General features: G+C 46.4%; 43 protein-coding genes and 1 other annotated feature (1 of these 44 running past the window's edge). Of the genes, 41 read left to right on the top strand and 2 right to left on the bottom strand.

Annotated features, from left to right (window positions below; genetic code table 11):
- The 5 genes from clpX to REC12_RS09530 all read left to right on the top strand — a co-directional run.
- Window positions 1-1,158 carry the 3' portion of an ATP-dependent Clp protease ATP-binding subunit ClpX gene (gene clpX / locus REC12_RS09550; RefSeq protein WP_308893908.1) on the top strand. The gene continues 108 nt to the left of window position 1, outside the view, so only the last 1,158 of its 1,266 coding nucleotides appear in the window; the start codon falls outside the window, past its left edge; the stop codon is at window positions 1,156-1,158.
- A 450-nt stretch (window positions 1,159-1,608) separates the two neighbouring features.
- The gene (lonB, locus tag REC12_RS09545) at window positions 1,609-3,351 is read left to right on the top strand and encodes an ATP-dependent protease LonB (protein ID WP_308893906.1); all 1,743 of its coding nucleotides are present in this window, start codon (window positions 1,609-1,611) and stop codon (window positions 3,349-3,351) included.
- A 73-nt stretch (window positions 3,352-3,424) separates the two neighbouring features.
- Window positions 3,425-5,845 (top strand): endopeptidase La, encoded by a 2,421-nt coding sequence (gene lon / locus REC12_RS09540; protein ID WP_308893904.1) that lies wholly within the window; start codon window positions 3,425-3,427, stop codon window positions 5,843-5,845.
- Window positions 5,846-5,970: 125 nt separating this feature from the next.
- A complete protein-coding gene (gene yihA, locus REC12_RS09535; protein WP_308893902.1) occupies window positions 5,971-6,561 on the top strand; it encodes a ribosome biogenesis GTP-binding protein YihA/YsxC in 591 nt (196 codons plus the stop codon).
- 361 nt (window positions 6,562-6,922) lie between these two features.
- A complete protein-coding gene (locus tag REC12_RS09530) occupies window positions 6,923-7,921 on the top strand; it encodes a sodium:calcium antiporter (RefSeq protein ID WP_308893901.1) in 999 nt (332 codons plus the stop codon).
- Here REC12_RS09530 and REC12_RS09525 read toward each other — a convergent pair.
- On the bottom strand, window positions 7,887-8,765 hold the full coding sequence (locus REC12_RS09525; protein WP_308893899.1) for a DMT family transporter: 879 nt from the start codon (window positions 8,763-8,765) through the stop codon (window positions 7,887-7,889). The two genes, REC12_RS09530 and REC12_RS09525, sit on opposite strands and share 35 nt — an antisense overlap.
- A 260-nt stretch (window positions 8,766-9,025) precedes the next feature.
- Window positions 9,026-9,772 (bottom strand): LysM peptidoglycan-binding domain-containing protein, encoded by a 747-nt coding sequence (locus tag REC12_RS09520; RefSeq protein ID WP_308893897.1) that lies wholly within the window; start codon window positions 9,770-9,772, stop codon window positions 9,026-9,028.
- A 266-nt stretch (window positions 9,773-10,038) separates the two neighbouring features.
- Here REC12_RS09520 and REC12_RS09515 point away from each other — a divergent pair, with 266 nt between their 5' ends.
- From REC12_RS09515 to REC12_RS09340, 36 genes are all read left to right on the top strand, one after another.
- Window positions 10,039-10,746 carry a hypothetical protein gene (locus REC12_RS09515; RefSeq protein ID WP_308893895.1) on the top strand — a complete coding sequence of 236 codons (708 nt, stop codon included), beginning with the start codon at window positions 10,039-10,041 and terminating at the stop codon, window positions 10,744-10,746.
- A 205-nt stretch (window positions 10,747-10,951) separates the two neighbouring features.
- The gene (locus tag REC12_RS09510) at window positions 10,952-11,482 is read left to right on the top strand and encodes a nitroreductase family protein (RefSeq protein WP_308893893.1); all 531 of its coding nucleotides are present in this window, start codon (window positions 10,952-10,954) and stop codon (window positions 11,480-11,482) included.
- Between the two features lie 258 nt (window positions 11,483-11,740).
- A complete protein-coding gene (locus REC12_RS09505) occupies window positions 11,741-13,174 on the top strand; it encodes an FMN-binding glutamate synthase family protein (RefSeq protein ID WP_374214194.1) in 1,434 nt (477 codons plus the stop codon).
- Window positions 13,175-13,233: 59 nt separating this feature from the next.
- Window positions 13,234-13,458, top strand: a binding site (T-box leader).
- A 120-nt stretch (window positions 13,459-13,578) separates the two neighbouring features.
- Complete coding sequence (locus REC12_RS09500; RefSeq protein ID WP_308893892.1) at window positions 13,579-16,245, top strand: valine--tRNA ligase; 2,667 nt, start codon at window positions 13,579-13,581, stop codon at window positions 16,243-16,245.
- Window positions 16,246-16,264: 19 nt separating this feature from the next.
- Window positions 16,265-17,587: a bifunctional folylpolyglutamate synthase/dihydrofolate synthase gene (locus REC12_RS09495; protein WP_308893891.1), complete on the top strand. Its 1,323-nt coding sequence runs from the start codon at window positions 16,265-16,267 to the stop codon at window positions 17,585-17,587.
- A 173-nt stretch (window positions 17,588-17,760) separates the two neighbouring features.
- Complete coding sequence (locus REC12_RS09490; RefSeq protein WP_308893889.1) at window positions 17,761-18,387, top strand: DUF47 domain-containing protein; 627 nt, start codon at window positions 17,761-17,763, stop codon at window positions 18,385-18,387.
- Window positions 18,380-19,387 carry an inorganic phosphate transporter gene (locus tag REC12_RS09485; RefSeq protein ID WP_308893887.1) on the top strand — a complete coding sequence of 336 codons (1,008 nt, stop codon included), beginning with the start codon at window positions 18,380-18,382 and terminating at the stop codon, window positions 19,385-19,387. The genes REC12_RS09490 and REC12_RS09485 overlap by 8 nt, the downstream gene beginning before the upstream one ends.
- Window positions 19,388-19,529: 142 nt before the next feature.
- The gene (locus tag REC12_RS09480) at window positions 19,530-20,228 is read left to right on the top strand and encodes an SPOR domain-containing protein (protein WP_308893886.1); all 699 of its coding nucleotides are present in this window, start codon (window positions 19,530-19,532) and stop codon (window positions 20,226-20,228) included.
- A 144-nt stretch (window positions 20,229-20,372) separates the two neighbouring features.
- Window positions 20,373-21,005, top strand: a complete 633-nt coding sequence (locus REC12_RS09475; protein WP_308893885.1) for a redox-sensing transcriptional repressor Rex — start codon at window positions 20,373-20,375, stop codon at window positions 21,003-21,005.
- 447 nt (window positions 21,006-21,452) lie between these two features.
- On the top strand, window positions 21,453-23,054 hold the full coding sequence (gene cimA / locus REC12_RS09470; protein ID WP_308893884.1) for a citramalate synthase: 1,602 nt from the start codon (window positions 21,453-21,455) through the stop codon (window positions 23,052-23,054).
- 408 nt (window positions 23,055-23,462) lie between these two features.
- Entirely contained in the window at window positions 23,463-24,869 is a 1,407-nt protein-coding gene (aspA, locus tag REC12_RS09465; protein ID WP_308893883.1) for an aspartate ammonia-lyase, read from the top strand.
- A 545-nt stretch (window positions 24,870-25,414) separates the two neighbouring features.
- The gene (locus tag REC12_RS09460; RefSeq protein WP_308893882.1) at window positions 25,415-25,678 is read left to right on the top strand and encodes a DUF4321 domain-containing protein; all 264 of its coding nucleotides are present in this window, start codon (window positions 25,415-25,417) and stop codon (window positions 25,676-25,678) included.
- Window position 25,679: 1 nt separating this feature from the next.
- A complete protein-coding gene (locus REC12_RS09455; RefSeq protein WP_308893881.1) occupies window positions 25,680-26,318 on the top strand; it encodes a Maf family protein in 639 nt (212 codons plus the stop codon).
- Entirely contained in the window at window positions 26,287-26,970 is a 684-nt protein-coding gene (radC, locus tag REC12_RS09450) for a RadC family protein (protein ID WP_308893880.1), read from the top strand. The genes REC12_RS09455 and radC overlap by 32 nt, the downstream gene beginning before the upstream one ends.
- A gap of 129 nt (window positions 26,971-27,099) precedes the next feature.
- Window positions 27,100-28,119 carry a rod shape-determining protein gene (locus REC12_RS09445; protein ID WP_308893878.1) on the top strand — a complete coding sequence of 340 codons (1,020 nt, stop codon included), beginning with the start codon at window positions 27,100-27,102 and terminating at the stop codon, window positions 28,117-28,119.
- A gap of 18 nt (window positions 28,120-28,137) precedes the next feature.
- Window positions 28,138-29,007, top strand: coding sequence for a rod shape-determining protein MreC (gene mreC, locus REC12_RS09440; RefSeq protein ID WP_308893877.1), 870 nt, complete (start codon window positions 28,138-28,140; stop codon window positions 29,005-29,007).
- Complete coding sequence (gene mreD / locus REC12_RS09435) at window positions 29,007-29,513, top strand: rod shape-determining protein MreD (RefSeq protein ID WP_308893876.1); 507 nt, start codon at window positions 29,007-29,009, stop codon at window positions 29,511-29,513. Before mreC ends, mreD begins: the two co-directional genes overlap by 1 nt.
- Before the next feature lie 115 nt (window positions 29,514-29,628).
- Window positions 29,629-31,734 (top strand): penicillin-binding protein 2, encoded by a 2,106-nt coding sequence (mrdA, locus tag REC12_RS09430; RefSeq protein WP_308893874.1) that lies wholly within the window; start codon window positions 29,629-29,631, stop codon window positions 31,732-31,734.
- 112 nt (window positions 31,735-31,846) lie between these two features.
- A complete protein-coding gene (gene minC, locus REC12_RS09425; RefSeq protein WP_308893872.1) occupies window positions 31,847-32,530 on the top strand; it encodes a septum site-determining protein MinC in 684 nt (227 codons plus the stop codon).
- A 34-nt stretch (window positions 32,531-32,564) separates the two neighbouring features.
- Window positions 32,565-33,359, top strand: coding sequence for a septum site-determining protein MinD (gene minD, locus REC12_RS09420; RefSeq protein ID WP_308893871.1), 795 nt, complete (start codon window positions 32,565-32,567; stop codon window positions 33,357-33,359).
- Between the two features lie 28 nt (window positions 33,360-33,387).
- Window positions 33,388-33,666, top strand: a complete 279-nt coding sequence (minE, locus tag REC12_RS09415) for a cell division topological specificity factor MinE (protein ID WP_308893870.1) — start codon at window positions 33,388-33,390, stop codon at window positions 33,664-33,666.
- A gap of 244 nt (window positions 33,667-33,910) precedes the next feature.
- Complete coding sequence (gene rodA / locus REC12_RS09410; RefSeq protein WP_308893867.1) at window positions 33,911-35,071, top strand: rod shape-determining protein RodA; 1,161 nt, start codon at window positions 33,911-33,913, stop codon at window positions 35,069-35,071.
- A 185-nt stretch (window positions 35,072-35,256) separates the two neighbouring features.
- Complete coding sequence (locus REC12_RS09405; RefSeq protein WP_308893866.1) at window positions 35,257-36,039, top strand: murein hydrolase activator EnvC family protein; 783 nt, start codon at window positions 35,257-35,259, stop codon at window positions 36,037-36,039.
- A gap of 60 nt (window positions 36,040-36,099) precedes the next feature.
- A complete protein-coding gene (locus tag REC12_RS09400; protein WP_308893865.1) occupies window positions 36,100-36,987 on the top strand; it encodes a M50 family metallopeptidase in 888 nt (295 codons plus the stop codon).
- 144 nt (window positions 36,988-37,131) lie between these two features.
- Window positions 37,132-38,988 (top strand): TIGR03960 family B12-binding radical SAM protein, encoded by a 1,857-nt coding sequence (locus REC12_RS09395; protein ID WP_308893864.1) that lies wholly within the window; start codon window positions 37,132-37,134, stop codon window positions 38,986-38,988.
- A complete protein-coding gene (locus REC12_RS09390) occupies window positions 38,985-39,692 on the top strand; it encodes a TIGR03936 family radical SAM-associated protein (RefSeq protein ID WP_308893862.1) in 708 nt (235 codons plus the stop codon). The genes REC12_RS09395 and REC12_RS09390 overlap by 4 nt, the downstream gene beginning before the upstream one ends.
- 72 nt (window positions 39,693-39,764) lie before the next feature.
- On the top strand, window positions 39,765-41,030 hold the full coding sequence (locus tag REC12_RS09385) for an Rne/Rng family ribonuclease (protein WP_308893860.1): 1,266 nt from the start codon (window positions 39,765-39,767) through the stop codon (window positions 41,028-41,030).
- Between the two features lie 341 nt (window positions 41,031-41,371).
- Entirely contained in the window at window positions 41,372-41,950 is a 579-nt protein-coding gene (locus REC12_RS09380; protein ID WP_308894024.1) for a TetR/AcrR family transcriptional regulator, read from the top strand.
- A 16-nt stretch (window positions 41,951-41,966) separates the two neighbouring features.
- Window positions 41,967-43,034, top strand: a complete 1,068-nt coding sequence (locus tag REC12_RS09375) for an HlyD family secretion protein (RefSeq protein WP_308893859.1) — start codon at window positions 41,967-41,969, stop codon at window positions 43,032-43,034.
- Between the two features lie 2 nt (window positions 43,035-43,036).
- Complete coding sequence (locus REC12_RS09370) at window positions 43,037-43,744, top strand: ATP-binding cassette domain-containing protein (protein ID WP_308893858.1); 708 nt, start codon at window positions 43,037-43,039, stop codon at window positions 43,742-43,744.
- Window positions 43,737-44,903, top strand: a complete 1,167-nt coding sequence (locus REC12_RS09365) for an ABC transporter permease (protein WP_308893857.1) — start codon at window positions 43,737-43,739, stop codon at window positions 44,901-44,903. Before REC12_RS09370 ends, REC12_RS09365 begins: the two co-directional genes overlap by 8 nt.
- The gene (locus REC12_RS09360) at window positions 44,900-46,108 is read left to right on the top strand and encodes an ABC transporter permease (RefSeq protein ID WP_308893855.1); all 1,209 of its coding nucleotides are present in this window, start codon (window positions 44,900-44,902) and stop codon (window positions 46,106-46,108) included. The genes REC12_RS09365 and REC12_RS09360 overlap by 4 nt, the downstream gene beginning before the upstream one ends.
- 974 nt (window positions 46,109-47,082) lie before the next feature.
- Entirely contained in the window at window positions 47,083-47,961 is an 879-nt protein-coding gene (locus tag REC12_RS09355) for a hypothetical protein (RefSeq protein ID WP_308893853.1), read from the top strand.
- Window positions 47,962-48,195: 234 nt separating this feature from the next.
- The gene (locus REC12_RS09350) at window positions 48,196-52,125 is read left to right on the top strand and encodes a S8 family serine peptidase (RefSeq protein ID WP_308893852.1); all 3,930 of its coding nucleotides are present in this window, start codon (window positions 48,196-48,198) and stop codon (window positions 52,123-52,125) included.
- A gap of 71 nt (window positions 52,126-52,196) precedes the next feature.
- Window positions 52,197-53,102 (top strand): hypothetical protein, encoded by a 906-nt coding sequence (locus tag REC12_RS09345; protein ID WP_308893850.1) that lies wholly within the window; start codon window positions 52,197-52,199, stop codon window positions 53,100-53,102.
- A gap of 2 nt (window positions 53,103-53,104) precedes the next feature.
- A partial coding sequence (locus tag REC12_RS09340; RefSeq protein WP_308893849.1) for a hypothetical protein occupies window positions 53,105-57,671 on the top strand: 4,567 nt, incomplete at its 3' end.

Below are 57,671 nucleotides of genomic sequence, written 5' to 3'. Positions count from 1 at the left end.
GAATGCATTGAACTTTGTAATGAGATTATTGAGGAAGAGCTCACCGATGATCTTGGCGTAGAAATTGGGGACATCCTGAAGCCTAAAGAGATCCGGGCGATTATTGATCAATATGTAATTGGCCAGGAGCAAGCTAAAAAGGCTCTTTCCGTGGCTGTATACAATCATTACAAAAGAATAAACTTAGGCATGAAAATCGATGATGTGGAATTACAAAAATCCAACATCATTATGCTGGGACCTACGGGTTCAGGAAAAACTTTGCTGGCCTCGACTCTGGCGAAGGTTCTTAACGTACCTTTTGCTATCGCGGATGCCACGTCTCTTACAGAAGCGGGTTATGTCGGCGAGGATGTTGAAAATATCCTTTTAAAGTTAATCCAGGCTGCTGATTACGATGTTGAAAAAGCGGAAAAGGGTATTGTATATATCGATGAAATCGATAAAATAGCCCGCAAATCAGAAAACCCTTCGATAACCCGGGATGTGTCCGGAGAAGGGGTTCAGCAGGCTTTGTTGAAAATTCTCGAAGGAACTGTGGCCAGCGTCCCTCCTCAAGGCGGACGAAAGCATCCCCATCAGGAATTTATCCAGCTTGATACCACCAATATCCTGTTTATTGTGGGTGGCGCCTTTGACGGGATTGAAAAGATCATCCAAAACCGCGTTGGAGAAAAAACCATGGGTTTTGGAGCGAATATCCAAAATAAAAAGGATATGAAAATTGGAGAAGTTCTCAAAGGGATTTTACCCGCCGACCTTCAGAAGTATGGGCTGATTCCCGAGTTTGTGGGACGTCTTCCCGTCATTGTTACTTTAGAAGCGTTGGATGAAGCAGCCTTAGTCCGTATCTTGACAGAGCCGAAGAACGCTCTCGTCAAACAGTATCAAAAGCTTATGGAATTAGACGGTGTTACTTTGGAATTCAAGGATACTGCTCTCACTTCTATAGCGGAAGAAGCTATACGCCGGAATACCGGGGCACGGGGCCTGAGAGCTATCGTTGAAGAGCTGATGATGAACGTGATGTACGATTTGCCTTCACGCACGGATGTCACAAAGTGTGTCGTTACCCAAGAAGTGGTTTTAAAGAAAGAAGAGCCTATGCTCGTCATGGCTGATAAGGTTAAAAAAGGTAAGAAAGAAGAATCAGCTTAAGTGAAGAGCGTTTACCGGCTCGGAAGCAAAAACTGGCTTAAGGCAGATATCCCCCGATCATTGGATTTTATGAGGGTTAGAGATAACAGATAAACGATACGATATGAATGAAGCCGCAGCAAACTGCTTTTAGTTTGCTGCGGCTTTTTGTACAGTCAGAAAGCATAACTTCGTTAATTCTTTCCTTCCGCATCAGGGCAATTAGGCAGCGGCCTGCGCCGAAGGCTTGGCGCCAGCCAAGTTTTCTTTATCCGCGCCACACAGGGCGATTGAATAAGTCTCATGCTCCAGCGAAGCTCTCCCTCAGGTGATGGATTTCTGCAGTGCCGCAAATACATCCTGATCGTCTGTTAAAATTAAGCATTTTTTTGTAGTTTGTGAAATTAGATGTTTTAATTTTTGCCCCGTGGCAATACTAACAGTGAGAAATCAGTGAGAGGAAATGAGTGTATGAGTGGACTGAGCGGAATAGTCATGGTCGTTCAGTTGGTTTTCGCTGTTGTCATCGGGCTCTATTTTTGGGGGATGCTCAAATCACAACAAGGAAATAAAATTTCCGTTGAACGAGAATCACGTAAAGAACTTGAAAAGTTGCAAAAGATGCGTAAAGTAGCCTTAACAACTCCTCTGTCCGAAAAAACCCGTCCCGTTCACTTTGCTGAAATTATCGGGCAGAAAGAGGGAATTAAAGCCTTAAGAGCCGCCCTCTGTGGTCCTAATCCCCAGCATGTGCTGATTTACGGTTCACCGGGTGTAGGGAAAACTGCAGCCGCCCGGCTTATTTTGGAAGAGGCTAAGAAAAATCCTCTGTCCCCTTTCAAAGAAAACGCTTGTTTCACAGAAATTGACGGTGCAACGGCACGTTTTGATGAGCGGGGAATTGCCGATCCCCTGATTGGTTCAGTTCATGATCCTATTTACCAAGGGGCCGGTGCTATGGGTTTGGCCGGAATTCCTCAGCCCAAGCAGGGAGCGGTCACTAAAGCTCATGGAGGCATATTGTTCATTGATGAAATAGGTGAACTCCATCCGATTCAAATCAATAAACTTTTGAAAGTCCTGGAAGATCGCAAAGTAATTCTGGAAAGTGCTTATTATAGTTCAGAGGACCCGAATATTCCCCAACATATCCACGATATTTTTCAAAATGGGCTTCCGGCGGATTTCCGCTTAGTAGGGGCAACGACTCGAAGCCCGGAGGAGATTCCGCCGGCGATTCGCTCGCGCTGTATGGAGGTTTACTTCCGGGGCTTATTGCCTGATGAAATCGGGGAGATAGCCTGTGTGGCCGCAGCCAAGATGGATATGCCCTTTACCCCGGCGGCAATTGATGTGATTAAACAATTTGCCTCCAACGGACGGGAAGCAGTCAATATGGTCCAATTAGCCGCAGGAGTTGCTTTGACAGACCAATTGAGCGAAGTGGATGTGGAAATTGTAGAATGGGTAGTTACAACAGGTCAGTACACTCCGCGTCCCGAGAGAAAAGTCCCCTTGGAAGCCAGTGTTGGAGTGGTCAACGGTTTAGCCATTTACGGACCCAACATGGGAGCTTTATTAGAGCTTGAAGTAACTGCTCTGCCTGTTGCCCCGGGAACCGGAACTCTGCTGGTAACAGGAATAGTAGAAGAAGAAGAACAAGGCAGTGAAGGGAAGAAGATCCGGCGCAAGAGCATGGCCCGCAGTTCCATAGAAAATGTCCTGACAGTTTTGCGGCGACAGCTTGGAATTCAACCTGCAAATTACGATCTCCATGTTAATTTTCCCGGCGGGGTTCCTTTAGATGGGCCTTCGGCAGGAATTGCCATTGCTACGGCCACTATTTCCGCAATTCTGCAAAAAAAAGTGGATAATTACCTGGCAATGACCGGAGAGTTGTCGATTCGGGGGAGGGTTAAGCCTATCGGCGGCGTTGCAGCCAAGATTGAGGCGGCCAAGCAGGCAGGGTGCAAGCGGGTCCTGATTCCTAAAGAAAATTGGCAGGAGCGTTTTGCTGAACTTGAAGGGATAAAGGTTATTCCCGTCGAGGAGCTCACTCAAGTTTTAGAGTTGTCTATGCCTTCCGGCATAAAATTAGAAAAAGCCGAAATGCGTCCGCCGCTTGAAGAAGTCTTAAGCTGTTTGGATTTTGCCGTCAATAAAGTGGTTAACAATGCGGCTGTAAATTTGCCTGATCGAGGCAAAACATGTTAGAATAGGAGAAGATAAGTTTGGCACACTAGCTGTAGTGTGTCTTTTTCTATAGATCTAATAGGGGGGATTTTAAGTGAGTAAAGAACGTGAATTACCATTGCTCCCGTTGCGTGGAATTCTAGTATTTCCGTATATGGTTATTCACCTTGATGTTGGCAGAGAGCGTTCCATGGCTGCGATTGAAGAAGCAATGCTCGGAGAACGAATTATTCTCTTAACTTCACAAAAAGAAACAGAAATTGATTCTCCGACAACGGCCGACTTGTACACCATGGGTACGGTGGCGGAAATTAAGCAGCTCCTGAAGCTTCCGGGAGGTACTATGCGTGTCCTGGTCGAAGGAATTTCCCGGGGACATGTGTTGGAATTTCTTCAAGAGGAACCGTTTTTCAAAGTTCGGGTTGAAGAATTAACTCAGGACAAGGTACCTGTAACGACGGAAACGGAAACGTTGGTTCGAGGAATGACCCATCAATTTGAAGAGTATGCCCGGTTAAGCAAGCGCGTACCGGTTGAAACCTTAGGTACGGTGTTGGCTGTAGAGGAACCAGGTCAGCTTGCGGATATTGTCGCTTCTCATCTCAACCTTAAAGTTCCCGACAAACAAACGATCCTGGAAGCTTTGGTAATTAATGAACGTTTGGAACGTCTGACCGAACTTATCATGCGTGAGATTGAGATTATGGAATTGGAACGCCGCATTGGTTTGAGAGTGCGCAAGCAGATGGATAAGGCCCAGAAAGAATATTACTTACGCGAACAAATTAAAGCGATCCAGAAGGAATTAGGCGATAAGGATGAGCGTCAAGTTGAGGCTGATGAATATCGGGAGAAGGTAGCCAAAGCCAAGTGCCCTAAAGAGGTTGAACAGAAAGCTCTGAAGGAAATTGAGCGTTTGGAGAAAATGCCCCCCTCCTCGGCTGAAGGTACTGTCGTGCGCACATATTTGGATTGGCTTTTAGCCCTGCCCTGGACGAAGGCTTCAAAAGATAAAATAGATCTTGGCAAAGCCGAAACTATTCTCAATGAAGATCACTATGGACTGGAAAAAGTCAAAGAACGGATTCTGGAGTTTCTGGCTATTCGCAAGCTGACTCCCAAAATGAAGAGTCCGATACTCTGCTTAGTGGGGCCGCCGGGCGTTGGCAAGACGTCTCTGGCCCAATCTATCGCCCGCTCTTTAGACCGAAAGTTTGTGCGGATGTCTCTGGGAGGCTTGCGTGATGAAGCCGAAATCAGAGGACACCGCCGCACGTATATCGGGGCTTTGCCGGGACGAATTATTCAGGGAATTCGAACCGCCGGAACGCGCAATTCTGTCTTCCTGCTGGATGAAATCGACAAGATGTCCTCAGATTTCCGCGGTGACCCGGCTTCTGCTTTGCTCGAAGTACTGGACCCCGAGCAAAATTCCACCTTTACGGATCATTATTTGGAAGTACCTTTTGATTTGTCACAAACCTTTTTTGTGCTGACGGCAAATACCTTGGAAACCATTCCCCGCCCGCTCTTGGACAGGATGGAAGTAATCACGCTAAGCGGCTACACTGAAGACGAGAAAGTAAATATCGCTAAGCGTTACCTTGTTCCCAAACAAATGAAAACTCACGGACTTAAGGACGATGTTTTTTCTTTGGATGAAGGGATGCTGCTTAAACTGATTCAGAATTATACGAGGGAATCCGGGGTGCGGAATTTAGAGAGACAAGTGGCGAATGTTTGCCGAAAAATTGCCGTTCGCCTGGTAAAGGAAGATTGGGAGCCGCATCCTTTGACTATTGAGGACCTCGAAGCGGCCTTAGGTGCGCCGCGCTATCATTTCCAAGTGGCGGCTAAGGCTCCGGAGATCGGAGCAGTGACTGGACTGGCCTTTACGGAATTGGGAGGGGTAGTCTTGACCATTGAAGTGACCCCTTTGCCCGGCAAAGGACATTTAACTCTGACGGGCAAATTAGGGGACGTTATGAAAGAATCGGCTCAGGCAGCCTGGACCTTCATACGTGCCTATGCTTTGGAGCTGGGGATCGAAGAGGATTTCTATGAGCGCACGGATCTTCATATCCACGTTCCGGAAGGTGCCATTCCTAAAGACGGTCCTTCCGCCGGAATTACCATGGCAACGGCTATGGCCTCCGCTTTATCAAAACGGGCTGTGCGTTCGGATCTGGCTATGACGGGAGAAATAACTCTAAGGGGAAATGTATTGCCGATCGGCGGAGTTAAGGAAAAGGTTCTGGCAGCCCATCGGGCGGGAATTAAGGTTGTCTTGCTTCCGGAAGAAAACCGCAAAGACCTTGAGGAAGTTCCGGAGAAGGTTCGTAAAATCCTTGAGTTTCACTTTGTCAGCCGAATTGAAGAAGTCCTGCAACTGGCCCTTTTGCCTTTAGCTCATTCGGATGAAGTAGCAGGAGAAGCTTCAAGACATGCCGTTTACGGAACAAAAGGAATTCCCGTGGATAATACGCAGCCTGAGGAGCGGCCTGTTGTGTCATAAGGAAAGTTGCCTCCCAGTCAGGGCGACCGTACAGTATCAGGGTATTTTGGCGCGTTTGGCGCTCCTCACGCTGTACCGTCGTCCTTGTACTTTAGGACTAAATAGTTATAAAGGAAGATGGAATCTTGATTATAATTCGGAAAGCTGAGTATGTGGCATCCGCTGTTAAATATGAACAATACCCTACCGGAGGTCTGCCGGAAATTGCGATGGCAGGACGCTCTAATGTGGGCAAGTCCTCGCTGATTAACCGCTTTTTAGGGCGCAGGAACCTCGCGCGGACGGGAAATACGCCTGGGAAAACTCAGACTCTTAATTTTTATCGCGTTAATGACGCGTGGTTTTTGGTTGATCTGCCCGGTTACGGATATGCCAAGGTGGCCAAGTCGGTCAATGCCCAATGGGGTTCCATGATGGAAACTTATTTTAAAAAGCGGGAGTTTCTTAAAGCAGTGATTCAAATTGTGGATATCCGTCATGCGCCAAGTCGTGAAGATATGGAAATGCACCGATGGCTGCGGATGAGACAGGTTCCAACTATGGTTGTAGCTACCAAAGCAGATAAAATCTCGCGCGGACAATGGTCTAAACATTTAACGATTATAGCTAAGTCTTTGGAAATCGAGGATGTTTCTGTCATCCTGCCTTTTTCGGCTCAAACCGGGGTAGGGGTAGAGGACTTGAATGAAGCGTTTGAGGAAATGGGACTAACGTGACACAGCCCGCTCGTCGTGTCACGTTAGTTCTTGGCTCATGTATCAATATTAAAACAAGGGATGTAAAAGGATCAGGCTAAGAGAGTGCTCTTGAACATGATTCTTTTTTATTTGACAAGACAGGATGGATAAAACAATTATTTCATTAAATTAAAGTTAAAGCTCGGCAGCCGGCACTTTCGGCAGTCGAGCTTTTATTATGAAAATGTTATCTATCTATATGTATAGGTTTATTTATTAATCATGTTTCGAAGATAAAGATTGGAGGCCAAGTTTCCAGTCTAAATGAATGACTGGCCTCGTATAGTTACAGTGGGGAATGCTTTGACAGCCTATTGAGCTAAGGAAAGGAGAGAAGGGCTTGAGAGATGTCATTATGCTCATTGTAAGCTTAGGGATAATTCTAATTGGGGCTGAGGCCTTTACAAACAGTATAGAATGGTTAGGGCGAAAATTAAAGCTTGGGGTCGGTGCCGTCGGGAGTATCCTTGCGGCTGTGGGGACCGCTTTACCCGAGACAATCGTTCCGATTATTGCTTTTTTAGGTTTTAAGGAAGGAACAGAGGGGGCGGATATTGGCATAGGAGCTATTCTTGGCGCCCCTTTTATGTTAGCAACCCTGGCTTTTTTTATAACCGGATTGGCGGCGCTTTTGAGTCGCCGGACGAACCGCCCTTTGAAGCTGGATGCCAAAGTCGTGCAGCGAGACTTGAAGTTTTTTCTTGTCGTCTACACTATTGCCATATTGGCTTCTTTTTTGGGAAATCAATTTTATAAAACCCTGGCAGCCGGGTTTCTGATTTTAGCTTACTTAATCTATGTCCTCTTGACTCTGAGTTCAAGTAAAGGAGGACATCAAGAGGAAAAATTGGCTTCACTTTACGTAGCTCGGGGAGTTAATAATCCGACAATGGCCTCCGTTATTCTGCAGATCTTCCTGGCCTTAATTGCCATTCTGTTTGGGGCTCATCGCTTTGTCAATGCGGTTCAGCCAATCGCCGTTTCTTTGGGAATTCCTGTCTTTGTGCTTTCTTTAGTTATTACGCCGGTAGCCACAGAGCTCCCGGAGAAGTTTAACAGCGTGCTTTGGATTTTGCGCGGCAAAGACACTTTGGCGCTGGGGAATTTGACGGGAGCTATGGTTTTCCAAAGCTCCGTGATTCCGGCGATCGGGATTGCGCTTACGCCTTGGAAATTGGATATTTTGGCACTTTGGAGTGCACTTTTAGCCTTAGGTTCAGCGATGATTCCTTTTTATTCACTGCGCCGCAGAGAAGTTATTCATCCCTCAGCTCTCTTAATGGGAGGGATCTTCTACGCAATTTTTATTCTGTCGATGCTTCGATTTCAGATCCAGTAAGCTCGGCAATGAGCATGCCTCCCAAGACTAATACAGCCCCCAATAACCCTTTGAAGGATAGCACTTCGCCTGCCAGAAAAAAACCTGAAATGGCTGCGAAGACGGGCTCCATAGAAAATATCAGGGCCGTATGAGTAGGCGTAGTGAATTGCTGCATTTTAGTCTGCACAAAAAACGCTATTGAAGTGGCGGGAACTGCGGTGACGAGCAGGCCAAGCCAAGCCGTAGAACTAAAATGCAGCGGAGGCTGGGGTAAAATCACCGAGAAAATCCCGCTTAAAATACTGACAGTAAGAATTTGAGCACCGGCTAAGACCGTGGCGTTCGTTTGCGGAGCGTAGCGCCCGACAAAGTAAATATGTAAGGCAAAGCTAAAAGCGCAAATGAGAACCATGAGGTCTCCTTTGTTTAATTGAAAGTGATCTCCCAGAGAGAGCAATGCTAAGCCTGCTAAAGCACTGATAATGCCAAGGAAAAGACTTGGCCGGGGGAGTTTCCTGGTTGTCACGGTAACTAAGGTAGGGACAATGACTACCGAAAGCCCTGTAATAAAACCGGCGTTAGAGGCCGTTGTAAATTGAAGCCCTAGTGTTTGCCATGTGTATCCGGAAAAAAGAAAGACCCCGACGGCCATGCCTTTGAGAACAGTCTTTCTGACGATATGGGCTCTCTGAAGCCAAAGGAAGGGCAATAAGCTTAGGAAGGCGAGAAAAAAACGGATGGCGAGGAAAGGAAATGGGGGAAGATCCGCAATGGCCCACTTAACAATCACAAAGGTCGACCCCCAAATGAGAGTCACCAACAGCAACGAAAAATCAGCCCACTGAGTACGAGATAGTTTCAATTTGATGTCAGCCCCTTGATTTAAGATTTGTCATGTTCCTCTTCTAAGTGAGGTTATTCACTTATTCTTCTGGAAATCAGGTATCGGAATTTTAATGTTGCGCATAAACTAAACACACTGGTTAAAGTATGGGAGTATAGAGAATAGTGAAGGCCGTCCCGTAAAATACGCAACGGCCTTTTTAAATACACAGATTGCTTTGGCACTAAAATCACGCAATTCTAGTATAACGGAACACAGGCTAACTGAAAAGCTAAAAGTTAACCCTTGCCTCCTTCATGAGGTCTTGGCAAAACAGGCTGGCTTGAATCGTCTATAGGAATATAAATCGGCTGGGGAGCACAGGCAGGGGGCGCTGAGCAGGGGGCGCATTCACTGCAATATTGCTGCTTGGCTTGACAAAATAGATAGTAGTGGCGTTCTTCATCAGCAGCCATTTCAGTCAAGATCGCCTGGATTTCCGGAATGGGAATTTTGTGTGCAAGATCAAGATACAGGCGGTGAGCTTTGGCCTCATCCTCAATATTCGTATCAATAAGTGCGCAAAGTTCGCTGGTGTAATTGATAAAACGAGAGCGCCAGTCAACCCAGTGCCCACTGCTTAAAGATCCGTATCTGGGATCGACACCCAGATGGCGTAGGGCTAAGGCCAGCTTTTCCAGATGCCGGATTTCATCGTAGGCAATCGGTCTGAATAAAGCATCAAACTCCGGACGATCCAGCAATACAGCCTGATAAAGGTAAGTGGTGATGGCTGTTAGTTCAGAATCCGTACCCGCATAAGCCTCGTAAAGCCAAATGGCGTATGTAAAGTTTGGCTCGGGTATTTCTTGCGGTTGCGGTTCATGTGTGCCCAGGACGGGCAGCAAGAGTATTTGACCGGCGTAAATTCGATCGGGATGCTTTAAATGATTAAGCTGAATAATTTCAGTCATTTCGACAGAATACGCTTTGGCAATTTTATAAATGGTGTCTCCCGCTTGCACTACATAGCGTGCATAATCCATTCTCGGATTCCTCCTTTACTTGGACATTTGGACATTCCTGTCCGGCGTATCCCCGCTCTGCTGACCACCCGTGCCAAGACAGTGTCTTCGGGCGTCAGCCAATTTTTGTATGTCACAGTACACTATATTCTCAAGGTATGAAGCATGGTAATGGATAATTATGGACATTTGTGGAATGTATCGGACAGGTCCGGCGTATTTATAGATGACAGAGATGTATTATGTCCGAACAATTATGGAAAAAATTAAACAGGGAGGAGTAAGCTATGCTTTCATCCGTTTTAAAAGGAATTACCACAGCTATGCTGGTGACGGTTTTAACCCTTTTGGGGGGAGTGGTATGGGAGGCGATAGGCTTCGGAGGATGGAATATTTCCAGTCTGCTGGATATTGGGCTCTTAGCAAGCTGTATAATTGGCGGGTATCGTACAGCCAAAGAAACTGGAGAATGGCTGACGGGTGGAATTACGGGAGCCGGCTATGTTACGGTGGGAACTTCGTTGCTCGCCCTGTTCTTGCCCATACGGGTATGGGGGTTTATCCAGGTCTTAGGGGAAGGAATCATCATAGGTTTAGTGGCCGGTGCAGTCGGAGCGGGGAGGCCTAAGGGAAAGGGTTCAGGTTCATGGCCCGGAAGAAAGGCCCAAGCCGGCTATAGGCCTTACTACGCCGGATATGGCAGTGGGGAGCGAACAACTGATTTTGACTGGGAGACAGAAGATAATCTGTCAAAGAATCAAGAAAAACAAGGGAACGCCTTCGGGGATGACTTTGATTTTGGGGTTACCGAGTCGGAGCTGAACTCGGGGACGAAAGATTTTGAAACGGTTCCGGAAGTGGAATGGCCTTGGGATGACAATTACGGGAAATTTAATAAAGCTGAAATTCAGGAGGAAGAACCGGTCAAGTTTGAGGAGGCAGCGAAAGTGAGTGAGGACAGTAAAGCAAATGAAGGAAAGCCCTGGTGGGAATAACCTTCCCGGCTAAAAGCCCAGGATGCATCAGCCAGGGTGAACGGTTGAGGAATTGTTAAAATAAATTAAAGTAATTTCAGAAAGTTAATTTCAGAGCTAAGAAGGAATCATAGGTTTTAGGGAGAACTCTGAGTTTAAAGCAAGAAGCAGTGATTCAGGTATTCAAGCTTTTGGCAAGGGAACACTATAGGGGAGGCATATAACTATGAATTTTCTTGAATTGGCTCAGACACGCAGGAGTTTGCGAACATATTTAGATAAGCCCGTTGAGAAGGAAAAATTGGAATATGTATTGGAAACGGCTCGTTTAGCACCTTCCTGGAAAAACATGCAGTGTTGGCGCTTTATTGTTGTGGAGGGTAGGGCAGAAAAAGCGGCTTTAGCCGAAAGTATGGGAGATATGAATCCCGGCAGAAAAGCTTTAACCGGCGCTCCGGTTGTTGTCGTGCTCTGTGCGGTGCCCAAGGAATCGGAAGTGTGGGAAGGAAAAGACTTTATGATGCTTGATGCCGGATTGGCGATGGAACACCTCATATTAGCCGCCACGGAACAAGGTCTGGGGACATGCTGGCAGGGCTTATTTGCCGAGCAAAAAGTCAAAGAAGCTCTGAATGTTCCTGAGGATGTAAGGGTACTGGCGATGACGCCCCTGGGATACGCGGCTGAAGAACGGCGCCCCCGTCCCCGCAAGACAATGGCGGAGATCACTTTCCGGGGAAAATGGGGTCAGCAATAATTAAGGTATACAAGCTTAAAAGTTCAAGCGATATGAGGCTTATAAATAAAGGGAAAGATGGCAGGACGGCCATCTTTTTTACTGTCGGAAAGCATAATGTTATGAATGCCGCCAGAGAGCGGCAGGGCAACTATTTGTCTGGTTTTAATGCCCACATGGTAAGCAGGGTGTTGGAATATCGTGTGAATATTCTTCGGCAACCGGTATAGACTACTGAAAGGTGCTTGTACGGTTTATAGTGAAGATGGGGGATTGACATTGTTGCTTGAGACTGCACTGCTTATTATTGCTCTTTCAGCAATTGGAGCAATCATTGCGGGAATAATACTTTTCAGTTTGTTCTATTTCCTGGGAAAACGTTTTTTTCGCACATTGGTTCAGCGCTTATTTGGTTTGGTTTTGGAAAGACTGTTAGATGACAAATACCATGAGAATTTAATGGAACTTTGGGGAGCTGTTCGTCGAACATCGGTGCAAAATATCCTGGAAATCAGTTTGCGGGCAGAACAGGGAAAACTCATTGAACGGCCTTTAGGTTCTTCGAGGCGGCTGCCTCAATATGATAATTTGATGTTTGTTCCTGCTCAGATGGCCCGCTTACCTAAAGAAGCAAGGGTTGCCGTTGATATGTGTGTCACTCTCGGTCCTAAAGCCCAAAAACCTCTGACAATAGAAACTCCTCTCATGATTGCGGGTATGGGCTACGGCATAGGGCTCAGTGAGCAGGCCAAAATCGCCCTGGCCAAGGCGGCAAAACAGCTTAAAACTGTTACCAATTCCGGAGAAGGCCCCTATCTGCCTGAAGAACGGCAAGAAGCGGGAAAGTTTGTCTGGCAAATTAGCCGAAGTCCCTGGGGACGCTCTCCCGAGGCTATAGCAGCGGCAGATATGCTCGAAGTGCAAATGGGCCAGGGTGCGAGAATGGGCCCGTTTACGGTTGAGCCTAACGCCGTTAAAGGAAAAGCCCAGAAACTAATGGGCATTTCTCCTGTTGAAACAGTTATCACGCCTGCCGTTACTCCGGGGATTCAGAGCCCTTGGGATTGGATCAACTATGTTCGGGACTTGCGTGCCGAGGCGGGGGGGAAACCGATCGCTTTGAAAATTATGGCGACAGGTGGCATAGAAAGAGACCTGGCAGTGGCTTTAGAGGCAGGCTTCGATGTGATTGTTGTCGATGGGTCGCAAGGCGGAGCTTCCGGTGCCTCGCCAATGATTTGCGATGATTTGGGAATCCCGAGCCTGCTGGGTCTGGTACGGGCCGAACGGTTTTTGCGTGAACAAGGTGCCCGTCAAGATGTAAGTTTGGTAATTGCCGGTGGATATGCTACGCCGGGAGAGTGCTTAAAGGCCATAACCCTGGGGGCCGATGCTCTTTATTTGGGAACGGTTCCTCTGTTTGCTTTAGTTCATCGCCAAATCCATAAGGTGCTTCCTTGGGAACCATTGACCCAGTTAGTCTGGTACAATTCGCCTTATAAAGAGCGTTTGGATATTGCTTTGGCAAGCAGGAGCGTAGTCAATGTTTTAAAATCCATGACCATGGAGATGGAAGAAGGAGTGCGGGCTTTGGGGAAAACGTCTTTGTCGGAACTCGGCCTCAATGACCTTGTGGCTTTGGATGACTGGACAGCCAGGGTGACCGGCGTAAAGCGCGCTTATCCCTGGGAAGATCAAATTTCAGGGAATTGAGGCCGCAAATTTTGACATTAGCTAATGATCCGGGTATAATGTATTCAATAAAATATCGGAAAAACTCGATGAATGTGAGGAATAGTGCAAGGTTACCGTTCAGAGATAAGGACCGTGGCTGAGAGGTCTTTTCGGGAAAGCACTTGGGTCGCACAGGAGAGGCAGAAGGGAACAGAGTACTTTCTGACGGTAAAACCCGTTAGTCAACAATGAGCGCGAAACGACTAAGCCTAAGGTTGTTTTGCTGAATTAAGGTGGTACCACGATAGCTTTTCGTCCTTTGACCGGATGGGAGGCTTTTTTTGTGCTAGGCCGCCGCCTTTTCCAAGGCTGACAAGTGCAAAGACACTGTCTTGGGGCGCCGGTCAAGTTTTGTAATTTATCTGGGAAGGAGTTAGAACAATATGGATGAATTATCTAAAAAAGCAGAAACTATAGAAATGGCTAAAGCTTATGAGCCAAGCCAGGTGGAGGGAAAATGGTATCCCTTCTGGGAGAAAAACGGTTTTTTTCACTCGGAAGTGGATGAAGGAAAAAAGGCCTTTAGTATTGTCATGCCTCCGCCAAATGTAACAGGTGCTTTGCACTTGGGTCACGCCCTGGATGGCACAATCCAGGATATTTTGACCAGGTATAAGCGGATGCGGGGATATAATGCCCTCTGGCTGCCCGGAACGGATCACGCCGGGATTGCCACTCAAGCAAAAGTGGAAGCGCAGTTGGTGAAGGAAGGTATGAGACGTCAGGAACTGGGGCGGGATAAGTTTTTAGACCGGGTCTGGGAATGGAAAAAGCAGTACGGCGGGCGGATCACTCAACAGCTGCGGCGTTTAGGGGCTTCTTGCGACTGGGAACGGGAACGGTTCACTATGGATGAAGGCTGCTCGAAAGCGGTGCGGGAAGCGTTTGTGGACCTCTACCGGCAAGGTTTGATTTACCGGGGGAACTATATTGTAAATTGGTGTCCAAAGTGTCACACGACGATCTCCGACATTGAAGTTGAGCATGTGGACAGAGAGGGAAACTTGTATCATTTAAGCTATCCGGTAAAAGATAGTGATGAGACGCTAGTTGTGGCGACTACAAGGCCGGAGACGATGTTGGGCGATACGGCGGTTGCCGTGCATCCGGATGACGAGCGTTATCAGCACTTAATCGGCAAAACTCTGGTCTTGCCTCTGATGGAGCGGGAAATCCCCATTATTGCGGATGAGTATGTGGACCGGGAGTTTGGTACCGGCGCTGTAAAAATTACTCCTGCTCACGATCCTAACGACTTTGAAATTGGACTGCGGCATCAATTGCCTCAGATTGTCGTTTTGGACAAAGAAGCCAGAATGAATGAATATGCCGGAAAATATCAGGGTATGGAACGATTCGAGGCCCGCAAAGCGATTGTGGAGGATCTAAAAGCGGCCGGAGTTCTGCTCAAAATAGATTCCCATGCCCATGCCGTTGGGGAATGTTACCGCTGTGCCACGGTCATCGAACCCATGGTCAGCAAACAGTGGTTTGTAAAAATGGAGCCTTTGGCGAAGCCGGCGATTGAAGTCGTTAAGGACGGCCGCTTGAAGTTTGTCCCGGAACGCTTCGACAAAATATATCTGGGGTGGATGGAAAACATTCGGGATTGGTGTATCTCGCGTCAGCTCTGGTGGGGACACCGCATTCCGGTCTGGTATTGTGAGGACTGCGGGCAGGAGATCTGTGCCAAGGAAGATCCCGCGATTTGCCCAAGTTGCGGAGGAGGACATCTTAAGCAAGACCCGGATGTTTTAGATACTTGGTTTTCCTCAGGGCTTTGGCCCTTCTCCACCATGGGCTGGCCGGAAAAAACCCCTGAATTGAGTCAGTTTTATCCGACAACAGTTTTGGTGACAGGGAGAGATATCATCTTTTTCTGGGTAGCCCGCATGATCTTTATGGCCATGGAGTTTCGGAAAGAGGTGCCTTTTCCTCAAGTCATGATTCATGGTCTTGTCTTGGATGCCAAAGGCCGGAAGATGAGCAAATCCTTGGGCAATGGAGTCGATCCGATCGAAGTTATTGAGCAGTATGGAGCGGATACACTGCGCTTTATGCTAATCACGGGGAATACGCCGGGCAATGACCTGCGTTTTCACCCGGAACGCCTGGAGGCAACGCGCAATTTCTGCAATAAAATTTGGAATGCCTCCCGTTTTGTCCTCATGAATTTGGAAGACTACGAGGCCGGGCCTCGCGGAGAACTCACCTTAGCCGACCGCTGGATCTTAACCCGCTACGCTGCGACTATCGAGAAAATCACCGAAGCTTTGGAAGCCTTCGATCTCGGTGAAGCCGGGAGAATCCTTTATGAATTCATATGGAATGAATTTTGCGATTGGTATATTGAACTGACGAAGCCGCGTCTCTACAATAAAGAAGATAAGCTCGCCCGCCACACCGCCCAGTCTATTTTGCTCGAAGTGCTTGAGGGAACTTTGCGTTTGCTGCATCCGTTTATGCCCTTCCTGACGGAGGAAATCTGGCAGAATCTCCCCGTTCAAGGAGTGAGCATTATGATGCAGTCATGGCCTGAGGTACCGGCATATCATGAGGAAGAGGCTGTGCAGGATATGACTCTTCTGATGGAAGCCATTAAGGCGATCCGCAACATTCGGGCGGAAATGAAAGTTTCTCCCGCACAGAAAGTAGAGATTTTAATTCTTGCCGCTGACCCGAATCAACGGCTTGTCTTGGAAAATGGAAAAGCGGATATTCTTAAGCTTGCCGGAGGAGCACGTGTAGAACTATTTGCAGCTATGGCTGAAAAACCGTCTCAAGCAGCCGGCGCCGTATTGGAAGGGGTGGAAATTTATCTTCCTTTGAAAGGGTTAATGGACTTGGATAAAGAAATAGCCCGTTTGGAAAAGGAGATAGCTCTCGTGCTTGCCGAACAGCAGGTGCTGGAGACTAAGCTGAATAATCCGGGCTTTACGAACAAAGCGCCGGCGGCCGTCGTGGCTAAAGAGCGAGAAAGGGCGGAGGGCCTGTCGGCCCGGAAAACAGCCTTAGAGGAGCGTCTGGCGGAACTGCAGACGAGCAAATAGTAATAGGGGGGGAATCGATATGAAGGCAATGGAACTTGAACAAAATTATCAAGCGAGTCTCGATTATCTTGTCAACCTGACGACATTTGGTATGAACTTCGGGTTGGGGAGAATCCAGGAGCTTCTTAAGCGGCTAGGAAACCCGGAAAAGAACTTGCGCGTTGTTCATGTGGGGGGTACCAACGGTAAAGGCTCGACGACTGTGATGATCGCCCGGATTCTGCGGGAGGCAGGGTATAAAGTCGGAGTTTTTACGTCGCCCCATCTGCACGATTATCGTGAGCGTATGACTATCAACGGACAAATGATTCCCAAAGAAACGGTCATCCGGCTGATTTCCTACGTTCGTCCCCATTTGGAGGAGATGGTTGCCCAGGGCTTTGAACATCCTACGGAATTTGAGGTCAGCACTGCTTTGGCCTTGCTCTATTTCGCCCGGGAAGATGTCGATTATGCCTTAATCGAAGTAGGATTAGGCGGGGCCATAGACTCGACGAATGTCGTTACTCCTTTAATTTCAGTGATAACGAATGTAGCGATGGACCATATGGATTATTTAGGGCCGGATGTGGTCTCAATTGCCAAAGTTAAGGCTGGGATTATCAAGCCTCAATCGATTGCAGTCACGGCGGCTCAAGACCCGGAGGTAATTCAAGTCCTGCGCGACAAAGCCCAGGAAGTCGGTGTTCCTCTGTGGCTGGTCGGAGAGGATGTCAGTTGGGAGAGCAAATGGAGCGGTGAGCTTGAGCAGGAGTTTGACCTGGTCGGGCTGCATTCGACTTATTATAAATTGCGTCTGCACCTGATTGGGCTTCATCAGTTGCGCAATGCCGCCACAGCCGTGACGGTCTGCGAACTTCTGCAAAGCAAGTATGAAGTTGCGATACCCAGAGAGGCTATATATGCCGGACTGCGCAATGTTGAATGGCCGGGCCGGCTGGAATTGCTTTCTCTAAAACCCAAAGTTTTATTAGATGGTGCTCACAATGTTGACGGAGCTCAGGCCTTGTCCGCGGCCCTCTCTCTCTATGAGCGCGAGCGCCTGATACTTTGTCTGGGAATGTTGGCAGATAAAGAACGGGAAAAGGTTGTGGATATGCTTGTCCCTTTGGCGGATGAAATTGTCATCACCCGTCCCAATTCTCCGCGAGCCGGGGACTGGAGGGCCTTGGGAACTTTAGCGGAACAGCACGGCAAGCCCGTTCACTGTATCGAAGATCCTAAAGAAGCGGTAATTTATGCCTTGACCCGTGTCGGAGAAAAAGACCTGCTTTGTGTAACAGGTTCTATCTATATGCTGGCGGATGCCCGGCAAGCCTTGATCGCTAAGCTGAAGAAATAATAACAAAACGTTACTATAACGGCTTAACTATCGACAATTCCTTTGTTTTAAAAAGTTGTTTCGAAAAACTTAATATTTTTTTTACACAAACCGGCAAAGATTTGATACAATACTCCGTGGAATGAATGGGATCTGTGTGGAGACTGAAAATTTTAGGTTGGGGGTCATTTTTTATGTTCGGTTTATCGCCTAAAGAAGATAAATTTTATTTACTCTTCTCCCAAAGTACCGAAATTATCGCCAAAACGTTAAAGAGGCTTCAAGGCATCATGCAGCAAGACTCCGTGTCTGCGGAAGACGCCGCTCAAATGCACCGGTTCGAACATGAGGCAGACAAGGTTACCACGCAAATTCTTGAACGCTTGAATTCCACCTTTATTACCCCTTTGGACCGTGAAGATATCTATAAACTTGCTCAAGTGTTGGATGATATCGTTGATTTCGCCGAAGGTACCGTGGAACGGATGCTTCTCTACCGTACAGGAAAACCCTCGCTTGGAGCTCAGGAACTTGTTCATCTGGTTGAATTGGCAACAGAGCAAATTCAAGCGGCCTTTGCCTGTTTGGGCAACATTCATTTTAAGAAATCCACAATCCTGTCCGCAGCCGAGGAAATTTACAATTTAGAAAGCGCCGGGGATAAGCTTTATCGTCAGGAAGTAGCCCGCCTTTTTGAATTTGAAAAAGACCCCATTGAAATTATTAAGTGGAAAGAAATATTAGAGCATATTGAAACAACACTTGACCATTGTGAATCGATCGCTGATCTTCTCAAAAGCGTGGTCTTAAAGTATGACTGATATTGGTGTGCTGTTAGTTATAGTAGTGTTCCTGGCTTTAGTCTTTGATTATATTAACGGTTTTCACGATACGGCCAACGCTATTGCTACGAGTGTATCTACTCGGGCACTCACTCCAAAGCGGGCGGTGTTTTTGGCAGCCGGTTTCAACCTGTTTGGCGCACTAATCAGTACCGGTGTGGCCCAAACCATAGCCAGAGATATCGTATCTCCCAAATTGACGACTCAAGAGGTGGTTATTGCCGCCTTGCTCAGTGCAATAACCTGGAACCTTCTGACCTGGTATCTGGGGATTCCCAGCAGTTCTTCCCATGCTATCGTTGGTGGGATAGCGGGAGCGGCCGTTGCAAAAGCAGGATTTGGAGTTTTGCAATGGGGAGGGTTAGGCAAAATCCTCTCGGCTTTAATTTTTTCGCCCATAGTAGGTATGATTTTAGGCTTTATCATTATGAAATTATTAAACTATATTTTTGGCCGTTTTTCCCCCTCTCGGGTCAATCATGGCTTTAAGAAAATGCAAGTCCTTTCGGCAGGACTGCTGGCCTTTAATCACGGTTCGAATGATGCTCAAAAATCCATGGGAATTATCACAATGACCCTGATAGCAACAGGGATACAGGCTCAAACAGTTTTAGCTCCTCCACTGTGGGTTAAGTTGGCCTGTGCTCTGGCCATGTCTCTGGGAACCGCGGCAGGGGGCTGGAAGATCATTCACACGATGGGCGGGAAAATTTTCAAGCTTGAACCCATTAACGGGTTTGCGGCAGATCTGAGCTCATCTCTTGTTATTTGGACTGCGACAGTATTTCCGAGCCTTCATCTTCCCGTCTCGACGACACACGTTGTTTCGGGTTCCATTATGGGAGTCGGGAGTGCCAAAAGAGTTTCGGCTGTGCGTTGGGGGGTCGCTCAACAAATGCTGATTGCCTGGGTTGTGACAATCCCGGCCACGTCCGCTGTTGCGGCGCTTTACTATTTTGTGCTTTCAAGGTTCATGTAAATAGTGTAAATTCTATTAACAGAGTTGCAGCCAGATGTTTGGAGTTTGGGTAACTCTGTTTTATGTTTTCATTCTATTTTTAAGATCTCTGACATATCTTCCGTTAGAAGGGTTGTCCGGTCTAAACGGAAGGAGAAGAATTATGAAACGTTTTGAGCGTCTGCGCATGTTCATTGTCATAATCTTAGGGGGACTGGCTCTGGGACTGCTTACCTGGGGTATTGGCAAGGTTTATTTGGAACTTGTCGGACATTCCGGCGGGGTAAAAACTCAAAGTGCTCAAAAGAGCAATCTTCCAACAGATCAGGGGAAGGGTGCCGTACTGGTACTTCCCAAAGCTGCTTTTTGGACCTGCCAGCTTGGAGTTTTTAAAAGTGAAGAGAATGCTCAAGCTTGTCTGAAACAGCTGGGGGAATTAGCTTCCGCGGGCGGAGTTATAAGCGAAAATCCCTGGATTGTAGGGATTGGTCTCGGGCATTCTGCTCAAGAGTTGGGCGGATTAAAACAATCTCTGGCTCAAAAGGGAGTTTTTGTGGTCGTCAAGCGGATAGAGCTTCCCGAGCGGACGTTTCGCATCACGGGAAACGGTTCCCGCCTGACTATGGAATTGCTGACGAATGTTAATAGTTTATTACAAAATGGAATAAGTCCTCAAATATTGGCTCAAGAACAACAAGCCTGGAATTCCCTGGCCGGAAGTCATCCTCCGGCAGAATTAGTTCAGCTTCATCAACTCTATAGCCGGCTTGGAGAGCAGAGCGGTCCTGAGGAGCGGTGTAGTTTAGGATTATCATTATATTTTCAAGCAATGAGGATTATAAATGATTTTTCTGGGAAATAATAGTTATAGATTAACTAAGGAGCGTTGAATAGAAATGCAGCAAATTCAGAAAATTATAAATTGTACTCATTTGCGTTTTTCTTCGATAGTGATATAATTAACATATCTATCTTTAAATTATCAGATGAGAAATGAGGGAACTTAGTGAAAACGCTTAAAATTCCGGAGGCTACTATTATTCGACTTTCAGTTTACTCACGTCATCTGACAGACGTCGATAGAAAAGGGATAGTCACCACCTCCTCAGGGGACATTGCAGAAGGAGTCGGGGTCAGCCCGGCACAAGTTCGCAAGGACCTGGCTTATTTTGGAGAGTTTGGGACAAGAGGCGTAGGGTATAATGTCAAAGATCTTCGTCAACATATTTTGAGAATTCTTGGTTTAAGTGTTGATTGGAGTGTTGCCTTAGTTGGAGCCGGACATTTAGGTTTAGCTTTAAGTTCCTATAAGGGGTTTCGAGAGCGCGGTTTTATTATTACCAGTATTTTTGACTCAGACCCCAGTAAAATAGGGACAAAAATTGGCGACGTAGAAATTCTGCCCATTGACAGACTGGAAGAGGTTACAAAACAAAATCAAACCCAAATTGGTATTGTTGCCGTGCCTTCGGCAGTTGCCCAGGAAATTGCCGATAAGCTCATCAAAGCGGGTGTGCAAGCAATTTTGAATTTTGCACCTGTGGTTTTGAATGTCCCTCCTGAGATAGAGCTGCGTAATGTAGATCTGGCCGTTAACCTGGAAGTGCTGACATTTAATGTGGGAGCACAAAGATTCTAGTTGTCTCTGAAAATCAATGAGAGCGGTTTGGCGATATTCCTTTAGAAGAGTACGCCGGCCGTCTCATTGTTTTTTGTGGAACTATTATTTCAGATAGACAAGGAATTACCGGAATATCAACATAACGTTTGTAATTGTCAGTTAAGTAATTTATGTAAATTAAGAAAATGACCTGTTAGATTAGTAATTTAAACCTGAAATCAGTTGCCTATATTAATTTTTGTCTGGAATGTCCGGCAAGAATGAAACTTTAAACTGTTGTACATTAAGGGGTTTGTGTCATATAATAGAACTATAAGAAGTGTGTCAAGGGTTCCGCCGTATGGGTCTGGACCGAGCGGCACAGGTTGGATAGTGCCCAACTACACCGTGTGGGACAAAAGCCCCGTGGAAGTTCTTAGGAACGGCTGCGGGGTTTTTATTGCTTTAGAGAATAGGAGAAGAAGAATGAATCAAAACAGAGGTAAAAAAAGAATTACAGTCTACGATACGACGCTGCGTGATGGAGCTCAGGGAGAAGGGATTCATTTTTCGACACAAGATAAGCTGAGTTACGTTAAGCGGATCGAAGAGATGGGCAGCCTCTATGTTGAAGCGGGGTGGCCGGGAGCCAATCCAAAAGATGATAACTTTTTTCAGCTTTTGCGCGAACAAAACTTTCCGACAGTCCGAATCGCAGCTTTCGGAAGCACTTGTAAGGTCGGCGAGTCTCCCGAGAACAGTGACATTTTGCTTAAGCTCCTGGCTTCGGGAGCCCAAACAATTACTATTTTCGGGAAGGCTTGGGATCTGCATGTGCGGGATGTTTTGCGGACAAATTCAGAGGAAAATCTGCGTCTGATCCGTGAATCCGTCTCCTTCTTAGCACAACAGGGGCGGGAAGTATTTTTTGATGCCGAGCATTTCTTTGACGGTTTTAAAGAAAACCCGGATTATGCTTTAAAATGTATTTCAGCTGCTCTGGAGGCGGGAGCAGCCATATCGATCCTCTGCGATACGAATGGGGGCTCTCTGCCTGCCGATATAGCCCGAGGGGTAGAAGCAGTGAAGCGCGAATTTGCGCCTCAAGAGTTAGGCATACATGTTCACAATGACAGCGGTTTAGCCGTAGCCAATTCTCTCGTCGCTGTTGAAGCGGGGGTGACCCAGGTCCAAGGAACCTGGAATGGTTTTGGCGAACGTTGCGGTAATGCGAACTTAAGCACTCTGATTCCACTCTTGCAGATTAAAGGAAACTATTCTGTCGTTTCAGAGTCAGCCTTGCTTAAAATTACACCGTTTTCCCGCTTCGTTGCCGAGCTTTCCAACGCTCCTTTTGATGAGAAGCAGCCGTATGTAGGCCGCAGCGCCTTTGCTCATAAAGCCGGGATGCATGTTGACGCGATTCTTAAAAACCAGCGTACCTTTGAACACATGGACCCGGCCGAAGTTGGGAATGAGCGCAGAATTTTAATCTCGGATCAAGCGGGGAAAGCAAACATCCTGGAGCGTCTTCAGCGCTTTGTGCCGGATATTCTTAAAGAAGATCCCCGGGTTGAGAAAGCAATGCTGGAAATTAAAGAACTGGAGAATAATGGTTTCCAATTTGAAGCGGCGGAAGGAAGCCTGGATTTATTGATGGTGCGCATTCTCAATGGCTTCACCTCTCCTTTTGAGGTTTTGGATTACCATGTCTGGAGTGATCCGCTGCGCGGAGAGCTGGATTCCGTCGCTGTTGTCAAGGTAAAAGTCGGGGAGGAGACCGTGCAGATTGCTTCGGAGGGAAACGGCCCTGTCAACGCTTTGGATACTGCCCTGAGGCAGGCTCTGGCCGGCTTTTTCCCGATTTTGGAACAGAGCGAACTGGTGAATTACAAGGTTAGGGTTTTAGATGGTTCCCGGGGCACCGAGGCTATTGTACGGGTTATAATAGATACTCGTTTAGGGCATGAAGTTTGGGGGACGATAGGGGTCTCTAAGAATATTCTTAAGGCCAGCGCACAGGCCTTGCTGGATGCGCTTAATTGGACGATTTGGAAGTTTGAGGGGGCGCGCGAAGTAACTGATTGACTATAGCTTTCCGAGAGTAGGGCTTTTATAGCGTTTGTTCGGCATGTTAAGCCGAAGGTCGCGATCGCACTTGTTCGGTCATGCGTTCGTTGTGCCAAACTAGGGCTTTAATCCTTGATGAAAGCGGATTAATGCCGAGTTTAGCTACAACTCACGCAAAGGCCTCTCGCCGTGTGATCGCGACCTTCTGGGTTGATAAGAGGAAAACGCTTTAGATAGTTTCTTACTGGGAAAGTGGGATTGGTTAATTAGGTAAATTGAACAACAATTTATTTGCTTTTATGGCATCTTATGGGGATTAGAAGGAGAGTTTTGTACATCAAGTTTTAATCGACAGCATTTAAAATGAGCTGTATAATGTATACAATATACATTATATTGATGTTTGAGATTGGGGGCAACGACAGCATGCGTCAAGAAAAGGATTTATTGGGAATTCACGACGTTCCGGATGACGTTTATTACGGAATACAAACTCTGCGGGCAATAGAAAATTTCCCCATCACGGGGTATCATCCACACCGGGAATTGATCCGTGCTTTGGGCATGGTTAAAGGGGCGGCGGCTGAAGCCAATATGTATGTTGGCTCCCTGAGTCCTGTTATAGGAAAAGCGATTGTTGAGGCTGCGCAGGAGATTATTGCCGGAAAGTTTCATGATCAGTTTGTGGTGGATGTGATTCAGGGCGGAGCAGGGACGTCGATGAATATGAATGCTAATGAAGTAATTGCCAATCGGGCGATAGAACTTCTTGGCGGGAAAAAAGGAGAGTACTTTAAAGTTCATCCCAATGTCCATGTCAATATGGCCCAAAGTACGAACGATGTCTTTCCTACGGCCATTCGTATAGCCGGTCTTAATCTGGCGACAGATTTAGTTGAGGTCCTTGACCAGCTGCGTCAGTCTCTGGAGGATAAAGCGCTGGAGTTTGACGGTGTTATTAAAATGGGCCGGACACATCTGCAGGACGCTGTGCCTATTCGCCTAGGGCAAGAGTTTGCAGCCTATTCTCACATGTTGGGACGTGACCTTAAACGTTTAAAGCAGGCGATGCAATCACTCGAAGTAATGAATATGGGCGCTACCGCGGTAGGGACAGGCTTAAATGCCGATCCTAAGTATATTGAAAAGGTCACCGAGCGGATTGGTGAATGGACGAAGCTGCCGATGCGTATGGCTGATGACCTGGTAGACGCTACTCAGAATACGGATGCTTTTATGGAAGTTTCGGGTGTTCTGAAAACGTTAGCCGTAAATCTATCTAAAGTGGCTAATGATTTGCGTCTTATGGCTTCAGGTCCGAGGACCGGTTTGAATGAACTTAATCTGCCCCCGATGCAGCCAGGGTCTTCAATCATGCCCGGCAAGGTAAATCCGGTAATGGCGGAAGTAGTGAATCAAGTGGCCTTTCAAGTCCAGGGGAATGATTTTACGATTGCTTTGGCCTGCGGGGCCGGTCAGCTCGAATTAAATGTTATGGAACCGGTGGTGGTATTTAATTTGCTTCAATCCCTGGATATCCTGCGCAATGTTATCCGGGTGTTCCGGGAGCGCTGTGTTGTCGGAATCACCGCCAATGTGGAACGCTGCAGGGATATGGTGGAAAACAGCGTAGGGATTGTAACCGCTATTAATCCCCATGTGGGTTATGAAGTTGCTTCAGGTGTGGCGAAGGAAGCGATCAACAGCGGCCGGCCTGTCCGTGATATTGTGCTGGAAAAGGGAGTCTTGACTCCGGAGGAACTTGATTTGATTTTGCATCCTTATGAAATGACGAAACCCGGCATTGCCGGGGCTGAATTGTTGAAAAGATGATAGAAAGGGGCAAGTGGATACTCTTTAAGGTTATGATTTCCGGAATTGTTGTAGTTCGCTTAAGACAAATAGGTTGTTTGGGCTAGTTATTCCGCAGAAACCCTAGCTTACTATTTGAGATGTGAGAATTTTGTTCATAAGGAACTCGAATCGCAAGATAGAGCATTGCTGTGGCATAAACTGAACATTGGTAAACAAAAGCGGATTGTCATAGGCGTGTGCGCAGTTATTGTTTTGTGCGTCAGTGTCCTTTCAAGCTAATTATAGGTTAAGGTGCTTACCCGATAAAGGAACGGAGATCCAGGGACGGTTCTAGGCTGTATGAATATACTTCATGCAAAAGAACTGTCCCTAATTTTATATTTTTAAGCAAAGTCTACACCCAATAGGCAAGAAAGTACCGAGAAGATGCGAAGATGAGCGGAAATGGAAAAGAGTGTCGAACTTGCTTAGTCAGGGGGAAGATGCTAAACTTAATAGGAAGTCATAGTTTGGGGATTTGTAGACAAAAGACTGAATTTCTGTAGATGGAAGGGGAAAAAACTATGGCGGTTGGGCGAAATTCTTCGGGGACAGGGAGAATAGTATTGCTCATTTTAATTGGCGCTGCCCTGGGGACTTTGGTAGGCTTCGGTTTGGAAAAATACGGTATTTTTGCACCGTTTTTACGGCCGGCTGTCATTGATTTTCCGTCTCATACTTACCTCGATTTCTTTTTTCTCTCCCTATCGTTTGGGTTTCGTTTGAGTATTACCAGCGCGACATTACTGGGTGCACTGGGTGGATATATGTTATCAAGGAAGTGGTAAGATGCTTGTACTTGCATCGACATCTCCCCGGAGGGCTATGCTGCTGGGTGAGGCCGGTTTCTCTTTCCGGACAGTCAAGATGGATGTTTCCGAATTCTTGCCTGAGGGGAGTTTACCCCGAGAGGGAGTCCGGGAATTGGCAGAACGCAAAGCGAAAGCAGGCCTTAACCGTTGGCTGGAACTTGGGGGGGACTCCTTGGATGTTGTGCTGGGAGCGGATACTATTGTTGCCCTGGACACTCGAATTTTAGGTAAACCGGCAAACCCGTCGGAAGCTGAAGAAATGCTGCAAGGTTTGAGCGGTCGAAGCCATACTGTTTTGACGGGCGTGGCGCTGATAAACAGTTTAGGAAGGCTAAAAACCGAAGTGATTGAAACCTCCGTGGTCTTTCGCCAACTTTCCCGGGAGGAGATTAAAGTCTATGTCAGCGGCGGTGAACCGCTGGATAAGGCGGGAGCCTATGGAATTCAGGGAGAGGCCAAGAAATTTGTCGTTTCGATCTCAGGGTCCTTGACCAATGTGATCGGTCTCCCAATGGAATATTTAACGGAACAACTTAAGGCGTGGGGGATTGAACAGACAAATATCGCCTCGCGCGGGGTGAGTCATGGATTATCGGCGTTTAAAGGATTTGCCTGAAGAATTATTGCCTCGGGAACGGCTTTGCCAATTAGGACCTGAGGCGCTGTCCAATAGTGAAATTCTGGCAATTCTCCTCCGTACCGGGATTAAAGGAGAAAATGTCCTAACTCTGGCAGAACGTATTTTAGCAGGCGTGGGCGGGCTTTCCGGGTTGGGAAAACTAACGGTTCATGAGTTAGCCCAAATTCACGGTTTGGGAAAGGCCAAATCTGCTGAACTAAAAGCTGCGATAGAACTGGGACGCCGTTCCGTTTCAGTGGACCCCATGTCAAGACCTGTGGTTAATTCGCCGCAGGATGTGGCCCACATGGTTATGGAAGAGATGCGCCACCTTGATCGGGAACATTTCCGTGTTGTTTCTCTCTCGACCAAAAATCATGTCTTAGGGATCAGCCCGATTTCGATTGGTTCTCTCAATTCTTCTCTGGTCCACCCGCGGGAATGCTTCAAAGAAGCCATACGCAGAAATTCGAATGCTATAATTCTTTTGCATAATCACCCGAGTGGCGATCCGACTCCCAGCAAAGAGGATATTGAAATCACCCGCCGCTTGGCTGATGGGGGAAAGATTCTGGGAATTGAGGTTCTCGATCACGTCGTTATTGGGGATAATCGTTACGTTAGTCTTAAAGAACAAGGAATTCTATAAATTGCGGTGCAAGTTTGCCGGGGGATGCTCAAACTTAACTTCGGACTTTTGTGCCGCGAAATTTGGTAGTTTGTGGGTTGGACGGGTATACTGTTAGCATAGAGTGACTGGAAGGAGTTTTTAAAAACCATGTTTAGTTTTTTCAGCCGGGATTTGGGAATTGACCTGGGGACAGCGAACTCATTAGTTCATTTAAAAGGCAAAGGAATTGTTGTACGCGAACCTTCTGTCGTAGCTATGGATATTATGACGAAGACCCCGATGGCCGTTGGAGATAAAGCCAAAGAAATGATTGGCCGAACTCCCAGCAACATAGTGGCCATTCGCCCTCTTAAAGACGGGGTTATTTCGGATTTCAATATTACTCAGAAAATGTTGAAATACTTTATCAGCAGAGCCCTGGGCACTGAGCACCCTTTTATTCGCCCCAGAGTAGTTATTTGCGTGCCTTCCGGGGTCACTCCGGTTGAGGAACGAGCGGTTAAAGAAGCGGCTATGGCCGCCGGTGCTAAGGACCCTATTATTTTAGAGGAGCCTATGGCGGCAGCGATTGGCGCCGGGCTTCCTGTCAGTGAGCCGACAGGCAACATGATCGTTGATATTGGCGGCGGAACAACTGAAGTCGCCGTGATATCTTTGGGAGGAATTGTAACCAGCCGTTCAATCCGCGTTGCCGGGGATGAAATGGACGACGCCATTGTTGCTCATATTAAGCGGCGATATAATTTGATGGTAGGATACCGTACTGCCGAATGTCTGAAATTTGAAATTGGCTATGCTTACCTGGCCGAGCCGGGAAATTATACCGTCCGGGGCCGCGATTTATTGACGGGACTTCCGAAAACAGTTGAAGTTTCTGCGGAAGAAATTCAGGAAGCACTGCAGGAACCTGTCACGGCCATAGTTGATGCCGTGAAATCATGCCTGGAGAAAACTCCGCCGGAACTATCTTCGGACATTATGGACCGCGGCATTATGATGGCGGGAGGAGGCTCGCTGCTGCGTAATCTGGACCGTCTGATTTCAGATGAAACAGGCATTGCGGTGCACTTAGCGGAGGACCCTTTGTCCTGTGTGGCGACTGGAACAGGGCATGTTTTGGAACATGCCGAGGTTCTTCGTAAAATTGCATCCTCGCAAAAAAGTTAAGGACAGCGGGGAGGAATCATGGTGGGGAAGAGAGTTAATGTAACGGGAATTGCGGTTCTCGTTTTCTTTCTGTTGTTAGGCGTACTGATAAGTATTCGCCTGACGGGTCTCGGCAGCCAGTTTCCCAATCCCATAGGGGGAGTTCTGCAAAGTGCGTTGAGTACCGTGGAAAAGCCTCTTCTTCAGCTTGGAAACGGTATTCGCGATAATGCCAAAGCCTTGTGGAATTTTAGGGATGTTCAGCTTCAGAATGAAGAACTGCGCAAAAAAGTGGATCAGCTGACAGGGGATAATATCAAGCTCAAAGAGCAAGTGCTCGCGGGCATGAGGTATACGGAACTTGATCAGGGGATATTTAATAGCCCGACCCTCGATAAGTATACTAAAGTTGGGGCTACGGTCATTGACCGGAATCCGAACACCTGGTATCGGACTTTCACTTTAAACCGGGGGAGCAAAGACGGACTTGCCGTCAATGATCCTGTGATCGGAGACTTAGGTCTTGTAGGCAAGATTGTCTCCGTTTCGCCGACGACGTCGGAAGTTTTAATGATCCTTGACGGAGACGGCCAAGTGAGTGCTGTGGTACGCGGCAGTACGGGGAGCGGAACATTTGGTATTGTGCAGGGAACTTATAAGCGTGGTTCACGCCTGACACCCGAAGGAAATTTGGAAATGCTCTTTCGGCGGGATGACAGTGTCAACATTGGAGATTTAGTGTTGACTTCAGGTTTCGGCGGAGTTTATCCGCAGGACGTGCCCGTCGGGAAGGTCAAACAAATTCAGCTTGATCCTTCAGGCTTGCTCAAAACGGCCTATATCGAACCATTAGTTGATTTTGATTCTTTGGAAGAAGTAAATGTCGTAAAGATGGTGGGGGCAAAATAATGCGTTATGTCATCATCGCCGTCATGTTTCTCCTGAGCCTGGTGCTGCCGGGGACACTTTTTCACTTTTGGGCCTGGTCGGGCATTAAGCCGGATCTTTTGATGCTCTTGACCATATACATGGCTATGCATCACAGGCTTCCTTCCAGCCTGCTTTGGGGACTGGGAGCAGGTTTATTGGAAGATTTCTATCTGGGCCGTTATATTGGCATGTATACGCTCACCCTTGTGGTAGTCGCTTTTCTCAGCAACTGGCTGACTGGCCGCTGGTATCGGGAAAACTTTCTGCTGACAACCTTTATGGTCTTTCTCGTCACGACAGCCGGTCAAATTTGCGTTGCTTTTCTAGGTCTGGGAGCGGGACTCCAATGGTCCCTGGGAGATATTGCTCAATTAGTCTTTGGAGTCGCTCTCTATAACGCGGTCCTTGTTCCAGTGACCTATCCTTTGATTCACAGGTCTTTCCTGCACGGTTGGCTGCGCTACCGGCCGAGATATGAAAGATAGAGTGAAGGGTTATGAATCAGCCGGCTGTATTGATTCCGTTCTTTGATTCTTTGAATCGAATCCGCAATTCGAACCACGAATGTCGAACTACGAACATCGAATAGGGGGGGTAGGAATGGATGACAATGAACGAAAACCGTACGTGCATCGTTTTTGGGGTCTGACCACGGTTGTAGTTCTCGTGTTTTTGATTTTGGGCTTTAACCTTTGGCGTCTCCAGATTGCTCAAGGTTCTTACTACTCTGCCATGGCCAAAGGCAACGTGATGCAGCTTGTGAAGATTCCAACGACCCGGGGAGATATTGTCGATAAAAACAAACAAATTCTGGCCACCAGTGTGCCTGAATTTGTCCTTACTTTAGACTGGCTGGATTTGCAGCAGTCTAAATCGACAAACTGGAAAGACGTTGTTCACCGCTTAGCCGGCTTTATTAAGCCTTATTGGCCGAATGCCAATCAATCCGTTGATTCGATCACGATGGATATTTTGGCCAATATTCAAAACCACCAGTGGGAACGTTACCGGCCGGTTACTATTTTAGAGAATGTCCCGCAGGAACTCCAAGCTATCATTGCCGAGCATCAGGACGAACTTCCCGGTGTCAGTGTGGACGCTATCCCGATTCGCTCTTACCCGCAGAATACCCTGGCAGGTCAATTGCTTGGCTATGTACGGGAAATTGGCCCGAATGAAATAGACCAGTTTAATCAGAACCCGGATGCTCAAAAGGCCGGATTTGAGTATCAGCAAGGAGATCTCGTCGGTAAAGACGGAGTGGAAAAATCTTATGATTTTTGGCTGCGGGGCAAAGAAGGAATCCAGCAGGTAGAAGTTGACAACAACGCCCGCCCGGTGTCCAAACAGGTCGTTCAAGCGCCTGAGCCGGGCAAGACGGTTCAGCTTACCATTGACGGCGATTTGCAGAAAACCGTTGAGGATAGCCTCGATCAGGTTATTGCCAATGTTCAGCAGCATACCAATCCCAACGCTAAATCCGGAGCTGCCGTGGTCATTGATGTCAATACGGGTAAGATTTTAGCTATGGCCTCACGTCCGGGAATGAATCCCAATGATTTAATAGGTACTATTTCCCAGGCTACGTCCGATAAGTATTTTACTAATAAAGAAGCGCCGGCAGCCTCTCTCAACCGCGCCCTGGCCGGGTTGTATCCCCCGGGGTCCGTTTTTAAAATGGTGACGGCAATGGCTGTTTTGCAGCTCAAGTTGACGACACCGGAGGAAAAGATCAATGACGTTCTCTCATCCTTGGGGGATCGGCCGTCTCAACAACAAGGGTTTGAGGAATGGGGCGGAAATAATTTTGGCCTTGTGAACCTTTACCGGGCCTTAGCCCTATCCTCGGATATTTACTTTGAAGTCATGGGCCGGCGAGTCTTTGACGCCAACCCGGAGTTTATCGGTCAGATTGCCCATGAATTTGGTTTAGGCACAGACACCGGAGTCGATTTGCCCGGCGAGGCCAAGGGACTTGTTCCGTCAGCTGCCTGGAAAAAGGCTTATTATCAACCAAACTATGATAAGCAGCGTGACCAAAAGCTTGCGGATATTGACAGCAAATACGCTCCGAAATTGGCCCAGGCAGCCGACGCGGCGAGCAAACAAAAGCTGCAGGCGGCTGAAGATGCGGAGAAAAAGCAGGTTCAGGCTTGGTATGAGTCAATGATTACTCAATATGTCAACTGGAAAGTCTATGACAGCTACAACAATGCCATTGGACAGGGATACAACGATTACACCCCTCTCCAATTGGCAGATTATGTGGCAACGATCGTGAATGGCGGGAAACACTATCGCCCCTACATTGTGGATAAGATTCTGGACCCCATCACGGGTAAAGTAGTTGAACAAAATCAGCCTAAAGTTGAAAATACCGTGTCAATTTCTCCTGATGTTTTGGATACGGTCAAAAAAGGAATGGCCGCTGTGACAACCGGCGAAGGAACGGGAGCTTTCCTATTCTCGGACATTCCGGATTTTTCCGGAGGAGCGAAAACAGGTACTGCCCAGATCGGATCTAAAAATACGATTTCCGGAGAACTGTATAATGGGGTGTTTGTGGCGTTTGCCCCTTATGATCATCCTCAAATCGCTTTTGCCGGGGTCGTCGAATATGGGAGTCACGGTTCGGATACGGCGGGATACGTCGCCAGAGCGGCATTTATGAAGTATTTTGGTTGGAAATCCACGAATGGGGGCTAAAAAACGAGGAAATTTCTCCTCGTTTTTTTTTCTGAGGAAAAGGGTATTGGGACAGGCTTGTAGAATTTATAGAAGGCATTGAATAACGAGAAACAATGGGGGATTGTGCAGGTTGACACGGACAGAACATGTCGCCCTGAAGGGCACGCGCGAAGGATTAGTCCTGTATTTTGATCCGGCTGCGGAGTTTGGGTTGTTAATGACGGAGCTTGACAAGTTGTTGCTGGATTCTGTTCAATTTCTGCAAGGTGCGACAGTCCGGTGCTATGCCGGAAGTAAGGAATACACGGAAGATGAGCACGCTCAGTTAGCAGACCTTCTAAAACAGCATCAACTGGAGCCGGGAGGATGGCTGACGACAGAAGAGGTGTACGTACCAGGCAAAGTTCAATCCTATGCGGCTGAAGAGAAGGGAATGCCCCTTGGAGATGAAGGGATGGTGGCAGGACACTGTCTTTTTGTAGAAAGAACTCTGCGTTCCGGGAAAAGTGTGCAATTTGAGGGTCATGTCGTTGTTCTGGGTGATGTCAATCCTGGGGCGGAGATTATTGCGACTGGAAATATTGTCGTCTTAGGGTCCCTACGCGGCGTAGCCCATGCAGGAGCGACGGGTGAACGAAAAGCTTCGGTAAGCGCCTATCATTTGGCGCCGACTCAGTTGCGGATTGCAGATTTAGTCACGAGAGCGCCCGATGAGGAAACGGATGGACGGGGGCCTGAGATTGCCAGAATCAAAGATGAACGATTAATTGTAGAAGCGGCGGGAATGACTGGTTGGCGCAGCAAAGGCCGTTAAAAGAATAAGACTAAAGGGAAAGGCAGGTCTAAATATGGGTGAGGTAATCGTCGTAACTTCCGGCAAAGGGGGCGTAGGCAAGACAACAACATCCGCAAATATTGGCACAGGGCTGGCATCTGCCGGGCATAAAGTTGTACTCGTTGATACGGACATTGGTTTGCGCAACCTTGATGTAGTAATGGGGCTGGAAAACCGAATTGTCTATGACCTTGTGGATGTTACCAGTGGAAATTGCCGTCTTAAGCAAGCTTTGATTAAAGATAAACGATTTACCAATCTTTTTTTGCTTCCGGCAGCCCAAACGAAAGATAAAACCGCGGTCAGCCCGGAACAAATGAAGACCTTGTGTGAGGAATTAAAGGCAGAGTTTGATTTTGCCGTGATTGATTGTCCTGCCGGGATAGAACAAGGTTTTCGCAATGCTATCGCGGGAGCGGACCGGGCGGTGGTCGTATGTACGCCGGAGGTCAGCGCGGTCCGCGATGCCGATCGAATTATCGGTCTTTTAGAGGCGGCGGAACTTAGAAATCCCAAATTGATTATTAACCGCATTCGCCCCCAAATGGTGAAACGTGGGGACATGATGGATATCTCGGATATTCTGGATATCCTGGCGATTGATCTGATAGGGGTTGTCCCGGAAGACGAAAGTATTGTTATTTCCACGAACAAAGGCGAACCTTCTGTTCTGGACAGCAGCTCCAAGGCAGGAGAGGCCTATCGGCGGATTACGAAGCGGATTCAGGGCGAAGACGTTCCTTTGATGAATCTCGACGTGCCGGTGGGAATTATGGATAAGTTGAAAAAACTCGTCGGTTTGCGTTAACGTCTGGTACTGAGAGGAGGAATCGTCCTTGTTAGAATTTATCAGCCGAATGCTTGGCAAGGAAAATGCCTCAAGCAAGTCGGTAGCAAAAGAACGTCTGCGGCTTGTTTTAGTTCATGACCGTGCCAGTATCTCGCCGGCAATGTTGAACAGGTTAAGAGAAGACTTAGTTAAGGTCATCTCGAACTACATGGAAATTGACGAGGCAGCCCTTGAGTTCAACCTTTGTCAGGATGAACGCGAAGTGGCCCTGGTTGCTAACATCCCCGTCGTCAAGATGAAACGGGACTATGCAGCGAAGCTTTAATTAGGTAGTTTGCACGATTGTTAAAGAGGCTGTTGAAACCAACCAGTAATTTATAGAAGTTCAGAAGGAAATCAGCTAACAACAATAATTGGCAATTAAGGAGGGCCTCAGCGAATTGGAAGAGATTTGCTGAGGCTTTCCTGTCTGATCCTTGCTGTAATCTTTGGGAGGAATGTCGAGATGTGTTATAATATTTAAAGTACCTGTGATCCCGTTACGACATTAACTGAAGGGGACAGCTTTTGTGGATAAACGTTCATTAAAAAACTTAGATCTTTTATTTGTCATTTTTACCTTTCTTTTGTTGGCAGCCAGCTTGCTTATTTTAAGTACGGCTTCCATCAATGTTGACAAAGCAGATCCGATGCACTATGTGAAAGTTCAAGCGATTTGGATTCTAAGCGGGATTGTTATCGCTGCCGTCTTGGCAACTTTCGATTATCAGAAATGGCGTCATTTTCGCTGGTGGATTTACGGCTTAAACCTCGTGTTGCTCCTGGCGGTAGTTCTTTTCGGTTCCAGTGCCAAAGGAGCAACCCGTTGGATTCCCATTACCTCCAGTTTTAGTATCCAGCCTTCCGAATTCGCCAAGATTTTCATAATTATTACCCTTGCCGATTTTCTGGCGGACCGCCAAGGCAAACTGGATAATTTCAAGGACTTTATTTTGCCCTTTCTCTTTGTCCTGATCCCTATGCTGCTTATTTATAAGCAGCCGGACTTAGGAACCACCTTGGTTTTTGCGGCTATTTTTATCGGCATGATGTTTGTGGCCGGGGCGAATCCCTGGAAATTCGGAGGATTGCTGTTTGCCGGGATCGCTGTGATTGGAGTTGCTCTCTGGCTCCATTTTGCCACCAACTTGCCCTCTTGGCTGCATTGGGCTCAGGGGCTTCCTCTGCCGATGCAGGATTATCAGTTAAAACGTCTTGCCATTTTTGTCAATCCGGCCGCCGATACTTCAGGTGATGGCTATCATATTATTCAATCCATTTGGGCTATTGGCTCGGGAGGGTTTTGGGGCAAAGGCTATCGGATGGGTACCCAGGGTCAGCTGAATTTCCTGCCTGAACATCACACCGACTTTATTTTTTCCGTGGTAGGGGAAGAGTTTGGCTTTATCGGGACGGTGACTCTGCTCTTTATTTTTCTGATTTTTATTCTGCGCAGTGTCAGCATCGCCCTGAAAGCGCGGGACCCTTATGGGATGTTGATTGGAACGGGGATTATATCCATGTTTACTTTTCATGTACTGGTCAATGTCGGCATGACCTCAGGGATTATGCCCGTGACAGGTATTCCCCTGCCTCTGATTAGTTTCGGCGGCAGCGCCATGTGGGCGAATATGGCGGCGATAGGCTTGTTGTTGAGCGTAAATTTAAGGCGGCAAAGGCTAATGTTTTAAATGTCTTCTATAGACTTTGCCTAAATAAATAAGGACAATTGGGAAAACTAGATAGTTTGCCGCCCTATGGCTCCGAACACCGGAGCTTCGGAACTTCGATTTGGAGTTCTATTTTTTTTCCCTGTTCATAAACTATTAGAGAAACGTACGAGCTCGAAATAGGGTAAAAAGTGAGGCATTGAAAGATGAATCCTTTTGAACGTTGGGATGATTGGGAATGGGAACGAGCCATCCAAGAGGTGGGAAAAGAGCAGGGCCGGGGAAGACCGGCAGACCTTAGCCGCAATCCGGAACGCCATCGCCACGCGGCCAAAGGAAATTGGGGAAACTTCTTCAAGTACTGGAACGGGACTCAAAAGCAGACTCTCCTGGCGGCAACCTTATTTCTTTTGGTTTTCTTTAGTGCCAATGGTACTGACGGATTTTCTCAGGCGGTTCACGGTCTTTACCGCAGTGCTATGGATTCGGGAAATTATTATGACACGTTAAACGGCATGGCCAAGGATGCCCTGTCTCTTGGCGGGGTAAGCAATAAAAGTGTTCCCGTTGACGCCAAGATGCTCGGAACGTTTTTGCCTCCCATTTCCGGTCAGGTCATGGCCAAATTCGGAATAGTCGGCGAAGGGGGAAGCAACGCGGCAGGCTCGGTTCATCAAGGAATTGACGTAGGCAGCTCTTTGGGAACTCCGGTGCTGGCTCCGGCGAACGGTGTGATCACTTTTGTGGGGGAAGATCCCCAATTAGGAAACGTTGTCAAAGCCGATCTGGGTGATGGCTGGACCACAGTGCTCGGCAACCTGGGCAATGTTTCCGTCCAAAAAGGACAGCGCATCAATCAAGGAGCTATTATCGGGACAGTGGGGCTTTCTGCGCCCCTGAAAAAGCCCTGGCTGCATTTTGAATTGAGAAAAAATAACCAACCCGTTGATCCGATTCCCTATTTGATTCCTCCTCAGTCTAAAAATTGACGGCGGCTGCCTGAGGAACTGCGGAAAGAGGTGAAATACTGGTTTTAAAACCAGGCTGAAATGGAGCTATGCAAATTGTTCGGTGTGAGCCTGCGCATTCATCCGACGTTGTTGGTCGTTCTGGCTTTTTATGGGGTCCTGGGTTTCGCAGCCCAGGCTCTTCTCATCTTTTCCTTAGTATTAGGGCATGAGTTGGCTCATTTGCTTACGGCCCGGGTCTACGGTTTTAAAGTGGTTGGCTTGGAGCTTTTTCCTTTTGGTGGCGCGGCTTATTGCGATGATTTATTCGAAGGCAGAAAAATTGAGGAAAGTATGATGGCTTTGGCAGGCCCGGCCTTTAATATTGCTCTTTTGTTCGCGGCCCAAATTTTAAGATGGCAGGGAATCTGGACAAGTGAGCTTGCCGACAACTTTGTCCGCTATAATCTTTGGCTGGCAGCTTTTAACCTTCTCCCTGTTTTGCCTTTGGATGGCGGTCGGGCTTTGCGGGCTCTTTGTGTGGAAGGTTTTGGTTTTGTGCGCACTACGAAGTTTTTGGCCTGGGCTGGAAAAGGCCTGGGAGTCATCTCGGCGCTTTACGGGGTCCTTCTTTGGAGTAAAGGACAATTTGCGGAAGGCTCCCTTACCTTTATCGTGCTTGGAGGATTTTTTTGGCTGTCAGGAAATAAGGAGATTTCAGTGGCGCATATCACCTTTCTCCGCCAGTTGACCCGTAAAAAAGAGGAACTGATTAAAAAAGGATTAATGCGCAGCAAATGGCTTACGGTACAGCGCAATACGCCTTTAGTCCGCATCGTTGAAGAATTCACCCCGGATCGTTATACTTTGGTCACTCTCCCCAAAGAGGACAAGGGTCTGGAAAAGATCCTGACGGAAACAGATGTCCTGGAAGGAATGCTGAGAGAAGGAATTCGCTTCCCTGTCGGTAAACTGTTGACTAAGGAATGACGCGGCTAAGCATTAAGACAGCTTCCCGCCATAGGCGGAGGACTATGAGCATGACCGGAAGTGCCAAGGCAAAGCATTGGGTATTTATGTTATCTGTGATATAATGTAAGTTCACAAGGAGTACAAGGAGGCCTCACAGAAATCATGAGTGAACTTACCGCGGCGGAACTGCGCCGGCAGGTCGAAATGTTTTTACCTAAAGTTTTAAAGCCGAGCCGTTACCTGGGTTCTGAATGGAATGCCATAAAAAAAGACTGGGATAAAACAGATGTGCATATGGCCTTCGCTTTCCCTGATGTGTATGAGGTGGGTATGTCGCATTTGGGAACTAAGATTCTTTACCATTTAGTAAATACCTTTCCGGAATTTCTGTGCGAAAGAGTTTTCGCCCCCTGGGTGGATATGGAAGAAAAGCTGCGGCAAAGGAACCTGCCTTTATATACGCTCGAATCTTTTCAGCCTCTGAAGGCTTTTGATGTCATTGGCTTCACACTGCAGTATGAAATGAGTTTCACCAACATTCTCAATATGCTCGATTTAGCGGGAATTCCCCTGCACACAGAGGAGCGCGGAGCGGAGGACCCCTGGATTATTGCCGGCGGTCCTTGTGCCTTCAACCCTGAGCCTCTCGTCGGATTTGTTGATTTCTTCCTGCTGGGGGAAAGTGAAGAGCAGTTTCCGCAAGTGCTCCGCCTCATTGCCGAGCAAAAAAAGCACCCCCTTTCCCGCCGGGAGTTTTTAATCCGAGTCGCTCAAGTTCAGGGGGTTTATGTTCCGGATTTCTATCATGTTACTTATAAAGCGGACGGCCGGATCGAAGACATTAAAGCGGAGCCTGAGGTTCCGTCCGCGGTGGAGAAAGCCCTGGTGCAAGACTTCGATCAGGCCTTTTTTCCGACAAACCCTATTGTTCCCTATATGGAAATCGTCCATGACCGCATGATGCTGGAAGTGATGCGCGGCTGCTCACGGGGGTGCCGCTTTTGTCAAGCCGGAATGATTTACCGTCCCGTACGGGAGAGATCTCCGGAAACCCTTCTCAAACAGACCGAAGAACTTGTGCGTTCGACCGGGTACGATGAAATTGCCCTTACCTCCCTTTCCAGCGGAGACTACACCTGCATCCAGCCAATCATTCGAAGCATCATGGAGAAGCATAGCGCTGACGGAGTGGGGGTTTCCCTCCCTTCCTTGCGTGTCGATTCCTTTGATGTGGATCTTGCCGAGTCCATTCAAAAAGCCCGCAAATCCGGTTTGACCTTTGCGCCGGAAGCAGGGTCTCAGCGTTTGAGAAATGTGATCAATAAAGGGGTCACTGAAGAAAACCTTTTAGCCGCGGTGGGCGCCGCTTTTAAAAAAGGCTGGTCGAATATTAAGCTTTATTTTATGGTCGGCCTGCCTACGGAAACTCAGGAAGATATTGACGGAATTGCCGATTTGGCGAAAAAAGTGGCCAATTTGGGAACTCAGTTGGGCCGCCGGAATGTCAATGTCACGGTTTCTACGAGTATTTTTGTTCCCAAGGCTCATACCCCGTTTCAGTGGGAGCCTCAGGAATCTCACCTGTCGGTCGAACAAAAACAGAAATATCTTAAAGATAAATTAAGGGACCGCAGGATAAAATATAATTACCATGATATGAAGACAAGCTATTTGGAAGCTGTATTTGCCAAAGGAGACCGACGTTTGGCGCCGCTGCTGGAATGGGCGGTCAAACATGGCTGTCGCTTTGATGGCTGGTCTGAACATTTTGATCAAGAAACCTGGATGCAGGGCTTTAAGGAGTTAGGCATTGATCCTCACTTTTATGCCAACCGGGCTATGGATTACGACGACATCTTACCCTGGGAGCATTTAGAGAGTGGCGTGACCAAACGTTTCTTGGTGGAAGAACATCATCGGGCATTGCAGGAAGCCAGGACCATCGATTGTCGATATGATGTCTGCACCGGGTGCGGGATATGCCCGGGCAGGGGAGTTCAGATTGAGTTGAAAGGGTGAGTGCCGTGCGGCTAAGAATCGCCTATACCAAAGTGGAAGATGCTAAGTTTATAGCCCATCTTGATTTAACCCGGGTCTTTGAACGGGCGATCCGGCGGGCAGGAATTAAAATGTCCTATACGGAAGGTTTTAATCCCCGCCCTAAAATCTCTTTCGGTTTTGCCTTAGCGGTAGGGACGGAAGGAGAACGGGAATATGTGGACGTTGATCTCGAACAAGAGCCGGAATTAGGAGAGGTTTTAGGACGAATCCAAGAACAGCTGCCTCCCGGAATCCGTTTGCTCCAAGGACGTGTTTTGACTCTAGGCGCCAAGCCTTTAATGGCCGTGCTGAATGCGGCAAGTTACCGCATGCGCGTCGCTATGGCTCTGCCCATTCAGGAGGACCGCCTGCAGGAAGTCATAGCGGCTTGGTTGGCCAGGGAGCGCGTCACTTATTCCCGCTATTCGAAAAAGGGACCGACGGATAAAGATATCCGGCCTTGGGTTAAGAGCTTGGAGGGGAAAGTCCAAGGGGACGAAATCATCTTTGAATTGGACGTTGAGATGGGCAATGCCGGAAGCGTCCGTCCGGAGGAAGTGTTGGCCAGTTTGAGAGAACTGGAGAATCTGCCTTTGGATCTTGATGCCTTGCATATTAAGCGGACGGGTGTGCATGTCAGTTACCAGGGGAAAAAGAGCTCGCCTTTTGAAATGGCTGAATAAGAGTCAAACCGATGATAGCGTGAAGCGAGTGCTGTGACGCTTAGATCTTATTAGGGAGGAGGGTTAACCCGAATGAGGCTTGAAAGTTCGGCCTGTAAAAAGGAACTCGTCCTGCAAAGTCGCTCCCAGAAAATCCGGGCTGCCGTATTTGAATATGGAGAACTGATGGAAGTCTTTGAGGAAGAAGACGGCTCTTCCCATCTACTGGGAAATATCTATCGCGGGCGTGTGGAGAACATTCTGCCGGGAATGCAGGCTGCCTTTGTGGATATCGGGTTAGACAGGAATGCCTTTCTCTATGTCGGAGATGCTGTTCCCTCCCGTTATGATGAGGATGAGAGGAACTCCCCGGTTCCGCGCGAACGGATTGAACAGATCCTGAAACCGCGCCAGGAACTTTTAGTTCAGATTAACAAAGAACCGGTAGGTGCGAAAGGAGCGCGGATCAGCCTCAACCTTACCTTGCCGGGACGATATGTTGTTCTTCTTCCTCAAGTCGGTTATATTGGTATCTCGCGCAAAATTCAAAATGAGAATGAGCGGGAGCGATTAAAGAGTTTGGCGGAAAAAGCCAAACCTGTAGGCATGGGTGTGATTGTTCGTACCTTAGCCGAGGGAGTTGACGGAGAAGAGATTGCGGAGGATATTGCCCAGCTGGCGGAGAAATGGCGGAGCTTGCAGCCCAAAATTCCCCACGTTTCCGTGCCTGGTCTTGTCCATAAAGATGCGGATCTCGTTTCCCGCCTGGTTCGTGATTGGATTGATCAGGACGTGGAAAGGATCACTGTTGATCAGGAGGATGTCGCTCAAACTTTGCGTCTGGCTTTAAAAGAAATCGAACATCCGGCTGCGAAGCGAATTTTTGTTGTTTCGGAGGGAGACCTGTTTATAAAATACGGAGTCGATGACGGCATCCGCAAAGCCTTGCGCTCCAGGGTTTGGTTAAAAAGCGGCGGATATCTGGTCATCCAGCAGACGGAAGCTTTAATTGTGATTGATGTGAATACAGGAAAATATATCGGACAACGCTCTTTGGAAGAGACCGTAGTCCATACGAATCTCGAAGCGGCGCGGGAAATAGCCCGCCAACTGCGGCTGAGAAATTTAGGCGGGATTATAGTCATTGATTTCATCGACATGACTTCCAAGGAAGACCAGCAGCAAGTACTTGAGGCTTTGGCTACAGCCTGTTCCCGGGACAAGACAAAGTCACAGGTTTTGGGACTTACTCAGTTAGGGCTGGTGGAAATGACCCGCAAGAAAGTGGGGCAGACATTAGCGGTGAGATATACGTCACCCTGTCCGGCCTGTGATGGCAGCGGGAGGATACACCAATAGTCAGGCTGCCTGCGCATTAATAGGTTTCCCGAATAAAAATGAGGCTTCAGCCTCTTTTTATTTTCTCAGGTTTGGCAAAGGTTTCATTTCCGGAATTGTGCGTGTTGGGGTTTAAGGGTCCGTGAGTGAGGTGAGGATCAGTGAAGAAAGCGGAGTAACTAATTGATGAAAAATTTCCTTGACAGCATAATCATATAAACTTTACAATAGCTTATAAAGAAAAGTAACTAACTAGTTACATACTTTTACTTAACCGGGAGGCAGCATATGCAAAACTTTGAAAACCAACAGCAAAAAAGGGGGATGGTCGGGAACAACGCTCGGAAGAAAGCCGCGGACGGATCTTAAATTCAGCGACCAAGATCTTTGCCGAGAAGGGGCTTGATGGATCGCGGATTGATGAGATTGCTGAGGATGCGGGAATCAATAAACGGATGCTTTACCATTATTATGGCAGCAAGGAAGATCTCTATACCGAAGTCTTGCGTTTCAACTACGATAAAATCTACACGATGAGCAAAAATGCCTTCGTTCTGGCGGATGATCCAAAAGAGAATGTAACCCGGGCGATTCGGGCTTACTTCTATTTTTTGGCTAACAATGAGGCCTTTGTGCGTCTGATCAGTTGGGAAGCGCTTAATGGCGGCCGATTTGCCAAAAAGGTGATTCCTCAATTCTTTGAATTGGTGGAGCTGGAGTTTGACGGCATTATCAAGGATGGGATCAAGCGGAAGTTTATTCGGCCGGATATTGATATCCGGCAAGTGATTCTTAGTGTTCAGGCCCTATGCCTCGTCTATTTCAACCGGCGTGAGATTGTTCAGCCGCTTTGGCAGGAGGATATGCTGTCGGAGAAGATGCTCGAAGCTCGCTTGCAGCACATCTTGGGGTTAATTTTTGATGGGATTTTTATGTCTTAAGAGGAGGAAGAAAGTCGTGGATGCCTTAGCGAAAATCAATTTCAAAAAAATTGGCGTGTTTATCTTGTTCATGGCAATCATCGGAGGGAGCCTGTTTATTTTCAATCGTTATTTTTACCGACATCAGGTGGCTTTGGCTGATGAGCAGCAGAGTCTGACGGCGACAGGTACAATTGAAGCAACGAAAGTCATGGCATCCTTTAAAGTCCCCGGCAAGCTGGAGAAAACTCTTGTTGACGAAGGGGGTAAAGTAGATGCCGGGCAGGAAATAGCTTCTTTAGACGGTCAGGAAATCGGTTCCGATGTTGTCACCGCCCAGGGAGCTTACAGTGCGGCTGTGGAAGAGGCACAGCGGGCGGCGGATGCGGTGCCTTTGACAAGCCAGCAAGTGGAGAGCACGATAACCCAGGCTCAGGCTCAAGTGACTCAGGCTGAGATTGGGGTTAAGGACGCTAAGACCTCTCTTGACCGGGCTACGGCTTTATTTAACGGCCAGGCCGTACCGCAGAAAACCTTGGATGATGCCACGAACGCCTATGACTTGGCCCAAAGCAAGCTGCAGCAAGCTCAAGCCGCCCTGGAACAGGCTTTATCCGCCCGGACCAACGTAACTCTTGCTCAGGCACAATATCAGGCTGCTCAAGGGTCTGTCACTCAGGCCGGCGGTGCCGTGCAAAAAGCCACCGCTTATCTCAACGATACCCATTTGCTTTCTCCCATGTCCGGTTTTATAACTCAAAAGTATCTTCAAGCCGGTGAAATGTTAAATGCCGGTACTCCTGTCTTTGAAATTACGGATTTAGCACACCCTTATGTGAATGTTTACATAAGCGAGGCTAAAATTGGGCGCGTCCATCTGAATCAAGATGCGGAAGTAACTGTGGATGCTTTCCCAGGGAGAGTCTTTAAGGGCAAGGTGGTTTTGATTAACGGTGCCGGGGAATTTGCCGCAAAAAAGGCGATCAATGAACAGTACGAGCATGATCTTGAGAGTTTCCAGGTTAAGATTGATCTGCCGAATCAGGATTTAGCCCTGAAGACGGGAATGACCGCTCAGGCTAAAATCATAGAGGAGGCTAAATAGGGATGGAGCCTGTCATTAGGGTTAATAATCTGGTGCAGAAAATAGGGCGCAAGACACTTTTGCAAGGAATATCCTTTGAGGTCATGCCCGGAGAATGTTTGGGGATCTTTGGCACCCGTGGGGCGGGCAAGACATCCCTGGCGCATAGTTTAGCGGGGGTTGACCGTTTTACGTCGGGACAGGTGGAAATTCTGGGCTGGAACATCCGAAAAACCGAGAAGTTTAAGCAGAGCTTGGGGCTTGTGACTCAAGAGTGCAGCATGTTCCGGGATATGACGGCGATTGAAAATCTCGATTTTATTGGAGCCTTAAAGAAAGCTCCCCGGGCTAATATCCGGGAGATGATTGAACGCTATGAACTTCAGGAGTTCCTGTCCAGGCCGGCGGCAGCCTTGGAAATCGGAGCTCTGCAGAGGCTTTCTCTGGCCTGTGCCCAGCTTAACCGCCCGAAAGTATTAATTGTCGATGAGATTATTAAGGACATTGATCTCTATTCCCGCAGCCTTATCCTAAAGGAATTGAAGCAATTCCTGGCTGGAGGAGGAACTTGTGTCAGCACCTTCAGTGATTTTGGAGTTTGTGAGCATATAGACAAAGTAGCCTGGCTGGAGAACGGGGAACTGAGTCTTTATGAATTGGCAGCCGCCCGGACAGAGTGGGAGAGGCAGGAAAAATTTTACGCAGAACAGAGTGGATGTTGTCATGCTTAAACAATGCCGAGCAATTATGGAACGTGAACTGTTTTATATGTGGCGGGATAAGAGCCTGCGCCATATCCTGCTTATCGGGCCGCTGCTGGGAATGCTGCTTTTTGCCGGGGTCTACAGTTACCAGCGCCTCGGCGATATTTCCACCGGGGTTGTGGACCTGGATAAGAGCAGCGCCAGCCGGCAGGTTGTCACGGAGCTGAAGAATACGCAGAATTTACAGGTGGTTGCTTATTTTGACAGCTTTGCCGAGCTGGAGGAGTCCATCAAGAGGGGCGAGGTCATTGTTGGGGTTGTAATTCCGGACAATTACGGTCAGGACGTGGCTTTGCAGCGTCAAACGAAGGTAGCGGTGATGATTGACGGTATGAATATGGCTTATGCCACGAATGCCTCTAGTGCCGTATTGACGATTACTCGAACCCTGGGGGCGCAAGTAGGGATTCAAACGTTGATCGCTCAGGGAATTCAGGCCAATCAGGCTCAAGAGGCCTATCAGTCTATTGCCTTTCCGGAAGAGGCCTGGTTTAATCCCACGTTGAATTACGCTTATTTTATGGTGCTAGGTTTGGCCTTGAATGTCTGGCAGCAGTGCTTAACGCTGGCGTCCTGCATGACGGTCATCGGGGAAAATGGGCTGAGGAGCTGGCTCCAGATTAAGGTTTCCGGAATATCCTCCTTCAAACTTTTTTTCTGTAAGTCTCTTGTGCATATCGGCGTGTTTATGCTGGCAGTATTGCCTTTGTACTTCCTGGCTTTTGTAGTCTTTAAGCTCCCTTTGGCCTGCGGTTGGCCGGGCTTGCTGCTGTTTACCTTCTTATTTACCATTACCCTGCACAGTTTAGGCACAATGATGTCCAGCCTGGGCCGAAATGCCGTCAATGCCTCGCGCTATGGGATGATTATCGCTCTGCCTGCCTTTGTGATCTCCGGCTATACCTGGCCCTTGGAAGCTATGCCGCACTGGCTTCAGTCCGCGGCTTGGGTTCTGCCTCAAACTTGGTTCTTCCAGGGTGTTAATTACCTGACCTTTAAAAATCCGGGTTGGGGGTTTATGAGTCACTATTATCTGGCCTTGGGGCTGATGGCCGTTCTCTTCTACAGTGTGGCAGCTCTCCGTCTGATCTTAAGTGATGTTTCTCCTAAGGGGGGATTGATGTGAGGCAGATCCTGAATATCGCTCATTATGAGATTGTACATATATTAAAAGAGCGGGTTCTGTTTTTGATGATCTTTTTTGTGCCGCTTCTCTACGCCTCCTTGTTCGGGTCGGTCTATGTCTCCGCTATTCTGCAGCATGTGCCCCTGGGGATTGTGGACTTGGATCATTCTCAGGAAAGCCGGGCGGTGATTTCAGCCTTTGAGAATACCCCGAATTTCCGGGTGATCCCGGAAGTGGCGACTTATGCCGATTTAGAGGCGGGAATGAAAGACGGCAAGGTGCGGGCCGGAGTTGTGATTCCCAAAGACTATGCTCAAAAGTTGTCCCAACACCAGCTCACTCAAATTTTGACGATTTATGATGGCTCGAATCTGATTTATGGTTTCAATACACGCAAGTATTTTCAACAAGTTCTCAATACCTTTAGTGCGGATCACACTGCCGCCTACCTCAGTGGGCTGGGAATGACGCAACAGGAAATAATCAACGTGATGGATACGGTTTCTTTCAGTATGGAGGTTTGGTATAACCCGACGTTCAGCTATGCCACCTTTATCTTTATGGGCCTGGCTTTGATGATTTTTCAGCAGATTGGAATTTTAGGCATTGGTTTGACGGTTACCCGTGAAAAGGAGCAGAATTCCTGGCTTCAGTTTCTGAGCGCCGCGGTTCCATCATGGAAGATCTTCAGCGGCAAAGCTCTGCCTTATTTTATCGCCAACTTTTTTAATTACGGCTTGCTAATGTGGATCGCCGCGCGCTTCGTCCAGGTAAAGATCGAGGGCCCGGTAGCTCTGATTCTTCTGCTGGGGCTGCTCTTTGATCTCATCGTTGTTTCGGCAGGATTTATTATTTCCGTCTATACTCCCAATTCCTTGCTGGTGACCCGTTATCTGATGCTGATCTCGGTTCCCATTTTTGTCGCTTCCGGTTATTCCTGGCCCAGTACTCATATTCCCGCCGTCATTAACCGTCTGGTTCAGCTGATGCCCTATACCTGGATGGCCGAGGGGTTCCGGGTGGTTACGGTCAAAAACCTGGGGTTTGACTATATCGCCGATAAAATCATGGTTTTGCTAGTTATGGCTGCCGTAAGCTTGTTCTTTGCCCTGACTTTCTCGAAGCGCAGAAAACCACCGGCTCCAAGAGGAGTGGCGGTTAATGGAAGTATTGATTATCCCGATAAACAGTTTTTGCATTCATAATTTGTTGGAAGGATCATTGGACCTTCTCTCTTTTGCGAAGCCGAATATAATCATATAATTTCAGAGCCCGCTAAAATAACGAATAGTACTCTCCGGAAGAGGTCAAAAAACGTAGACACACTGGTGAGTTATCAAGTGCCTCAATCCCTTGATCACAAGGGATTGAGGCACTTCTCGTGTTTACAACTGTCGAATCTCAGTATTTTGAAAACTTTAAATTAAATAATTTATATGCGTATAATTATTATTGTTTCTTTTAATTTTACAAATATTAATGTAATAAATTTGAATATTTGTAAAAAATTAAAAACAATTTAACGACAAGTTTCGACATAAAATGCAATGGTTTGATGTTATTCTTTAATTAAAGATTATAAAATGTATTATCATAGAAGATTAAGGGAAATTTATGTTATCTAAATAATTATTAGTAATTTGTAACTATAATGAAATAATTTATTTGGTAATTGCAATACCGGGTCAGTAAAGACAGGCATAACTTTGTCTAGGGTAATACAGCTTCAGGTTCAAATAATGCTTATTGTAAAGGTTGTTCGATAGGCATAGCAAATATTGTTGCTGTAAACTAAAGAATAAAAGTTAATTGAATGCTGGAATTAAAAATAATGATAAATACTAATTAATTAATAAGTAATAAAATGATATAAGTCTTTAAATTAAAGTCGGCTCGCTTTATAGTCGGCTTCTTCTATTCGTATGCTTTTTTTGGGATAAAAAGAAAATTATTATAATAAAAAGCAAAAATTTTGGCGGATTAAATCTTTATGTGTAATTAATTTACTCATAAATAAGATTTATTATTTATTTTATTTAGGATTAGGAGGGATAAAATGAGGCGCTTATTTTTTAAGTTTAAGTTTAAACAGAAGGGATGTGCGTTTTTCAAAAGTTAATAAGGCGGAAGGCGTTTTGTGATGAGTTTTAAGTAAAATAATGAAGGGATTGGGTAGGATATGAAATTTAAGAAAACCTGGATGAGTTTATCGGTGTTAGTTACTCTGGCATTAATTATTTTTTTAACATTATTTCCATCAGAAAGTGTTACTAAAGTATTGGCATCTTCAACATTTGGTAATGCAACTGCCGCTAATATATTAAATGGTAAAACGGCCACTGTGGACGCAGGACAAATAACTGGGGTAATGGCCGATAGATCAGGGGGATTACACTTTTTAGCCACGGGTGCAATGGCAGGTGTAAAATCTGCAGGCGATTCCAATAATAATGCGTATTTGCAACCCCCCGCTGGTTATTATGATGGCACTTCTTGGGTTAAATCACCACAACCTGATTTAGTGTCAAGTAATATTCTAAGTGGTAAGAATATCTTAGGTGTCGCTGGAGGGATCACTAATATGGCAACGTCTAATCCTAATGGCTTAGGAGCTGGCAAGAGTTACGCTTTAGGATGGTCGACTGGCGGCAGTAGTAGTATCTATTTCAAACCGCAGGCCGGTTACTATGATGGAATAAATACATGGACAGAGTATACCGATCCAAATTTAATTCCGGCAAATATTCTGAGTGGCAAAAGCATTTTGGGAGTTTCGGGAACTGCTATTAATGGAGCAGGAAAAGCTGGGCATGCGACTGGAAGCGGTACAACAAATTCGAGTGGTTATGCAGTGATAAGCGGTTTAGGGTTTACTCCTACGTGTATTCAAATAAATTGCAATTATATAATTTGTCAATGGGACAGTTTTGTCAGTCCTTCTGAGTTTACGAGTAATGGCGGGAGATATAGTAATACTGTTTCAGTAAACTCAAGTGGATTCAGTATGTATGCTTGGTATTCAAATACAGGGTTTACTTACGAAGCTTTCGGGAATTAGGAGAAATTGATATTTGTAAGAAGTTCGATACAAGTCAAGGTCTTTGCGACCATCCTTAAATAACTGGGGAAATATTGAAAGTTTTTTCTTAATCCTAATAACATAAACTTCTTACTTGAGGGGGATAACTCATTGACTCTTAAGAAGGTATTAAAAAAAATTACTTGTGGTTCAGTGATTTTCAGTTTGATTTTTTCGTCGATACTCTGCTATTCATCGTTCATTTCGAAGGCAATGGCGGGACCAACGGAAAGTACAGCCATAAATTCAGTTCAACAAGATCAATCTAATGGAGACCTCGAAAATGTACCACAGTTAAACAACGAGTCTAAACAAACCAATCTTCCTAGTAGTGACAATGAACAGACTATTTTTCCTCAAGAACAGATTACCATCGAGGATCAAGAACCAGAGCAATTGCTAAAACCATCGCCTTCAGATCAAGAAACTGCGGGAATTAGCGAAGGGGATAACTTGCCAATCGATCGGTTTATTGTCAAATACAAAGATGAGAATCAAAAAGAAAGTACATTTTCTAAATTAAGAGGAAATCTAAAAGCAAGAAAACTAACCAGAAACAGGAGCTTTGATGTTTACATCACTTCGAAGAAAATGAAACGTGCTGAGTTCACCGCATTTTTGCAACAACAACAAGCCGATTCCAACATTGAATATATCCAGCCAGACTATATGATGACGCTAGCTTCTGCTGATCCTCCTCAATTAACGGAAAATCAACAGCAAACTCCGAGCACAGAACAAACAGAACAAACGGATAATGCTGCCGTGACTGATCCAAATCAAACGCAGACAAATGACCAACATCTACAATTATCGGCCGCTACTTTTGACGGTTTAAAAATCTCCTTGACCTATAATGAAACACTGAAACCCGAGCAAATTCCGGCAAAGAATGATTTTAAAATATCAACGAAAGATGGAAAAGATATCGTTATAAATGACATTGAACTTATGGACAACAACTTGATCCTTACACTCACAGCTCCCCTCACTGCGAATGAACCGGTAATTGCTAGTTATGCTCCTGGTAGTAGTCCAATCCAAGACCTTTCAGGGAATCTTGCTGAAGGTTTTAGCAACAAGGTTATTGCGAACCTAAGCGAGCCAATAAATAATCTTGCCCCCGTTCTTCAAACAGCAACAATCAAGGCAGATACGCTTGAACTAACGTTCAGCAAGCAGCTTAACGTAAATTCTCTCCCGGCAAAAGAAGATTTCAGCATTAATCTGAATTCAACTACGACTTCTCAGGCCATTAACACACTTACCCTTGATGCGAACAAAGTGACCATAACGTTAATGGAACCAGTTACAGCAAGCGACTCGGTCGAGGTGAGCTATACACCTAGTCAAACGCCATTAATGGATATAGATGGGAACGGCGTGCTAGAAGTTACACCGTTTATCGTCAAAAACATTACCGGAATCGAAGTGAATGATCCCCATTATGTGGAGCAATGGGGCCTAGAAGAAATTAAGGCAACGTCCGCAACGAATGCAGCGATGACAGTGGCAAATCAAGCTGATTCTGCAACAAATGCGGCACTATCGTCAGGAAACCAAGCAGGCATTACAACGGATACGCCAGCGGTTTCAATAAAAAATCAAGAAAAGGTTACAACCGGCGCGGCAAGTTCTATAGAGGATCAAGTGAAAGAGACAACTGGCACAACCATATCATCAGACAGGTCTGTCAATGTGACAACTAATAGCGCTATAACGATTGGAAGCGATGCGGTGAACGCCTGGCCAAAATCTGAGGGAGAGGGTGTTATTGTCGCCGTACTTGATACAGGTATAGATATCACCCAAGAAGACCTTGAGGACAATATCTGGACCAATACCAAGGAAACTGACAATAATGGCATAGATGATGATATGAATGGCTATTCTGATGACATTCATGGCTGGAACTTCGCCGATGATACCAATGCAGTGCACAACTTAACGAATTCATCCGATGAATGGCATGGAACCCATATCGCAGGAATAATTGCTGCGGCGATGGGTAACGGGAAAGGTATAGCTGGGGTAGCTCCAATGGCTAAAATTATGCCTCTGCAGGTATTTAAAAACGGTAAGGCCTATACCAGCGATATTATAAGTGCGATTGAATACGCTAAAGAAAATGGCGCCCGAATTGTCAACTGCAGTTGGGGAACAACTAGTGAAAATATAGCCTTAAAAGAAGCGATGGATGAGTCAGGCTTGCTCTTCATTTGTGCCGCAGGCAATAGCAATCAGGATATTGATGCGAACCCAGTGTATCCCGCCTCTTACACTTCAGATAACATCATTGCGGTTGCTTCTCTCAATAGAAACGGAAATTTATCCTGGTTTTCCAACTATGGGCTAAACTCAGTGGATGTAGCAGCACCCGGGGAGGAGATTGTCAGCACTACACCGGGAAATACCTATAGTTTTAGCGGCGGTACTTCTCAGGCGGCAGCTTTTGTTACCGGTGAAGCAGCTTTAATTCTAAGCAAATATCCTCAAGAGAATTGCAACGATGTCAAGGCCAGGATCATCGATTCCTGTGACAGATTGTCTTCTTTAACAGGGAAAACGGTTAGTGGCGGGATTATAAATTGTACCGCAGCCTTGAATGATCCAATAAGCACGAATGATACCATTATTCCAATACCTGCAGATCAAACCAAGCCTATCGGAACCATTATACCCAGTAATGGGGACTATAATCTTTACGCGGTTGACGGATGGGTTACTCGCGGCAACTTACAAACGGCAAGAATGGACTTTGGAACAGCGACCGTGAATGACAAGATCTATTGTATCGGCGGCAGCAATAACGGGAATTGTCTGAATAGTGTTGAAGCCTTTGACCCGGCAACCGGTACTAGTACCCTATTAAAGGACATGAACATCGCGAGATATGTTCCGGGTGTTGCCTCAGCTGATGGGAAGATATACGCAATCGGCGGCTATAATGGGGGGTGTCTGGACACTGCTGAAGAATATGATCCTGCAACTAATGTCTGGACAACCACAGCGAATATGCCAACGCCCAGATCATTTCTTGGTGCTGCCGCAGTAGACGGCAAAATTTATGCTATTGGTGGCTTAAACAATACCGGTCCCTTAAATACCGTGGAGGAATATGATCCTGCAACAAACACTTGGAGTACCAAGGCTGGTATGCCTACAGCACGATCGGCTCTAGGAGTTATTGCCGTGAACAATAAAATCTACGCTATTGGCGGTTCAGCGAACTGGAACTCCTTGAATACTTTAGAAGAGTACGATCCGCTTAGCAATACTTGGACAACGAAAGCAAGTATGCCCATAAGTATGCAAGTTTTTGGCGTAGCAACTTCGAATGGCAAGATTTACACAATGGGTGGATATAACACAGCGAGCCAAAAGGTTGTCTATGAGTATGATCCCAGTACCAATGTGTGGGGGAGAATGGCTGATCTTACCTTACCAAGGTATGGGGTGGGTTCAGCCGCCGCGGCAGGCAGACTTTATGCCCTTGGAGGGTATAACGGAAGCTATTTGAATTCAGTCGAAGAATCGGAGCTGCCACTTGTTCTCCAGGATTTGTCGGCGACGTCGGTCACTTCAACGTCAATTACCTTGAACTGGGGAGCGGTTAGAAATGCCACCGGGTATGATATTGAGGTCGATGGAACCGTTATAAATAATGGAACGAATACCTCCTATGTGCATAGTGGTTTATCACCTAATATAACCCATACCTATCGCTATAGAGCAAAAAATGGCAGCGTCGTCAGTGAATGGAGTGCGCTGTTAGCGGTCGCAACGCTTGCCCCTTCACAAGGAAACTCAGGAACCTTTGTTCCTAATAATATTAATGTTGGTGATACTTTTAATTTAGTCATTAACGGTTCTTATCTAACAACTCCGACTCGTACTATCACGATAACTTACAATGCCGGGGATGCTCAATTGCTCGACCTTTGCGGATTTACCAATCCTATGGAACTGACCTCCGGACCAATTTCCAATACAACAATTACAGTAAACCGGGTGTCTCCGGGAACGATTAGCTTTACAGTAAATCTTCCCATACCATCCGGGAAGTCATGGTCTGGGATCTTAAATGTGATTAAATTCAAAGCCAATGTTAGCAACCCAAGAATTTCTTATACTGCGTATTAATCTCATTCAAATGAAAAAAGAATGGATTAGAGTATGGAACAGGAAATTTCGGATTATTTGGGAGGGTATTTATGATCATCAATAAAATTCATCTCAAAGGGATTAAGATAATCGTCCTAATTATATTGAGCTTAATTATTGCTTCCTCGTCAGTCTACGCCCTAACCAATGCTGACACGAACGAAGCCGCTAAGAATACAGGAGCCACGTTAAATAGCGCAGGAACAATATCTAAAGGCGATGATGCGCAAAGCAGTTTATCAGAAAACAATGTCACGTATGATGAGTGGAAGGCCTCCATGGAGAGCGAAAATAAGCTCCCACGAGAGCAAGAACTTGCCTTGTATAATCAGGGATATGACTTTTCAGATATCCAGGAAGCGGAGGACCTAGCCGTATTATGCGGAAAGACTCCACAGGAATTGCTTGCCTTGAAAGGTAAAAGAACATACTCCACAGATGGAGGCAGTATTAAAGACATCAGCAAACCTTGGAGTGATGTTATCAAGGAACTGAATATAACAATTGAAGCTCCCACTCAAGCCTTGGGGATAACCGGTGATCAGATTAGTGACATGAAACAGCAGGGATTAAGTGATGCTGATATCGAGCAAGTAGCCGTTTTGACCTTCAATTATCATAAAAATTATAAAGAAATACTCAGCGCGCTAAAACAAGGGACAAGCGTTGAGGATTTAAAAAAACAGTATTGGCAAACAAGACACGATGAAGTCCAAAAGCAAGATGTTTCCAAAGACAAGGCGAGGGCAAACACCGAAAGACTTCTAAGAAAGCAATACAACATCACCGATGACGACATAAAAACATGCGGTACCTATGGAATTAACGACATTGTTGAAATAGCTCTTGCCAAGGATGTAGCGATAAAAAACAATATTGGGCTCAGTAAGGTGCTGCAACTAAAGAAAACTAAGAATAACTGGAAAGACGTCCGCAATGAAGCGGGAGGGAAGTAATCATGAAACACAAATCAATTTATATACTTTTACTTTCTTTCTTGTTTTTCATGGCCTTCGGATCGGCTCAAGCGTTAGCGGATGCTACTTCGGAGAACTATAATAATTACACTTATCCCATGTCCGTATATAAGAAGCCTGTTGTTCAGCCGTTTAGCACGGGAGGGGCATCAGGGCAGACAGAAAGCATCAATCCGGCCAACGGTAGCCTCGAAATAACCCAGACCGATTTAAGTTTAAAAGGGAAAAATGGCCTGGACTTTAATCTGACCAGAATTTATAGGACTTCCGATGCCTTGTTGTATGAACCAGGATGTGCATCAGATATTAATTATCAACCTGTTATACAGGGATATTATGTTACCGGTACCGAAACTAGAGAAACATATACAAATGGCATACTAACAGGTACGACAAATAGACAAGTGTACTTTTGTGCTCCATCCGGGAATATTCCTACAGACGATCCGTACGTAGTCATGCCGACAAATTATCCGGACTTTACCTATAGTTTCTATTGGCCTACCTCACAGAAGGCACAAACTATCGCCGACAATTTTAATGAAGGTGTATACGATACTTCCGTTACTACAACCTCAGGAAACGATACCATTTTAACGCTGACCAAATACAGCGACAAACAGGATTTTATGGTTCAAATGCGTATCTACCTTTACTCAGATGCAAATGGCAGTGTGGTAGAAGACAACGTTATTAATTATTATCGGAACGGTTACAATTATAATTCTATCAACGATAAATATTTTAATTTAGGTACAGGCTGGTCGTTTGATCTTCCCTATATCGAGCAACGGGGAAATACGGACTTTTACCTTGGCTTGGGTAAGCGAGGAGTCATTCATTTTACATGGGACATTAATTATTACGATACTTGGGTAGCAAACCATCAAAATGAGGCTATTAAGCCCTATAGCATTCCTCTAAATGACGTAGATGGATTTGGGGATTTGCAATTAAATTATGTCATTGACAAATCCGTTGACCCTATTCACCCGGATACGTTTGTTATGTACTTTGAACTTAAAGAGAAAGATGGAAAGACAATAACCTTTGCTCACGACGGCGTAATCTCTAAAATCTCGGATAAGTTTGGAAATAACATACAAATAGCCCATCATGATCCTAGGGTTTACAATAATAGCTATATTTCACAGATTATCGACAGCGTTGGCAGGACAATTAACATAACGTATGGATCAAACAACGTTACTATAGAGGTGAATGATGAGACTAATCCGTCGAACAACAGAGTAATTCATTATAATAAGGCACCATGCCCTTTTGATTCCAGTAAGTCTGTTTTATCGAGTGTCACGGATGCCGGCGGAAGGATAACTCAATATAACTATGATGAGAAATCCGGATATTTCAGTTTTTGGAAAAAGGACCCCTTTTATGATGGTAGTGGAGGAGTCTATCCAGACCACTATGAAATCCTGAGAAATGTCATTTACCCAACGGGCGGAAAGACAGAATACAGCTACAATGATGGCAAATATTCGTATATGAGCTTAGGAGTATCAGGCTGTCTGCAGTTTTATAAAGTGACAGAACGAGCTGATTATTCGAACGATGGGACTAAATATAAAGACAAAACTTATGTGTATCACAATTACTTCAACGGTGATGGGACGACCCTTGAGTATGATGGGTATCCCACCTATAACTCACAAGGTGTACCCGGTGGTTATAGTGTAAAAACCGACGTCACAGACCAAATCGGCAATATAGAAACCTATACCAATACTTATATCAATTATTCTCATAATGATCTGTTATGTACGGATATATTATCTATAGGCGCAAATCATAAAAAAGAAACCATCAATAGTTATGATGGCCCTACGAAACTATTAACACAAAGCATAAATAGAACATTTAACAAAACTACCGGAGCCTATATAGACAAAATAGAAAATTACAAATACGATAGTCTTAATAATGTCCTGAATTATTGGGATCCCCAGGCAAATGGCAATACGGCCGGTACTGAACATGAAACGGTCTACACCTATGGGCCGAATAGTATTATGACGAGTAAGACTTATAAGCAAGACGCCAACACTACAATCAAGGAACAGTATACCCTGTCCCCAGACGGCAAAACTGTCACACAAGCTCAGGTCTACAAGAACGGCGTGCTCCAGAAACAGACAGGATATGGTTACGATATGTACGGTAATGTCACGGAAGAGCGGGATTACCTCGGTAACTGGAGTAATTATATCTCCACTCACTATGATTATACGGACAATGACAGTGCCAGAAATGGCAAATTCAGCGGCTTATATCTGACAAGAAAATGGGTGGATGGAGTTAAGGATGCGGACGGCAACAGCGTCGCAGCAAAGAACGGAAATAATTCCGGAACCGTTGACGAAACATACAAGTACGACTGGTTTGGCGATATGGTCCAAAAGCAGGATGGTCAGGGAAACCTATGGAGTAAAACATACGATAAGCTCAACAGAGTAACCTCTGAGGTAAACCCTGACGCCACATCAAAAACCTATGGTTACAAAACCAATACCACTGAAAACAGCGTTCTTGAAACAGACGAAAGAGGAACACAGATCAAGTCCGGGTTTGATAATTTTGGCAATCTGATCTATACAATGGACATGGCCAGTGGTCAATATCTTACCCATTATACGTATGACAGTCTTTTCCGGCTCATAACGGAGGATAACAACAATACCAGTCACTATAGCAGGAATATTTCCTACTTGTACTACAGTGATGGCAGAAAAAAGCAGAACCTGGCAAAGGGCAATGATGGTAGGATCTTGAATGAAGAGGACTTTTCCTACGATGATGCTAATAGCAATGGAGCCTACAACAAGACGACGAAGACTGTTGCCGGAGACACCAACTCGCCGTCCATCACGACAGTCACCTATGCTAATAAGCTAGATAAAATTGAAAAACAGGGCACGGTCCATAACGGGGCTGAGCTGCTGTCCACTTTTCAATACGACTATCTTGGCAACAAAACACAGGAAAAGAGTGCCCGGGCCTACGCTGAAGGTTGGAGCCAGCCCTACACAACAAGCTATGACTACAACTCTGACGGGAAACCCGTCAAGGTCTACAACGTTAACGGTGATTATACTACGACCGAGTATGATCCTCTTGGTCGAATTATTAAGGTGACAGATATCAAGGGGAATAAGGCGTCAACCCCGTATTCGACGACCTATAGTTATGACAATCTGGGGAGGGTCATAGAAGAAGATATCCCCTTCCAGACTACGAATGGCACCATCTCTGACACCATCAAAAAGCACTATTATGACCGAAACGGCAATATAATCCTTGAAAAAGTCAGCAGCAATAAACCTGGGCAGACAGCGGCCTTTGACCAAACGGGATATGAATATAACAGCCGTAACCAACTCACGAAAGTCGTAACTTACACAAACGGCAGTCCTGTCAACTATACGCAGTATTATTATGATGCGGATGGAAATAAAGTGAGAATGTACACAGGTCTCAGCCAACCGCTGCAAATCAAGGGATTGGACAATGTGACGGCTTCCGGAGATCCAAATTATTCCGTTACGAAATATGATTACGATTGTTTTAACAGGCTTCAAACTATGACAGACCCCCTAGGCAAGCAGGAACAGTATGTCGATGATCTTAACGGTAATCTTGTGCAGAAAACAGACCGTAATGGCAGCATAACAACCATGACCTATGACGGACTGGGCCGGTTGCTGGCCAGAAATGCCTCCAATGCAGCTAACCCGCAGATGAACGCTTCTTATTCTTATACCTTTAGTATCACCGGGAACCGAACGGCTATGAGTGGTGGGGGGATAAATGCAGCTTATACTTATGACGACCAAGGCAGACTGATAAAAGAAACCGACGGAAGCTCAATTGAAAAGGATTATACCTATGATACCGCTAACAATAGGTTAGCGTTTATTCTGAAACAGAATGGTCAGGTTAAATCCAATACGACCTATAACTATGACCTTCTGAATAGGCTATGGCATGTCTATGAAAACAACAGTACAACTCCTACTGCAACCTATAGCTATGATGACAACGGCAATAGATCTTCTCTGGCATACTCCAACGGAGATACGTCGACTTATCAGTACAATCTTGCCAACGATTTGACCCAGCTTTCGAATAATAAAGGTGCAGCAGCCTTGGCACAGTACACATATGCCTATTACCTGGATGGCAATCAGGCCAATAAGACGGACAATACTGGGAAAACCAATGATTATGTTTATGACGGATTAGGTCGGCTAACCTCTGAAATAGAAACGGTAAGTGGAAATGCGACCTCGACTGTTTACAATTATGATGATGCGAATAATCGAAAGGCTATGATTGTAACAGGAGCAAATCCATATACTGTTAACTACGATTATGATCGTAACAATCGATTGAGCACAGAAAGTAAAGTATCAGGAGATGTCACTCAGAAGACCGGCTATGGTTATGATGATAATGGCAATCAGATCTGCAGTACGACAGAGACGACCCAACCTGCTTTGGCAGGCAAGCAAGAGATGTTTGGCACGTCTG

Origin of the sequence: Candidatus Desulfosporosinus nitrosoreducens (genome assembly GCF_030954495.1) — a bacterium.
GTDB classification, from domain to species: domain Bacteria; phylum Bacillota; class Desulfitobacteriia; order Desulfitobacteriales; family Desulfitobacteriaceae; genus Desulfosporosinus; species Desulfosporosinus nitrosoreducens.
This window is presented reverse-complemented; position numbering and strand designations above follow the sequence as displayed.

Excerpts from the sequence above, each read along its gene's own strand:
- lonB (WP_308893906.1), top strand. The coding sequence starts at position 1,609 with ATGAGTGGACTGAGCGGAATAGTCATGGTCGTTCAGTTGGTTTTCGCT.
- mreD (WP_308893876.1), top strand. The coding sequence starts at position 29,007 with ATGCGTTATGTCATCATCGCCGTCATGTTTCTCCTGAGCCTGGTGCTG.
- REC12_RS09350 (WP_308893852.1), top strand. The coding sequence starts at position 48,196 with ATGGCGGGACCAACGGAAAGTACAGCCATAAATTCAGTTCAACAAGAT.
- mrdA (WP_308893874.1), top strand. The coding sequence starts at position 29,629 with ATGGATGACAATGAACGAAAACCGTACGTGCATCGTTTTTGGGGTCTG.
- REC12_RS09500 (WP_308893892.1), top strand. The coding sequence starts at position 13,579 with ATGGATGAATTATCTAAAAAAGCAGAAACTATAGAAATGGCTAAAGCT.
- REC12_RS09345 (WP_308893850.1), top strand. The coding sequence starts at position 52,197 with ATGATCATCAATAAAATTCATCTCAAAGGGATTAAGATAATCGTCCTA.
- REC12_RS09365 (WP_308893857.1), top strand. The coding sequence starts at position 43,737 with ATGCTTAAACAATGCCGAGCAATTATGGAACGTGAACTGTTTTATATG.
- REC12_RS09495 (WP_308893891.1), top strand. The coding sequence starts at position 16,265 with ATGAAGGCAATGGAACTTGAACAAAATTATCAAGCGAGTCTCGATTAT.
- aspA (WP_308893883.1), top strand. The coding sequence starts at position 23,463 with ATGCGTCAAGAAAAGGATTTATTGGGAATTCACGACGTTCCGGATGAC.
- REC12_RS09395 (WP_308893864.1), top strand. The coding sequence starts at position 37,132 with ATGAGTGAACTTACCGCGGCGGAACTGCGCCGGCAGGTCGAAATGTTT.
- cimA (WP_308893884.1), top strand. The coding sequence starts at position 21,453 with ATGAATCAAAACAGAGGTAAAAAAAGAATTACAGTCTACGATACGACG.
- REC12_RS09520 (WP_308893897.1), bottom strand. The coding sequence starts at position 9,772 with ATGGATTATGCACGCTATGTAGTGCAAGCGGGAGACACCATTTATAAA.
- REC12_RS09355 (WP_308893853.1), top strand. The coding sequence starts at position 47,083 with ATGAAATTTAAGAAAACCTGGATGAGTTTATCGGTGTTAGTTACTCTG.
- REC12_RS09485 (WP_308893887.1), top strand. The coding sequence starts at position 18,380 with ATGACTGATATTGGTGTGCTGTTAGTTATAGTAGTGTTCCTGGCTTTA.
- REC12_RS09510 (WP_308893893.1), top strand. The coding sequence starts at position 10,952 with ATGAATTTTCTTGAATTGGCTCAGACACGCAGGAGTTTGCGAACATAT.
- REC12_RS09405 (WP_308893866.1), top strand. The coding sequence starts at position 35,257 with ATGAATCCTTTTGAACGTTGGGATGATTGGGAATGGGAACGAGCCATC.
- minD (WP_308893871.1), top strand. The coding sequence starts at position 32,565 with ATGGGTGAGGTAATCGTCGTAACTTCCGGCAAAGGGGGCGTAGGCAAG.
- REC12_RS09455 (WP_308893881.1), top strand. The coding sequence starts at position 25,680 with ATGCTTGTACTTGCATCGACATCTCCCCGGAGGGCTATGCTGCTGGGT.
- REC12_RS09385 (WP_308893860.1), top strand. The coding sequence starts at position 39,765 with ATGAGGCTTGAAAGTTCGGCCTGTAAAAAGGAACTCGTCCTGCAAAGT.
- REC12_RS09480 (WP_308893886.1), top strand. The coding sequence starts at position 19,530 with ATGAAACGTTTTGAGCGTCTGCGCATGTTCATTGTCATAATCTTAGGG.
- REC12_RS09460 (WP_308893882.1), top strand. The coding sequence starts at position 25,415 with ATGGCGGTTGGGCGAAATTCTTCGGGGACAGGGAGAATAGTATTGCTC.
- REC12_RS09370 (WP_308893858.1), top strand. The coding sequence starts at position 43,037 with ATGGAGCCTGTCATTAGGGTTAATAATCTGGTGCAGAAAATAGGGCGC.
- REC12_RS09400 (WP_308893865.1), top strand. The coding sequence starts at position 36,100 with ATGGAGCTATGCAAATTGTTCGGTGTGAGCCTGCGCATTCATCCGACG.
- REC12_RS09490 (WP_308893889.1), top strand. The coding sequence starts at position 17,761 with ATGTTCGGTTTATCGCCTAAAGAAGATAAATTTTATTTACTCTTCTCC.
- mreC (WP_308893877.1), top strand. The coding sequence starts at position 28,138 with ATGGTGGGGAAGAGAGTTAATGTAACGGGAATTGCGGTTCTCGTTTTC.
- radC (WP_308893880.1), top strand. The coding sequence starts at position 26,287 with ATGGATTATCGGCGTTTAAAGGATTTGCCTGAAGAATTATTGCCTCGG.
- REC12_RS09515 (WP_308893895.1), top strand. The coding sequence starts at position 10,039 with ATGCTTTCATCCGTTTTAAAAGGAATTACCACAGCTATGCTGGTGACG.
- REC12_RS09445 (WP_308893878.1), top strand. The coding sequence starts at position 27,100 with ATGTTTAGTTTTTTCAGCCGGGATTTGGGAATTGACCTGGGGACAGCG.